General features: G+C 53.4%; 56 protein-coding genes (2 of these 56 only partly in view). 29 read left to right on the top strand and 27 right to left on the bottom strand.

Features of this window, described 5'->3' with window-relative positions:
* From MWU63_RS08005 to MWU63_RS08015, 3 genes are all read left to right on the top strand, one after another.
* Positions 1-710: the 3' portion of an alpha/beta fold hydrolase gene (locus MWU63_RS08005; RefSeq protein ID WP_213889265.1), read on the top strand. It extends 160 nt beyond the left edge of the window; only the last 710 of its 870 coding nucleotides appear in the window; its start codon lies off the left edge, out of view; it ends in the stop codon at positions 708-710.
* A 155-nt stretch (positions 711-865) separates the two neighbouring features.
* The gene (gene nudC, locus MWU63_RS08010) at positions 866-1834 is read left to right on the top strand and encodes an NAD(+) diphosphatase (protein ID WP_213889263.1); all 969 of its coding nucleotides are present in this window, start codon (positions 866-868) and stop codon (positions 1832-1834) included.
* A 35-nt stretch (positions 1835-1869) separates the two neighbouring features.
* A complete protein-coding gene (locus tag MWU63_RS08015; protein ID WP_213889262.1) occupies positions 1870-2334 on the top strand; it encodes an SRPBCC family protein in 465 nt (154 codons plus the stop codon).
* Here MWU63_RS08015 and MWU63_RS08020 read toward each other — a convergent pair.
* Entirely contained in the window at positions 2331-3164 is an 834-nt protein-coding gene (locus tag MWU63_RS08020; RefSeq protein ID WP_213889261.1) for a prephenate dehydratase, read from the bottom strand. The genes MWU63_RS08015 and MWU63_RS08020 overlap by 4 nt on opposite strands.
* Before the next feature lie 130 nt (positions 3165-3294).
* On the opposite strand from MWU63_RS08020, the gene MWU63_RS08025 reads away from it, so the two are divergent.
* The 5 genes from MWU63_RS08025 (at position 3295) to MWU63_RS08045 (ending at position 9705) form a co-directional block, all read left to right on the top strand.
* Positions 3295-3813 (top strand): c-type cytochrome, encoded by a 519-nt coding sequence (locus MWU63_RS08025; protein WP_213889260.1) that lies wholly within the window; start codon positions 3295-3297, stop codon positions 3811-3813.
* Positions 3814-3995: 182 nt separating this feature from the next.
* Complete coding sequence (locus MWU63_RS08030; RefSeq protein WP_213889258.1) at positions 3996-5882, top strand: extracellular solute-binding protein; 1887 nt, start codon at positions 3996-3998, stop codon at positions 5880-5882.
* A gap of 18 nt (positions 5883-5900) precedes the next feature.
* Positions 5901-6983 carry a microcin C ABC transporter permease YejB gene (locus MWU63_RS08035; RefSeq protein WP_247077508.1) on the top strand — a complete coding sequence of 361 codons (1083 nt, stop codon included), beginning with the start codon at positions 5901-5903 and terminating at the stop codon, positions 6981-6983.
* Positions 6983-8092: an ABC transporter permease gene (locus MWU63_RS08040; RefSeq protein WP_213889255.1), complete on the top strand. Its 1110-nt coding sequence runs from the start codon at positions 6983-6985 to the stop codon at positions 8090-8092. The genes MWU63_RS08035 and MWU63_RS08040 overlap by 1 nt, the downstream gene beginning before the upstream one ends.
* Positions 8089-9705 (top strand): ABC transporter ATP-binding protein, encoded by a 1617-nt coding sequence (locus MWU63_RS08045; protein WP_247077511.1) that lies wholly within the window; start codon positions 8089-8091, stop codon positions 9703-9705. Before MWU63_RS08040 ends, MWU63_RS08045 begins: the two co-directional genes overlap by 4 nt.
* A 32-nt stretch (positions 9706-9737) precedes the next feature.
* Here the strand turns inward: MWU63_RS08045 and hemN are convergent, their stop codons facing one another.
* Positions 9738-11093: an oxygen-independent coproporphyrinogen III oxidase gene (gene hemN, locus MWU63_RS08050; RefSeq protein ID WP_213889251.1), complete on the bottom strand. Its 1356-nt coding sequence runs from the start codon at positions 11091-11093 to the stop codon at positions 9738-9740.
* A 62-nt stretch (positions 11094-11155) separates the two neighbouring features.
* Here hemN and MWU63_RS08055 point away from each other — a divergent pair, with 62 nt between their 5' ends.
* Positions 11156-11902, top strand: coding sequence for a transcriptional regulator FnrL (locus tag MWU63_RS08055; RefSeq protein ID WP_213889448.1), 747 nt, complete (start codon positions 11156-11158; stop codon positions 11900-11902).
* Positions 11903-11936: 34 nt separating this feature from the next.
* Here MWU63_RS08055 and MWU63_RS08060 read toward each other — a convergent pair whose 3' ends face one another.
* On the bottom strand, positions 11937-12776 hold the full coding sequence (locus tag MWU63_RS08060; RefSeq protein ID WP_213889250.1) for a universal stress protein: 840 nt from the start codon (positions 12774-12776) through the stop codon (positions 11937-11939).
* A gap of 201 nt (positions 12777-12977) precedes the next feature.
* On the opposite strand from MWU63_RS08060, the gene ccoN reads away from it, so the two are divergent.
* From ccoN to ccoS, 8 genes are all read left to right on the top strand, one after another.
* Positions 12978-14573 carry a cytochrome-c oxidase, cbb3-type subunit I gene (gene ccoN / locus MWU63_RS08065; RefSeq protein WP_213889248.1) on the top strand — a complete coding sequence of 532 codons (1596 nt, stop codon included), beginning with the start codon at positions 12978-12980 and terminating at the stop codon, positions 14571-14573.
* 14 nt (positions 14574-14587) lie between these two features.
* Entirely contained in the window at positions 14588-15313 is a 726-nt protein-coding gene (gene ccoO, locus MWU63_RS08070; protein WP_213889246.1) for a cytochrome-c oxidase, cbb3-type subunit II, read from the top strand.
* A gap of 9 nt (positions 15314-15322) precedes the next feature.
* Positions 15323-15523: a cbb3-type cytochrome c oxidase subunit 3 gene (locus tag MWU63_RS08075; RefSeq protein ID WP_213889245.1), complete on the top strand. Its 201-nt coding sequence runs from the start codon at positions 15323-15325 to the stop codon at positions 15521-15523.
* On the top strand, positions 15520-16386 hold the full coding sequence (ccoP, locus tag MWU63_RS08080) for a cytochrome-c oxidase, cbb3-type subunit III (RefSeq protein WP_213889244.1): 867 nt from the start codon (positions 15520-15522) through the stop codon (positions 16384-16386). The genes MWU63_RS08075 and ccoP overlap by 4 nt, the downstream gene beginning before the upstream one ends.
* 489 nt (positions 16387-16875) lie before the next feature.
* Positions 16876-18303 (top strand): cytochrome c oxidase accessory protein CcoG, encoded by a 1428-nt coding sequence (gene ccoG / locus MWU63_RS08085; protein WP_213889243.1) that lies wholly within the window; start codon positions 16876-16878, stop codon positions 18301-18303.
* Positions 18300-18758 (top strand): FixH family protein, encoded by a 459-nt coding sequence (locus MWU63_RS08090; RefSeq protein ID WP_213889242.1) that lies wholly within the window; start codon positions 18300-18302, stop codon positions 18756-18758. Before ccoG ends, MWU63_RS08090 begins: the two co-directional genes overlap by 4 nt.
* A 2-nt stretch (positions 18759-18760) precedes the next feature.
* Positions 18761-20950, top strand: a complete 2190-nt coding sequence (locus MWU63_RS08095) for a heavy metal translocating P-type ATPase (protein ID WP_247077513.1) — start codon at positions 18761-18763, stop codon at positions 20948-20950.
* Positions 20951-20954: 4 nt separating this feature from the next.
* A complete protein-coding gene (gene ccoS / locus MWU63_RS08100; RefSeq protein ID WP_213889240.1) occupies positions 20955-21113 on the top strand; it encodes a cbb3-type cytochrome oxidase assembly protein CcoS in 159 nt (52 codons plus the stop codon).
* 14 nt (positions 21114-21127) lie between these two features.
* Here ccoS and MWU63_RS08105 read toward each other — a convergent pair whose 3' ends face one another.
* From MWU63_RS08105 to MWU63_RS08115, 3 genes are all read right to left on the bottom strand, one after another.
* Positions 21128-21817 carry a fumarylacetoacetate hydrolase family protein gene (locus MWU63_RS08105; RefSeq protein WP_213889239.1) on the bottom strand — a complete coding sequence of 230 codons (690 nt, stop codon included), beginning with the start codon at positions 21815-21817 and terminating at the stop codon, positions 21128-21130.
* Between the two features lie 56 nt (positions 21818-21873).
* Positions 21874-23334 (bottom strand): D-alanyl-D-alanine carboxypeptidase family protein, encoded by a 1461-nt coding sequence (locus tag MWU63_RS08110; protein WP_247077574.1) that lies wholly within the window; start codon positions 23332-23334, stop codon positions 21874-21876.
* 211 nt (positions 23335-23545) lie between these two features.
* Positions 23546-24268: an HAD family hydrolase gene (locus tag MWU63_RS08115; protein ID WP_213889237.1), complete on the bottom strand. Its 723-nt coding sequence runs from the start codon at positions 24266-24268 to the stop codon at positions 23546-23548.
* Between the two features lie 105 nt (positions 24269-24373).
* Here MWU63_RS08115 and clpS point away from each other — a divergent pair, with 105 nt between their 5' ends.
* The 3 genes from clpS to MWU63_RS08130 are packed head-to-tail and all read left to right on the top strand — an operon-like array spanning position 24374 to position 26557.
* Positions 24374-24694: an ATP-dependent Clp protease adapter ClpS gene (gene clpS / locus MWU63_RS08120; protein ID WP_213889446.1), complete on the top strand. Its 321-nt coding sequence runs from the start codon at positions 24374-24376 to the stop codon at positions 24692-24694.
* Positions 24695-24709: 15 nt separating this feature from the next.
* Positions 24710-25708 (top strand): class I SAM-dependent methyltransferase, encoded by a 999-nt coding sequence (locus MWU63_RS08125; RefSeq protein ID WP_213889236.1) that lies wholly within the window; start codon positions 24710-24712, stop codon positions 25706-25708.
* Positions 25709-25750: 42 nt separating this feature from the next.
* The gene (locus MWU63_RS08130; protein WP_213889235.1) at positions 25751-26557 is read left to right on the top strand and encodes an SDR family oxidoreductase; all 807 of its coding nucleotides are present in this window, start codon (positions 25751-25753) and stop codon (positions 26555-26557) included.
* 13 nt (positions 26558-26570) lie between these two features.
* Here MWU63_RS08130 and MWU63_RS08135 read toward each other — a convergent pair whose 3' ends face one another.
* Positions 26571-26945: a hypothetical protein gene (locus tag MWU63_RS08135; RefSeq protein WP_213889232.1), complete on the bottom strand. Its 375-nt coding sequence runs from the start codon at positions 26943-26945 to the stop codon at positions 26571-26573.
* Between the two features lie 137 nt (positions 26946-27082).
* Here MWU63_RS08135 and hemF point away from each other — a divergent pair, with 137 nt between their 5' ends.
* A complete protein-coding gene (hemF, locus tag MWU63_RS08140; RefSeq protein WP_213889229.1) occupies positions 27083-27976 on the top strand; it encodes an oxygen-dependent coproporphyrinogen oxidase in 894 nt (297 codons plus the stop codon).
* Between the two features lie 117 nt (positions 27977-28093).
* Complete coding sequence (locus MWU63_RS08145; RefSeq protein ID WP_247077516.1) at positions 28094-28528, top strand: universal stress protein; 435 nt, start codon at positions 28094-28096, stop codon at positions 28526-28528.
* A 9-nt stretch (positions 28529-28537) separates the two neighbouring features.
* Here the strand turns inward: MWU63_RS08145 and hemE are convergent, their stop codons facing one another.
* Positions 28538-29569, bottom strand: coding sequence for a uroporphyrinogen decarboxylase (hemE, locus tag MWU63_RS08150; protein ID WP_213889225.1), 1032 nt, complete (start codon positions 29567-29569; stop codon positions 28538-28540).
* Positions 29570-29687: 118 nt separating this feature from the next.
* Between hemE and hemC the strand changes: the two genes are divergently transcribed.
* Positions 29688-30632 (top strand): hydroxymethylbilane synthase, encoded by a 945-nt coding sequence (gene hemC / locus MWU63_RS08155; protein ID WP_213889223.1) that lies wholly within the window; start codon positions 29688-29690, stop codon positions 30630-30632.
* Positions 30633-30637: 5 nt separating this feature from the next.
* Here hemC and MWU63_RS08160 read toward each other — a convergent pair whose 3' ends face one another.
* Positions 30638-31528, bottom strand: a complete 891-nt coding sequence (locus MWU63_RS08160) for a zinc ABC transporter substrate-binding protein (protein WP_247077518.1) — start codon at positions 31526-31528, stop codon at positions 30638-30640.
* Between the two features lie 76 nt (positions 31529-31604).
* Between MWU63_RS08160 and MWU63_RS08165 the strand changes: the two genes are divergently transcribed.
* The 3 genes from MWU63_RS08165 to MWU63_RS08175 are packed head-to-tail and all read left to right on the top strand — an operon-like array spanning position 31605 to position 33635.
* Complete coding sequence (locus MWU63_RS08165; RefSeq protein ID WP_213889220.1) at positions 31605-32099, top strand: Fur family transcriptional regulator; 495 nt, start codon at positions 31605-31607, stop codon at positions 32097-32099.
* On the top strand, positions 32096-32860 hold the full coding sequence (locus tag MWU63_RS08170) for a metal ABC transporter ATP-binding protein (protein ID WP_213889219.1): 765 nt from the start codon (positions 32096-32098) through the stop codon (positions 32858-32860). The genes MWU63_RS08165 and MWU63_RS08170 overlap by 4 nt, the downstream gene beginning before the upstream one ends.
* Positions 32853-33635, top strand: a complete 783-nt coding sequence (locus tag MWU63_RS08175) for an iron chelate uptake ABC transporter family permease subunit (RefSeq protein WP_213889217.1) — start codon at positions 32853-32855, stop codon at positions 33633-33635. The genes MWU63_RS08170 and MWU63_RS08175 overlap by 8 nt, the downstream gene beginning before the upstream one ends.
* Positions 33636-33642: 7 nt before the next feature.
* Here MWU63_RS08175 and MWU63_RS08180 read toward each other — a convergent pair whose 3' ends face one another.
* From MWU63_RS08180 to MWU63_RS08210, 7 genes are all read right to left on the bottom strand, one after another.
* Complete coding sequence (locus tag MWU63_RS08180) at positions 33643-34515, bottom strand: DmsC/YnfH family molybdoenzyme membrane anchor subunit (protein ID WP_213889215.1); 873 nt, start codon at positions 34513-34515, stop codon at positions 33643-33645.
* Entirely contained in the window at positions 34515-35261 is a 747-nt protein-coding gene (locus MWU63_RS08185; protein WP_213889214.1) for a 4Fe-4S dicluster domain-containing protein, read from the bottom strand. Before MWU63_RS08185 ends, MWU63_RS08180 begins: the two co-directional genes overlap by 1 nt.
* Before the next feature lie 96 nt (positions 35262-35357).
* Positions 35358-38153, bottom strand: a complete 2796-nt coding sequence (locus MWU63_RS08190; protein WP_213889213.1) for a molybdopterin oxidoreductase family protein — start codon at positions 38151-38153, stop codon at positions 35358-35360.
* Positions 38154-38256: 103 nt separating this feature from the next.
* The gene (locus tag MWU63_RS08195) at positions 38257-39015 is read right to left on the bottom strand and encodes a sulfite exporter TauE/SafE family protein (protein ID WP_213889212.1); all 759 of its coding nucleotides are present in this window, start codon (positions 39013-39015) and stop codon (positions 38257-38259) included.
* On the bottom strand, positions 39012-39953 hold the full coding sequence (locus MWU63_RS08200) for a phosphate acyltransferase (protein ID WP_213889208.1): 942 nt from the start codon (positions 39951-39953) through the stop codon (positions 39012-39014). The genes MWU63_RS08195 and MWU63_RS08200 overlap by 4 nt, the downstream gene beginning before the upstream one ends.
* A 92-nt stretch (positions 39954-40045) precedes the next feature.
* A complete protein-coding gene (gene xsc / locus MWU63_RS08205; protein ID WP_213889207.1) occupies positions 40046-41815 on the bottom strand; it encodes a sulfoacetaldehyde acetyltransferase in 1770 nt (589 codons plus the stop codon).
* Positions 41816-42022: 207 nt separating this feature from the next.
* Positions 42023-43477 carry a PLP-dependent aminotransferase family protein gene (locus MWU63_RS08210; protein ID WP_213889205.1) on the bottom strand — a complete coding sequence of 485 codons (1455 nt, stop codon included), beginning with the start codon at positions 43475-43477 and terminating at the stop codon, positions 42023-42025.
* A 385-nt stretch (positions 43478-43862) separates the two neighbouring features.
* Here MWU63_RS08210 and MWU63_RS08215 point away from each other — a divergent pair, with 385 nt between their 5' ends.
* From MWU63_RS08215 to MWU63_RS08225, 3 genes are all read left to right on the top strand, one after another.
* Positions 43863-44864 carry an ABC transporter substrate-binding protein gene (locus MWU63_RS08215; protein ID WP_213889204.1) on the top strand — a complete coding sequence of 334 codons (1002 nt, stop codon included), beginning with the start codon at positions 43863-43865 and terminating at the stop codon, positions 44862-44864.
* 67 nt (positions 44865-44931) lie between these two features.
* A complete protein-coding gene (locus tag MWU63_RS08220) occupies positions 44932-45738 on the top strand; it encodes an ABC transporter ATP-binding protein (RefSeq protein ID WP_213889202.1) in 807 nt (268 codons plus the stop codon).
* Positions 45735-47000: an ABC transporter permease subunit gene (locus MWU63_RS08225; protein WP_213889200.1), complete on the top strand. Its 1266-nt coding sequence runs from the start codon at positions 45735-45737 to the stop codon at positions 46998-47000. Before MWU63_RS08220 ends, MWU63_RS08225 begins: the two co-directional genes overlap by 4 nt.
* 157 nt (positions 47001-47157) lie before the next feature.
* Here MWU63_RS08225 and MWU63_RS08230 read toward each other — a convergent pair whose 3' ends face one another.
* From MWU63_RS08230 to MWU63_RS08280, 11 genes are all read right to left on the bottom strand, one after another.
* Complete coding sequence (locus tag MWU63_RS08230) at positions 47158-48396, bottom strand: mandelate racemase/muconate lactonizing enzyme family protein (protein ID WP_213889199.1); 1239 nt, start codon at positions 48394-48396, stop codon at positions 47158-47160.
* On the bottom strand, positions 48393-49478 hold the full coding sequence (locus MWU63_RS08235) for a Zn-dependent alcohol dehydrogenase (RefSeq protein ID WP_213889197.1): 1086 nt from the start codon (positions 49476-49478) through the stop codon (positions 48393-48395). Before MWU63_RS08235 ends, MWU63_RS08230 begins: the two co-directional genes overlap by 4 nt.
* 91 nt (positions 49479-49569) lie before the next feature.
* Positions 49570-50823 carry a TCR/Tet family MFS transporter gene (locus MWU63_RS08240; protein WP_343229457.1) on the bottom strand — a complete coding sequence of 418 codons (1254 nt, stop codon included), beginning with the start codon at positions 50821-50823 and terminating at the stop codon, positions 49570-49572.
* A 33-nt stretch (positions 50824-50856) separates the two neighbouring features.
* Entirely contained in the window at positions 50857-52185 is a 1329-nt protein-coding gene (locus MWU63_RS08245; RefSeq protein WP_247077520.1) for a lyase family protein, read from the bottom strand.
* Positions 52186-53016 (bottom strand): 3-keto-5-aminohexanoate cleavage protein, encoded by an 831-nt coding sequence (locus tag MWU63_RS08250; RefSeq protein ID WP_213889189.1) that lies wholly within the window; start codon positions 53014-53016, stop codon positions 52186-52188.
* Between the two features lie 5 nt (positions 53017-53021).
* Positions 53022-53627, bottom strand: coding sequence for a protocatechuate 3,4-dioxygenase subunit alpha (pcaG, locus tag MWU63_RS08255; RefSeq protein ID WP_213889187.1), 606 nt, complete (start codon positions 53625-53627; stop codon positions 53022-53024).
* Entirely contained in the window at positions 53627-54358 is a 732-nt protein-coding gene (pcaH, locus tag MWU63_RS08260; RefSeq protein WP_213889186.1) for a protocatechuate 3,4-dioxygenase subunit beta, read from the bottom strand. Before pcaH ends, pcaG begins: the two co-directional genes overlap by 1 nt.
* Complete coding sequence (gene pcaC, locus MWU63_RS08265) at positions 54355-54735, bottom strand: 4-carboxymuconolactone decarboxylase (RefSeq protein ID WP_213889184.1); 381 nt, start codon at positions 54733-54735, stop codon at positions 54355-54357. The genes pcaH and pcaC overlap by 4 nt, the downstream gene beginning before the upstream one ends.
* Positions 54728-55522, bottom strand: a complete 795-nt coding sequence (gene pcaD / locus MWU63_RS08270) for a 3-oxoadipate enol-lactonase (RefSeq protein ID WP_213889183.1) — start codon at positions 55520-55522, stop codon at positions 54728-54730. Before pcaD ends, pcaC begins: the two co-directional genes overlap by 8 nt.
* Positions 55522-56691, bottom strand: a complete 1170-nt coding sequence (gene pobA, locus MWU63_RS08275; RefSeq protein ID WP_213889182.1) for a 4-hydroxybenzoate 3-monooxygenase — start codon at positions 56689-56691, stop codon at positions 55522-55524. The genes pcaD and pobA overlap by 1 nt, the downstream gene beginning before the upstream one ends.
* A 99-nt stretch (positions 56692-56790) precedes the next feature.
* Positions 56791-56877: the end of a threonine/serine dehydratase gene (locus MWU63_RS08280; protein ID WP_213889181.1), read on the bottom strand. 909 nt of this gene lie beyond the right edge of the window; 87 of the gene's 996 nt are visible here — the last part of the coding sequence; the start codon falls outside the window, past its right edge — the gene reads right to left on this strand; its stop codon occupies positions 56791-56793.

Consider the following 56877-nt stretch of genomic DNA (forward strand, 5'->3'; position numbering starts at 1 on the left):
ACTTCGCAGGTTGGCTCGCGACAGAAGGTTACACCTGTCTGACATATGACTATCGCGATACAGGTGCCTCTGCCACGGGACACTTGAAAAACTCAAAGGCCACAATGGCGGAATGGGGTGTGGCCGATCAACCTGCGGCTCAGCGCGCTCTGGAGAAATTCGTGCCTGACACACCGGTTTGGGCGATTGGTCATTCACTTGGCGGGATGATGTTGCCTTTTCACGAAGGCGCCTCACGCCTTTCACGAGTCATAACCGTTGCGAGTGGGCCGGTGCATTTTCGTGACCACCCCTGGCCGTATCGTGGCATTGCAGCAGCCTTCTGGTGGGGGCCCGCACCGGGGCTTGTGCGACTCCTGGGCTATTTGCCCGCACGCTGGCTGGGTATGGGCCCCGACTTGCCAAAGGGTGTCTACTGGCAATGGCGCAAGTGGTGCACAACGGCGGGTTTCACGCTCTCGGACGTTGGCTACAGTTTACCGCTGCCTGACTGGAAAGCCGTGCAGGCCCCTGTAAAACTCGTCGCAGTCGCAGATGACGACCTCGTTCCGCCAACCGCTGTCTGGCGTCTGATGCAACAGTTCCCGGAGGCTTCTAAAAAACAGCTTGTTTTGCGACCGTCTGAATTTGGGTTGAAGAAAATCGGGCATGTCGGGGCTTTCAGGCGCGAGAATTCTTCGGTCTGGCCAAAGCTCATCGCGTTTGATTGATGATGGGTGCCTCCACTCTTTTGTTGCGTTAACTCAACTTTCTTTTCCCAAAAATATCCCCGCCGGAGGCAGAAGTATTGCCAGGCGGATCACCTAACTGACAATTGCCATTGTTGAACCGGCGTGGCAGACAGGCCGCTAAAGAGGTCTCGACAGTGAAAATTGCAGAACAGGTAACTTTTGGTGGCTCAGGGCTTGATCGTTTAGGGCAATTGCGTGGGCAGCCAGACCGGATCGAGGCGTTTTGGCAAGAGGTAACTGCAGCCGTCCTGCCCGTCTGGCGTGGCAAACCCCTTATCGCCGGGTCGGAACGAAATGCCATCGGTTTGGTCGCTACCGATCACGAACTGGTCTCACTCGCTGCCGAAGCCCCTGTTTTTCTTGGGCTCGACAGGGGCGCGCCACGTTTTTCGATTGATGTTTCCGCGTGGCAACCAGAGGAACTGGATGACTCAACCTTGGGGCTTTTTCTTGACCCGAGCGAGCAACATTTCCCGGGTTTGCCCGAAGACCTTCGCTTTACTGAGTTGCGCAGTGTCATGTCATCGCTCGGCCCACGCGATGCAGAGCTTATCGCAACCGCAAAGGCGGTCCTAAGCTGGCACGAAAGTCACCAGTTTTGCGCAAAATGCGGTGAAAAAACTGTTCCGGCAATGGCCGGGTGGCAGCGTAACTGCCCTCAGTGTAACGCCTCTCATTTCCCGCGGACAGATCCGGTTGTCATCATGCTGATCACACATGGCAATGATGTTTTGATGGGGCGTAGCCCCGGCTGGCCTGAGGGAATGTTTTCACTTTTGGCTGGGTTCGTTGAGCCGGGTGAAACCATTGAAGCTGCGGTTCGGCGTGAGGCCGAAGAAGAATCAGGCATACGCGTCGGTCGCGTAGATTACCTGGCAAGCCAGCCCTGGCCCTTTCCAACATCACTCATGTTTGGGTGCTGGGGGGAGGCGCTAAACCGGGCGATTGTGATAGACCTGGACGAAATCGAGGAAGCTATGTGGGTATCGCGCGAAGAGATGATGAAAGCTTTTGCGGGCGATCACCCGGTTCTTAAACCAGCCCGAAAAGGTGCAATAGCGCATTTCATTTTGTCAAACTGGCTTGCAGACCGGCTCGATTGACGCGAAAACGAGTTACAGGGCAGCAGAGCGGATAAATGAAGTTTTCGACAAGAGAAGACATAGAAGCACCAATAGAGCATGTGTTTCAGGCAATTTCCGATTTTGACGGCTTTGAACGGTCGGCATTGCGCCGTGGTGCCGAAGTTCAACGTCGGGAAAGGCTGACCGAACCCGGTGCCGAGAAGGGTTGGGATATTGGATTCGAATTTCGCGGCAAACCTCGCCGGATTGTAGCAGAGCTTACACATTTCGACGCACCAAACGGATTGCAGGTCGCCACTGCGACGCCCGGTATCGCGGGAGATCTGGTTGCAGAACTTGTACCGCTCTCGCGTAGTCGCACGCGACTTCGTTTTTCGCTAGAGATGCGGCCAACATCGCTGGGGGGTCGTCTAACCATCCAGTCGCTGAAACTTGCAAAGGGAAACCTTACACGGCGCTTTGTTGCTCGTGTCGCCAAGTTCGCGATTGATGTTGAAGACCGCTACAAAAAGTATTAGTGCCGACGCGGGTCTGCCGGGTAAACGCCCATCAGCGAAACCTCTGATGTGAAATACTCAAGCTCTTCCATCGCAAGCTGGACATTCTTGTCATCAGGATGGCCCTCGATTTCTGCATAAAACTGTGTTGCATAGAACGAACCGTCAACCATGTAGCTTTCGAGCTTGGTCATGTTAACCCCGTTTGTCGCAAAACCACCCATAGCTTTGTACAACGCCGCAGGAAGGTTTCGCACACGAAACACAAAACTGGTCATCATGCCGTCCGCTCCGCGGCGTTTCAGATTCGGTTCGCGGGACATGAGCAAAAAGCGCGTGGTGTTTTTACCGTGGTCTTCGATATGGCGGGCCAAAACATCCAGCCCATATATTTCGCCGGCCAATTCAGAGGCAAGTGCTGCGTGCTCCGGGTTACCATCTGCTGCGACTTGTTTGGCAGAACCGGCCGTGTCAGCACCAGTGATGCGGTGGATCCCGTGTTCAGCAAGGAATTCTCTGCACTGACCCAGAAGGACAGGGTGGCTCATGGCCGAGTCGATTTGCTCAAGACGCGTCCCGGGCAGGGCAAGCAAATTGATATGGACGCGCACAAATGCCTCGTCCACGATGTGCAGTCCTGAATTTGGTAGCAAGTGATGAATATCAGCAACACGTCCGTATGTGGAGTTTTCGACCGGCAGCATCGCAAGGTCGGCCTCACCCTTCCGAACGACCTCGATTGCATCTTCAAAAGTGCGACAAGGAAGGGCTTCGAGATTCGGGCGCGCCTCGCGGCAAGCCTGGTGGGAATAGGCGCCGGGCTCTCCCTGAAATGCGATCCGTCCTGTCATTTTCGTCAACTCCTGTGCCGTATGGGGCGTTTTTTTTCATAAAGGGCGATTGGTCGCGGTAACTATACCTTGCGGAAAGGCAGGGGAAGCGGATAGATAACCCGAAATTTCGAACAAAATGGAACGCGACATGTTCGACACTATGACAATGACTAAAATTGTAGGCGGCTTCTGCGGCGCCTTTCTGGTTTTCCTTCTTGGAGGCTGGGCGGCGGAATCGCTTTATCATATCGGCGGCGGGCATGGTGACGAACATGCAGCGGCGTACCCAATCGAGGTCGACGGAGACGATCACGGTGGTGAAGTCGAGGAAGGCCCAGATTTTGCTACTTTGCTAGCATCTGCAGATGCAGAACGCGGCGAAAGGGTGTTTGGTAAATGTAAAGCTTGCCACTCTGTAGAAGAGGGCGCGCATGGCACCGGGCCAAGCCTGTTCAGAATCGTTGATCGTGATATTGCTGCCATTGATGGTTATGCGTACTCAGGAACAGTCGCCGGCCTCGAAGGTAACTGGACAGCTGACGAGCTTAACGCTTTCCTCGAAAGCCCAAAAGGATATGCACCTGGCACCAAGATGACATTCAACGGTCTTGGAAAAGTTGAGGACCGCGCAAATCTGGTGGCTTACCTGCAAACGCTGACGAACTGATCCGGCGTTTCTGTTTTATTTTGGGGCTGTTTCTTTTCAGAAGCGGCCCCATTTTTTTGCGCATTTTTGTACCAAGAACTGGAATCACTGTTAGTTCACGGAATATCAACTTGATTGTTGCTCTGCGCTATCTAGGTTGTTTCATAACTAGATTGTTGAGAACACATCCACTGGAGGACTTTATGCCCGATTGCCAAATTGCCATGCGTGATCTGAGAATTTTGGGCATTGGAACATTTCTTAGCGTTCTGTTTGTGGCTTTGTTCTGGAGCCAGCTGGCCCAAGCTGAAAATGAAATAATCCGCAGTCACGGCATTTCGACTTTGGGAGAGCTGAAATACGGCCCCGACATTTCCCATCTGGACTATGTGAACCCTGAGGCCCCAAAGGGCGGTGAAATCTCGATTTGGGCGTTTGGTTCATTTGATTCGATGAATCCCTACAGCACCAAGGGGCGCTCTGGCGCAATGTCGAACGCCTTTTTTGAGTCACTTCTGACGGGTACGGCAGATGAGATCGGGTCGTCATACGGGCTGATTGCGGAATCGCTTGAATATCCGAAAGACAGGTCATGGGTTATCTTCAATATGCGTCCGGAAGCGCAGTTCTCCGATGGGACACCACTGACCGCCGACGATGTTCTGTTCTCTTACGAGATTATTCTTGAGCAGGGTTTGCCAAGCTACCGTGCCGTTCTGAGTTCACAGGTTGAACGCGCAGAGGTGCTTGGCCCGCATCAGGTGAAGTTTACATTCAAGGAAGGTGTGCCTACGCGCGACCTGCCGGAAACGGTTGGTGGGCTGCCGATATTTTCCAAGACATTTTTCGAAGAAAACGACCGTAACCTGGAAGATAGTTCGCTTCAGCCGTTTCTTGGGTCTGGCCCGTACGTCCTTGCTGAAATGGACGAAGGCCAATCACTGATTTACGCCTATAACCCTGACTATTGGGGGGCTGATCTGGCGATAAACGTTGGGCGCAACAACTTTGAACGTATTCGAATCGAATACTACGCTGACTACAATGCGGCGTTTGAAGGTTTTAAAGGCGGGAGCTACACGTTCCGCAACGAGGCCTCTTCGAAAATCTGGGGTACGGGATATGACTTTCCGGCCATCGACAACGGTTGGGTGAAAAAGGTTGAACTTCCTGATGGGTCTGTCGCAACCGGGCAATCATTTGTTTTTAATCTACGCCGCCCACAGTTTCAGGACATTCGCGTTCGCGAAGCGATCGGACTGATGTTCAATTTCGAATGGTCAAATGAGACATTGTTTTACGGTCTCTACGAACGAATTCATTCGTTCTGGGAAAACACAGAGCTGGCCGCATCCGGCATGCCTAGTACTGCCGAGCTCGCCTTGCTAGAGCCCTTGGCTGATTTACTTCCACCCGGGGTTCTTGATAGCGAGCCGGTGTTGGCGCCGGAGTCGCGCACGCGACAGTTCGATCGGGGTAATTTGCGAAAAGCCTCTGCATTGCTTGATGAAGCCGGTTGGATTGTTGGTGACGATGGATTGCGGCGCGACGCGAATGGCCGGATGCTTCGGATTGAATTTCTGAATGACAGCCAAACCTTTGATCGTGTGATTAATCCGTTTGTCGAGAATTTGCGACGCTTGGGTGTCGATGCAAGGCACGAACGCGTTGACAATGCGCAGGCAATTAACCGGGAACGGTCCCATGATTTCGATTTTGTGACAACGCAGTTCCCCCTTGGTTATATTCCAGGGGCAGGACTGCGCCAGTACTTTGGCTCCGCCACGGCTGATACCTCTGTCTTCAATACAATGGGGCTGAAGAATGAGGCAGTAGACAATCTTGTCGCGCATGTTGAGGCTGCGCAAACGCAGGAAGAACTGGAAACCGCAATCCATGCATTGGACCGGGTTTTACGGGCAGAACGGTTTTGGGTTCCCCAATGGTTTAAGGATTCCCACACTGTCGCCTATTACGATATGTTTGAGCATCCCGAAGAATTGCCACCATACTCTCTGGGGCATCTGGATTTCTGGTGGTATAACGCAGAAAGAGGCGAAGAGCTGCGCGCCGCCGGCGCGTTTCAATAAAAACAAGAAAGCAGGACGATGGGTGCCTATATCCTACGGCGATTACTGCTGATCATTCCGACACTTATCGGAATTATGGTGGTGAATTTTGCCCTGATCCAATTTGTTCCAGGTGGGCCGATTGAGCAAATTCTAGCTCAGCTAGAGGGCAGCGGTGATGCTTTTGAAACAATCGCTGGAGGGGCCGACGCTGGCGCCAACGCTGTTGGAGGGGACGAACGCTATCTTGGTGCACGTGGCTTGCCGCCGGAGTTCATTGAAGAGCTTGAACGTCAGTTTGGTTTTGATAAACCGCCGCTTGAACGTTTTTTTAAAATGATGTGGGACTATTTACGCTTTGATTTTGGCGAAAGCTATTTCAGGTCTGTCGGTGTGATTGATCTGGTGATCGAGAAAATGCCCGTGTCGATCACACTTGGCCTTTGGTCAACACTGATCGCCTATCTCATTTCTATTCCGCTTGGCATTCGCAAAGCGGTACGCGATGGTAGCAGGTTTGATACGTGGACGTCTGGCACCATCATCATCGCCTACGCCATTCCGGGCTTTCTGTTTGCAATCTTGCTGCTGGTTCTGTTTTCGGGCGGGTCATATTGGAAGATTTTCCCACTTCGAGGCCTCGTTTCAGACAATTGGGACGATCTCAGCATGATCGGAAAAGTACTCGACTACCTCTGGCACATAACGCTGCCTGTCGTTGCTATGACGATTTCTTCTTTTGCGACCCTGACCCTGCTCACGAAGAACTCGTTTCTGGATGAGATCAAAAAGCAATATGTCATCACAGCCAAAGCCAAAGGGCTTAGCGAGAACAAGGTGCTTTATGGCCACGTGTTTCGCAATGCGATGCTGATCGTAATTGCCGGGTTTCCGTCGCTTTTCATAGGGGTGTTCTTTGGTGGATCACTGATAATCGAAACGCTTTTCTCGCTCGATGGTTTGGGTCGGCTTGGCTTTGAAGCCGCTGTAGCGCGCGACTATCCGGTTATGTTCGGCACGCTCTATGTCTTTGGACTTATGGGGCTTTTGGTCGGTATCCTGTCTGACCTGATGTATGTCTTTGTCGATCCCAGGATTGATTTCGAATCGAGGAGCGTCTGATGGCGCGGCTCTCCCCCCTTAACCAGCGTCGCTGGCGTAATTTTCGGCGGAACCAGCGCGCCTATTGGTCACTTATCATTTTCACCATTCTGTTCGGCGTGTCTCTGTTTGCTGAATATATCGCCAACGAGAAGCCCTTGTTGGTGAGCTACCGGGGCGAGTGGTTTGTGCCAGTGCACAATTTCTACACGGAAACAGAATTTGGCGGCGATCTGCCGACCGAGGCTGTTTACCGCGACATCGAGGTGGAATGCCTGATTGTCTCTGGTGGGCTTGAAACCTGCTGGGACGATCCGGAAGCGATTATCGACGACGCGAAAGACGGCGTTGTCGACGGTGAAGAGATTGAAAAGGGTTGGGTCATCTGGCCCGTGATCCCATACTCCTACACTACAATCGTCGACATTCCCGGCGTTGCGCCGTCACCACCCGACAATAACAATTACCTCGGCACCGATGATACAAAACGCGATGTACTGTCGCGGGTGATATACGGCTTCCGTTTGTCGATCCTTTATACACTGATCGTGACCAGTGTTGCTTCAATCCTTGGGATCACGGCGGGAGCTTTGCAGGGCTTCTTTGGCGGCTGGGTTGATCTGATCTTTCAACGAATGCTTGAAATTTGGGGGGCGATGCCGTCGATTTATGTGATCATTATCCTGTTCGCTATTTTGGGTCGAAGTTTCTGGATACTTGTCGCGATATCCATTTTATTCGGATGGCCTGCTTTGGTGGGTGTTGTAAGGGCAGAGTTTTTGCGAGCGCGAAACTTTGAATATGTGCGCGCTGCCCGGGCGCTGGGTGTGTCAAACCGCGTTATCATGTTCCGTCACATGCTGCCGAACGCAATGGTGGCAACGCTTACACTGCTGCCTTTTATTATAACGGGCACCATAGGCATGCTCGCGACTCTGGACTTCCTTGGTTTCGGGTTGCCCTCATCCGCTCCATCGCTAGGCGAACTGACCCTTCAGGCAAAACAAAACCTGCAGGCGCCGTGGCTCGGGTTCACCGCATTTTTTGTCTACGCCATAATGCTGTCCTTGCTTGTCTTCATTTTCGAAGGCGTGCGTGATGCGTTTGATCCAAGAAAGACCTTTCAATGAAGACGGTGCTGGACGTCAAAGACCTGAGCGTTGGTTTCAGTCAGGATGGTAAGGTTGTTCCTGCGGTTACTGATGTATCCTTCACCGTCGGTCTGGGCGAGACCGTTGCGATCGTGGGGGAATCCGGTTCTGGTAAATCCGTGTCGGCGCTTTCAACCGTGTCGCTGCTGCCAGACAGCGCCCGGGTCACTGGTTCCGTTACATATTTAGGTACAGAGATGATTGGCGCGCCAGAGGCAGATCTGCGCAGAGTTCGCGGGAATGATATCAGTTTTATTTTCCAGGAACCTATGACATCGCTGAACCCGCTGCACACGCTTGAAAAACAATTGGCAGAAAGCATTCAGTTACATCAGGGCTTGTCCGGGGACGCTGTAAGAAAACGAATTATTGAATTGCTGATCAAAGTCGGCATTCGTGACCCGGAAACCCGACTGACATCTTATCCGCACCAGTTGTCAGGTGGGCAAAGGCAACGCGTGATGATCGCGATGGCACTTGCAAATGGACCGGAGTTGTTGATCGCAGATGAACCGACGACAGCGCTGGACGTGACCATCCAAGCGCAAATCCTTGTACTGCTTGCAGAACTGAAACGCGCCGAAAATATGAGTCTACTATTTATCACGCATGATCTGGCCGTTGTTCGCAAGATCGCGGATCGGGTTTACGTTATGCAGAAAGGCCGCATCGTCGAAGAGGGCCTTACAGAAGGGCTGTTTAACAATCCGCAGCACCCGTACACACAGATGCTGCTCGGAGCGGAACAAACTGGTGAGCCTGACCCAGTACCCGAAGACGCAGAAGAAATCGTGCGTACTGACAATTTGCGGATTTGGTTCCCAATCCATCGCGGATTGCTGCGTCGAACGGTTGGTCATATCAAGGCAGTAAATTCGGCCACAATTTCCGTGAGACAGGGCGAAACGCTTGGTATCGTTGGCGAGAGCGGGTCGGGCAAAACCACGCTCGCGCTCGGTATCATGCGATTGATCCGTTCTGAAGGAACGGTTGTTTTCTTCGGCGACAACATTTCCGGCACAAAAGGCAAAGCGCTTCGCGGATTGCGGCGCTATATGCAGATCGTGTTTCAGGACCCTTATGGGTCACTTTCGCCGCGCATGTCCGCGATGCAAATTATTGCCGAAGGATTAAGCGTTCACGGTGCGCCCGATGGCCGTGATACGCGTGAACTGGTGGCCGAGATTATGACCGAAGTCGGTCTGGACCCCTCTACGATGGACCGATACCCGCATGAATTTTCAGGTGGCCAGAGACAGCGCATTGCCATTGCCCGGGCTATGATCCTGCGCCCCAAGCTGGTTGTGCTGGATGAGCCGACGTCGGCCCTAGATATGACTGTTCAGGTGCAGATTGTCGGGCTCCTCAGGGAGTTGCAGCGCAAGTACGGGCTGGCGTACCTGTTCATCAGCCACGATCTGAAAGTCGTGCGCGCGATGAGCCACAAGGTGATCGTTATGAAAGAGGGTGACGTTGTCGAATATGGGGATCGTGATCAGGTATTTGATAGCCCACAGACCGATTATACCCGTGCATTGATGGCAGCTGCCTTTGACCTGAAGGTTGCTGCGCAAGAATACGGCGCGACTTAAACGAATGCTTCGGACGTTATACGCCTGACTTTTTAAACAGCAGAGCTGTGCCCCGCCTTCGACAGTTCGTACGCATCAAAAGCACGAGCGATCATTCGCGTGAGAGGCCGGGCAGTTTCCGAAATCGTAAAGCCTGAACTCGAAACGCGGACCATGTCGTCAAAATCTGCTGCTGCAGCGTTGAACAACGTGTTTAGTTGCTTTGGAGTTATGTCGAAGTTTTCCAGTATCTCTGCGGTATCGATATGAAAGTCACACATCAAAGCTTCAATCAACCGGCTGCGAAGCCGATCATCGGCGCTAAAGACGTGGCCGCGTACCGTTGAAAACTGACCTTCACGAATTGCTTTAGTATGCGCCGAGGTCGCTGGAGCGTTTTGTGCATAGCCTTGCGGGAAGCGAGAAATTGATGAGGCGCCAACGCCTATCAATACATCTGCACGATCATCGGTGTAGCCTTGGAAATTGCGCTTAAGCCTGCCTTCGGTCTGGGCAACGGCAAGGCCATCATCGGGTCTTGCAAAGTGATCGATCCCGATTTCCCGATAATCATCCCACAGAAACAAGTGCCGGGCAGTTTCGAATAAAGCAAGCCGTTCTTCAGGGGTCGGCAGCGCATCAGATGGGATCATCTGTTGGCGTTTTGCCATCCATGGCACATGTGCGTAGCCGTAAAGAGAAACCCTGTCAGGTGAAAGCGAAAGCAGCTTTTGTACAGAGTCCGCAATACGTCTGTTGGTTTGGTGCGGCAAGCCATAGAGAATGTCTGCGTTCAGGCTTTTGACACCGTGACCGCGTATCGCTTCAATGGCGTCTCGCGTGATCTCGTAACTTTGTTCGCGCCCGATCACCTGCTGGATTTCAGCGTCGAAATCCTGCACGCCAATCGAGGCTCGGTTCATCCCAGCCGCAGCCAGGGCTTCTAGGCGCGGCGCGTCAATCTCGTTTGGGTCAATCTCAACGGAAAATTCAGCGTCGTTTCCCATTGGAATGACATCAAAAATTGCTTCGGCTAATTCCGTCATCATGTCAGGAGCAAGCAGCGTGGGTGTTCCACCGCCCCAGTGCAGTCGCGAAAGATGCAGGTTATCGGGTAACTCTGCTTTGAGAATCGCCAGTTCCTGTTTCAGGACATCCAGATAGGCACGCACCGGAGAATCGGTTTGTGTGCCTTGTGTGCGACAGGCACAGAACCAGCACAAGCGGCGACAAAATGGCACATGAACGTAAAGAGAGACGTCAGTTTCATTAGCGATTTCGTTTAGAAACCCTTTGAAAATAGACCCATCAACCGCATCAGAAAAATGAGGAGCGGTTGGGTAGCTCGTATAACGGGGCACGCGCGAGTCAAAAAGACCGTATTGCGCGAGTTGCGAAATCACTGTCATTCGCCTAGCGTTATGTTTAAGAGGCAGATGTCTCTTTGACACAGATCAAATTTTCCAGGCTTATGACCCTTCAAGACGCTAAAATTGGTTTTAAAGACTGCAGCGATTGCCCGATACGGCATCGCGCTGTTTGTGCGCGTTGCGAAACGAACGAGCTAGAGCTGCTAGAAAAGATCAAATATTATCGAAGCTACGAGGCTGGACAAACTGTAGTCTGGTCCGGGGATCAGATGGATTTTGTCGCATCTGTTGTTACTGGAATTGCGGCTTTGACGCAGACTATGGAAGATGGGCGCACTCAGATGGTTGGGTTGCTTTTACCCTCTGACTTTGTTGGCCGCCCCGGACGGAATGTTGCGCCCTATGATGTGACCGCCACGACAAATCTGATGATGTGTTGCTTTCGCAAAAAACCATTTGAAGAAATGATGCAGGCAACGCCACATATTGCGCAACGCTTGCTCGAGATGACGCTGGACGAATTGGACGCTGCGCGCGAATGGATGTTGTTGCTTGGTCGTAAAACAGCACGCGAAAAAATTGCCAGCCTGTTGATGATTATTGCGCGACGCGAAGCGTCACTGAACGTATCGGCGGATTCAGACGTTCGGGTTTTTGATTTGCCGCTGACGCGCGAAGCAATGGCAAACTACCTTGGACTAACGCTTGAAACGGTAAGCCGTCAAATCTCGGCATTGCGGAAAGATGGCGTCATCATGCTGGAAGGAAAACGTCACGTCACCGTCCCCGATTTCCAGCGTTTGCAGGATGAAACCGGGGATGATTCAGACGGCGGTATGCTGTTCTGATTTCCTGAAAAGAGCTTTGTCACCTGAGCCGAAGTTAATGCGCCAGCAAGACCGGCACTTCTGCCAATTCAAGCATGTTTCGTGTCGCCCCTCCAAGAATTGCCTCACGGAAGCGCGAATGGCCATAGGCACCCATGACAAGTAAATCGGCATTCAGGTCGCGCACGTGACGTACCAGAACATCCGCAACCCGAGGCATGGTTTTCGCAAGTACTGATATTTCCGCTTTAACCCCGTGACGTGCCAGCATTTGCGAAAGCGCTCCACCAGGGTCAGATCGATCCGGACCATGGGTGGGCGGGTCGATCACGGCAACATTTACAAGATCGGCATTTTTAAGAAGGGGAAGAGCCGCACGTATTGCCGCCAACGCTTCGGCACTTTCATTCCAGGCGATAATAATTCTTTTCGGGGTTGTTGTACCGTCAATGTCATCTGGCACCACCATGACCGGCGCGTGGCCTTCGAACATAGCTGATTCGACGACGGCCTCGAGTTCTTGTTTGCGATTTTCGCCATAAGGCTTGGGTAAGATCACAAGATCGGAAAAACGGGCACGGTGGGCGATCAGCCGGTTAAGGCCGGTCAGTTGTGCCACGCCAGATTCGCAAGACCAGTTGATATCTTCGTTTTTAAGTCGGGCGCGTATTTTTTCTTCCAGATCTTCGGCGTCTTGTTGCGCTTGCTGAAGTGTTTGCTGAAGCACCATCGCGTTTGCACCCGCATAGTAGTAACCTGTTTGCGTGCGATCAACGCCGATACACTGCACATCTAAATGCGCTTCGCCCATTCTTGCCATTGCGATTGCATGTTGTAGCGGTGGTTCGCAAATCTCAATATCGGTCGCGATTGTAAGCAAAGATTTGTAGGCCATTGGTTTCGCCCTTTCTGAATTCGATCTAAAAAAACCCTATCGACGATAATTTTACCCGGCTTTGATATCGATCAAACGAAAGCCGCGTCAAAATTGACATGGATCAAAGCAGTTTCTGCCATGGCCATTCATACCCCGAACAGTCAAAATGAGCCCGCGCGACCAACGAGTCGCCGCAGGGAAAGACGAAGGGACGCTTTAATGTGGGACTATTTTAAGCTGATCGTATTGGGGGTTATTGCGCTTTTGGCCGCAATCGCCGCTAACTACGCACGTGATTTAGCCTATCAGGTGCATGCGATTATTGTCATGCTAGCATCTGGTGGATTGTTTTTATGGACCGTTCGGCGAACGGATGAACCCAGAACCGTCGAGACCGGCTATATGGACGGTGTAATACGCTATGGCGTTATCGCAACGGCGTTTTGGGGCGTTGTTGGTTTTCTGGTCGGTACGTTTATTGCCTTCCAGCTTGCCTTTCCGGTGCTTAACTTTGACTGGGCCGAAGGATATGCAAATTTTGGGCGTCTGCGGCCACTGCATACCTCGGCAGTAATTTTTGCGTTTGGTGGCAACGCGCTCATTGCGACGTCCTTTTACATTGTTCAGCGTACAACGGCAGCACGGCTATGGGGTGGAAACCTCGCCTGGTTCGTGTTCTGGGGCTATCAGCTGTTTATCGTTTTGGCGGCAACCGGTTATTTGCTCGGTTCGACCCAATCCAAAGAATATGCAGAGCCTGAATGGCATGTGGATATCTGGCTGACCATCGTATGGGTCGCGTATCTGGTGGTCTTCATGGGGACACTTTTCAAACGAAAAGAAAAGCATATCTACGTTGCGAACTGGTTCTTGCTAAGCTTTATCGTGACTGTTGCGATGCTTCACCTGGTCAATAACCTTTCGATCCCTGTTTCGATTTTCGGGTCCAAATCTGTGCAGGTCTTTGCCGGTGTGCAGGATGCGATGACGCAGTGGTGGTATGGTCACAACGCTGTGGGCTTTTTCCTGACAGCGGGCTTCCTTGGTATGATGTATTACTTTGTACCAAAACAAGCGGAACGTCCTGTCTACAGCTACAAGCTGTCGATCATTCACTTCTGGGCGCTCATTTTCCTTTATATCTGGGCTGGTCCTCACCACTTGCATTACACCGCGCTTCCCGACTGGGCGAGCACGCTGGGTATGGTGTTCTCGATCATTCTCTGGATGCCCAGCTGGGGTGGCATGATCAACGGCCTGATGACACTATCAGGTGCCTGGGACAAGCTGCGAACCGACCCGATTTTGCGGATGATGGTTGTGTCGATTGGTTTTTACGGCATGTCGACGTTTGAGGGTCCGATGATGTCGATCCGTGCGGTCAACTCCTTGTCGCACTACACAGACTGGACCATTGGTCACGTGCATTCCGGCGCTCTTGGTTGGAACGGTATGATCACCTTTGGTGCGCTTTACTTCCTATTTCCGAAACTCTGGAACAAGACTGGCCTTTACTCACTGAAACTGGTGAACTGGCACTTCTGGCTAGCAACGATCGGTATCGTTCTCTACGCGTCGTCGATGTGGGTCACCGGTATCATGGAAGGCCTGATGTGGCGCGAAGTTGATGCGCAAGGGTTCCTTGTAAACTCGTTCGCTGACACGGTTAGCGCGAAGTTCCCAATGTATGTCGTTCGCGGCATGGGAGGCGTGTTGTTCCTCGCCGGTGCACTGATCATGTGCTATAACCTCTGGATGACTGTTGTACGTGGTGAGGCTAAGGCCGAAGCCCCCGCAGCAGCTCCGGCTGAATAGGGAGGGCCGGAGAGATGGCAATTCTTGATAAACATAAGGTTCTGGAAAAGAACGCAACGCTTCTGCTGGTCTGTAGCCTTCTTGTAGTTACGGTGGGCGGTATCGTCGAAATCGCACCTCTTTTCTACCTCGAAAACACGATCGAAGAGGTGGAAGGTGTGCGGCCTTATTCGCCGCTCGAACTGACGGGGCGTGACATCTATATCCGTGAGGGCTGCTATGTCTGTCACAGTCAGATGATCCGCCCAATGCGGGATGAGGTGGAGCGCTATGGCCACTACAGCCTTGCGGCAGAGTCGATGTACGATCACCCGTTCCAGTGGGGTTCCAAACGGACCGGGCCAGACTTGGCGCGGGTTGGTGGGCGTTACTCTGATGAATGGCATCTTGATCACCTGCGTGATCCACAGACCGTGGTGCCTGAATCTGTCATGCCAAAATATGGTTTCCTCGAAGATCGGATGGTTGATGCAACCTACATCACCGATTTGATGGAAACGCACCGGATGGTTGGCGTGCCTTACACTGATGACATGCTGGAAAATGCGTCGGCCGATTTTACCGCGCAGGCTGATCCAGACAGTGATTGGGATGCACTGGTCGAACGGTATCCAAATGCGCAGGTTCGCAACTTTGATGGGCAACCCGGGATTTCAGAAATGGATGCCATGATCGCTTATCTACAGATGCTTGGCACATTGGTTGATTTCTCAACCTTTACGCCAGACGCAAGCCGATAGGAGGGAACAATGGATTTATATTCCCTTATGCGAGAGTTCGCTGACAGCTGGATGCTTTTATTTATGTTTACCTTCTTCATTGGTTGCATCATCTGGGTGTTTCGCCCAGGCAGCAAGAAGACCTACGAGGACACTGCAAACATCCCCTTTCGGCATGAAGACAAACCTGCGAGCGACTGTGACGCAGATCGCAAGGAGGCACGGACATGACCAAAAAACCACAAAAAACTGAAAAGCATGAAATCGAAACAACTGGGCACAGCTGGGACGGTATTGAAGAGTTTAACAATCCTTTGCCGCGGTGGTGGCTCTGGACTTTTTACCTCACAATTATCTGGGGCATTGGTTATGTGATTGCATATCCTGCATGGCCGCTGATCAGCGGGGCGACGCCAGGCGTCCTCGGCTATTCGACACGTGCTGAAGTTGCAGCTGACATCGAGGAGTTTGATACAGCAAACGCCGGGATTGAAGCCAAACTTGTGGGCACAGAGCTGACTGCCTTAAGCGAGGATCCAGAGTTGTTGCAGTTTGCAGCGAACGCAGGCCGGTCAATCTTCGCAACGAATTGTTCAACCTGCCACGGCTCTGGTGCCGCAGGTGCCAAAGGATATCCAAATCTTTTGGATGATGACTGGCTATGGGGTGGTGACATTGACGCAATTTACGCCACCGTCAACCACGGCATTCGCAATGAAACTGATCCGGATGCGCGTTTCTCGCAAATGCCTGCTTTTGGTGAATTCCTGAGCGAAGAGGAAATCGCACAGGTCGTAAACCACGTCATGGCAATTTCTGGTCAGGAAGCAGATACAACTCTGGCATCGGCTGGTGCCACGGTATTCATGGATAACTGTGCAAGCTGTCACATGGATGAAGGTACGGGTGACCGTGAACAGGGTGCACCTAACCTGACAGACGCGATCTGGCTTTACGGCGGCGACGTGGACACGTTGACCGAAACTGTGTCGAATTCCCGCTACGGCGTCATGCCAAACTGGAACACCAGGCTGAGCGACGCGGATGTTCGCGCTGTTGCAGCTTATGTTCACCAGCTTGGTGGTGGCGAGTAAATAAAAGGTTTCCGGAGGCCAATGGCCCCCGGAGATGACACCGGCACCCCGTCCTGTTCGCGCGTTTCCTGGGGTGCCGGTGTTTATCGGTTTATTAACCAATTGAGACGCGATTTCCACCTTGTTCTTTGGAATTACCCTCGACACCGACTTTGGCCGTACCGTCGGACTCCTGGTGTTGGTGCGTGTTAACCAAATTGTGTTGAGATAGATTTTGTGTGAAAGACGTCATTAGGAGCACTAATTTCCTCAACGAAAGAGCCGCTGAATGCGCTTTGACGGCAATGCTGCACAACTTTTTGATTGGAGGAGGCCTGTTGACTGGGTTTTGCCGATAATATTTTTAATCCAATAGAAGAATCAGAGGAACATTGCCTGTGGCGTTGCGCCTCGTTCAAACCGTCATTTGTTTGACCTAGGTCAAGGCCATGACACAGGCTGCCTGTAAAAAGACAACGACTTCGCGAATAGGATGATCGGAGAGATTCCTTGGCCAGCAATGAAAACCCCCCGTCGCTTTATGCGGCACGTGAACCCGTTTTCCCAAAACGTGTTTCAGGGCCGTTCCGTAATTTCAAGTGGTGGATTATGGCGGTTACGCTGGGAATCTACTATCTGACACCGTGGATACGTTGGGACCGTGGTCCAAACCTGCCGGATCAGGCGGTTTTGGTTGATCTGGCGGGGCGGCGCTTCTTTTTCTTCTGGATCGAGATTTGGCCACATGAGTTTTACTTTATCGCCGGATTGCTGATCATGGCGGGCCTTGGTCTGTTTTTGTTCACCTCGGCGCTTGGCCGTGTCTGGTGTGGCTATGCATGTCCGCAGACCGTCTGGACCGATTTGTTCATTCTGGTCGAGCGCTGGATTGAAGGAGATCGCAACGCAAGGGTGCGTTTGTGGAATTCCAAATGGACGGCCAGGAAAGTTCGCCTCACTCTTGTTAAGTGGACAGCGTGGCTTTTGATTGCCGTAGCGACTGGTGGTGCATGGGTTTTTTACTTCGCAGATGCCCCGCAATTGCTGGCTGATCTGGTCACTTTGAATGCCCACCCTGTCGCTTACTCCACAATTTTGGTTCTGACGCTGGCAACCTTTGTTTTCGGCGGTTTTATGCGCGAGCAGATTTGTATCTACATGTGCCCGTGGCCGCGTATTCAGGCGGCAATGATGGATGAAGACACGCTTGTCGTTGCATACAGGGAATGGCGTGGTGAACCCCGTGGCAAACACCGCAAGGGGCCAGAAGCAGACAACCTTGGTGACTGCATAGATTGCATGGCTTGCGTCAATGTTTGCCCGGTTGGAATCGATATCCGCGACGGGCAACAGTTAGAGTGTATTACATGCGCGCTTTGTATTGATGCTTGTGACGACATCATGGAAAAAATCGGTAAGCCGCGTGGATTGATTGACTACATGGCGCTTAAGGACGAAGCAGCAGAGCGGGCAGGCGGCAAACCTGTTTCTGTCTGGAAGCACGTCTTCCGCCCCCGCACAATCATGTATACTTCGCTTTGGTCGGCGGTTGGGTTCGCTTTGCTTTTTGCTTTGTTCATTCAGTCAGATATCGACATGACAGTTGCCCCGGTGCGCAACCCAACTTTTGTCACTTTGTCTGACGGATCGATACGCAACACCTATGATGTGCGTCTGCGAAACAAGCACGGTGACGACAGGCCGTTCCATGTTTCGCTTACCTCGGATTCTGTGTTACAAATCTCGCTTGAAGGCGCCGATGAGTTGCTTGTAACGGTTCCGGCGGACGATACAAAGCTGCAACGGGTCTATGTCACTGCACCGGCGGGGTCTGATGCCTCCTCTGTGGGACGCACAGATTTAAGGTTGTGGATCGAAGACATGACAAATGGTGACCGTGCCTACTCGGATACTGTATTCAATGGGAAAGTCCAATGAGCTCTAAACCACTGACAGGGCGCAAGGTGTTTGCGATTTTGTTCGCCGCCTTTGCGGTGATCATCGGTGTTAATGTTTTCATGGCCTTCAGCGCCATTCGAACGTTTCCCGGTTTAGAAGTGGGTAACAGCTACGTCGCAAGTCAGACTTTTGACGCAGATCGCGCAGCACAGGATGCACTGGGCTGGGACGTATCAGCAATAATTGAGGCAAATGAGTTGGTCCTTACCATCTTAGACGATCTTGGAGCCCCGGCCGGTATCGCTGAACTGCAGGCCATTCTTGGTCGTGCTACAAATATACGCGACGACATGAACCCAGAATTCACTTACGAAAACGGTGTGTATCGCGCACCTGTTGATGTCGCTCCGGGAAACTGGAATCTTCGCTTGGTTGCGACTGCCGAGGACGGCACAAAGTTTCAGCGCCGCATTGTTCTATACGTCGGAGGTTAGCGATGAACACGGCGGTGCCTACACAAGTTTCCGGCTGTCCCGCGTGTGCAGCATCTCCGGCGGCAGAGGCGCTTGCGGAGCAGTCCAAAAGCGGTGACGCCCGTATTCTGCTTTCATTACCCACCATTCACTGCTCCGGCTGTATTTCAGCTGTTGAGCGCGGGCTTCTTGCACATCCCGGAGTTAAGTCTGCACGTGTTAACCTCACGCTGAAGCGTGCAAGTATTGAAGCTGCGCCGGATGTGGAAGCAGGCGACCTGATAAAAGCACTTGATGGGGTGGGATACACCGCGCACGAGCTTGATCGTGGCCTTCTCTCTGCGACAGAAAACGACAAGGCAGGGCGCGATCTTTTGATGCGGCTCGCCGTGGCTGGTTTTGCGGCTATGAATGTGATGCTGCTCTCTGTCGCGATTTGGTCAGGCGCTGAAGCTGCAACACGCGACCTGTTTCACTGGATTTCTGCCGCAATTGCGTTACCGACAATTGCGTTTTCAGCGCAGCCGTTTTTCAAAAATGCGATGCGTGCTTTGTCTGTCAGAAGGCTTAATATGGATGTCCCCATATCGCTCGCTATTTTGCTTGCTGCGGGAATGTCGCTCTATGAGACCACCCAATCGGGCGAACACGCATATTTTGATGCGGCCCTTTCTTTGACGTTCTTTCTGCTTGCAGGTCGCTATCTGGACCACCGGACACGCGCAGTTGCGCGTTCGGCTGCCGAAGAACTTGCAGCGCTTGAAGTACCCCGTGCGACACGTCTGAACGGTGAAACCGAAGAAGTTGTGGCTATTGCTGAACTTGTAGTCGGAGACTTGGTGCGTGTGAAACCGGGCGGAAGAATGCCAGTTGATGGTTTCGTAACTGAAGGGGCGAGCGAGATTGACCGCTCTTTGCTAACTGGCGAGACACTGCCGGTCTTCGCGGGCATCGGGCAGAGCGTAAGCGCGGGGGAGGTTAATCTGACCGGACCGCTAACGCTTAAAGTGACAGCCGCCGGAGAGGACAGTTCGCTGCATGTCATGGCAGATCTTGTCGCGATGGCCGAAAGCTCAAAGAACCGCTACACATCCTTGGCTGATCGCGCTGCGCAGATTTACGCCCCCGGTGTCCATTTGCTGGCCTTTGTCGCATTTGCTGGATGGTTGTGGATATCTGGTGGTGATGTACGACTGGCGTTAAACATTGCGGTTGCGGTCTTGATCATAACTTGCCCATGCGCCCTTGGTCTTGCGGTGCCAGCGGTGACAACCGCCGCATCAGGCCAATTGTTCCGAAAAGGGATGCTGATCAAGGACGGGACAGCGCTCGAAAGACTGGCAGAGATTGATACCGTCGTTTTTGATAAAACTGGTACTTTGACGGAAGGTCGGCCAGAGCTTACCAACCTTAATGACCACGACATAAAAGACCTCGAAGTTGCGCTTGCTTTGGCGGAGGGGTCGTCGCATCCGCTTGCCGTGGCCTTGGTTGATGCATTGAATGAAGCGAATGTAAAAGCTGCCACTGTAACGGACCTGAAAGAAGTGCCAGGCTACGGAATTGAAGCGCAATTTTGTGGAATGCCTGTTCGACTGGGACGCGCTGCATGGGTGGATGCAGAAGCATCAGAGATGACAGCAACCTATTTGTCGGTTGGCAAGGCAAGCCCCGTTTCTTTTACCTTCGTCGACAGGCTGCGAGCGGGCGCCGAACAAGCGGTTGCAGAGCTAAAGGCACAAGGCAAAACCGTACATCTCATCTCAGGCGACACACCAGCAGCAGTTCAGGCGATGGCAGAGCGGCTGGGTATTGAAAACTGGGTCGCCGAAGCCTTGCCAGAAGAAAAGGCCAGCGCAATTGGGGCCGTCACCCGTGCTGGTGCGCGTGTTCTCATGGTTGGCGATGGGCTGAATGACACAGCGGCACTTGCTGCGGCGCATGTCTCTATCTCGCCCGCAACAGCGTTGGATGCGGCGCGTGTCGCCTCGGACATCGTGCTCTTGGGCGTTGATCTTGCACCGCTTGCGGAGGCGACAGTTATTGCCGAGAAATCGGTTAGCCGCATCCGTGAAAACTTTGGCATCGCAGTCGTTTACAATTTGATAGCAGTTCCTGTCGCGCTGCTTGGATTTGCAACGCCCCTGGCTGCGGCCTTGGCGATGTCTCTGTCTTCAATTAGCGTGTCCCTTAACGCGCTGCGGCTGAGGTGACGCAATGGAAATGCTTGTTTACTTGATCCCGATTTCGCTCTTTCTGGGCGGGCTCGGGCTCGCTGCGTTTTTCTGGGCCCTTAAATCACATCAGTATGATGACCCGGAAGGGGACAGCCAGCGGATTCTCAGCCCGGACTGGGAGGATGAGCCACGTCCCTGATCCGACGTGTCTTTTTAGCGAAAACTGACGCTCACAGAGCCAAGGCCATCAATCTCGACTCGGCAGCTTTCGCCGTGTTTAATCGATCCAACTCCAGCTGGCGTACCTGTGAATATCAAATCCCCTGGTGCGAGAATGACAAGGCCGGAAAGATAGGCGATAACGTCAGCAACGGGCCAGATCATATCTGCTATGTCGCCATCCTGACGAAGGTTGTCATTCACTGTTGCCGTGATGCGCGCTTGGTCCGGGTGGCCTACTTCGCTGACCGGATGTAGTGCTCCGCAGGCTGCAGAATGGTCAAAACCTTTTGCCATATCCCACGGGCGCCGGGATGCCTTGGCTTCGGCCTGAAGGTCGCGGCGTGTAAGGTCATTGCCCGGGCCATATCCCCAAACATGGTTGAGTGCCTCGTCAGGTGAAATACCTGCGCCACCAGTGCCAATCGCAACGACAAGTTCGGCTTCGTGATGCAGGTTTTTCGTATGAGTAGGAAAAGGTAACACGGCGCCATCATCAATCACGCAATCGGCCGGTTTTGTGAAAAAGAAGGGCGGCTCTCGATCCGGGTCATTGCCCATTTCGCGCGCATGCTCTGCATAATTGCGGCCGACGCAAAAGATACGGCGTACTGGAAAGCGGTTCTCACTCTTTGCAATTGCAACAGAGGGCGGTTCGGGCAGCGGCAGAACGAAAGTTGTCATCTTGATCTCTCCTGATTGCAGCTAACTTGCCCGCTTGATTGCGTGGGGGCAAGGGCTCAGGAAGAAGGACCAAAGGGTGTGCATTCTATCGCGCGTGCCTGAAGGCGACGACAGGCCAATTCTGCGGCTTCTTCGGTCATACCCATAAAGTTGGCTTCAAACCCGCCGCCACGCTGAACGACACGACGCAGCGCGCCATCAAGCGTTGTCATTTCATTGAGGGCTGTACGCAGCAAGACACGCTCTGCCTGATAACGCGATCCATAGCGCCCGACATTCACGCCCCAATGCTCACCGCCAGATGTCGACACACGCATTACAATAACAGGGTCCTGCGCTTCCGGTTTGGGTTCCGGCGTTATGATTTTGGCAGGTTCCGCTGCAGCCAGAACGATTTCCCCAACTTCTTCAGCAGCCTGCGTTGCTGCGGCTATTGCGATAGCCTCGGTTTCAGCCTCGGACGGGCGCGGTGCCGGAGTCGTTGTGGTTTCAGCCGTTGCTGCAGGCGTTGTACCGGAAGATTGCTGCACTTCCTGAATTGCATTTTCGATTTCGCTCTGCATTGCGATCAGAATATCTGCCGTGGGTGCCTGAGTTGGCCGCGGGGTTGGCCGCAAGCTCGTGTTAACCGCAGTGACCAAACGAATGGTTCGACCGGCGGCAGTTCCGGCTGACGTGCCGCTTGCAACTGCAGTCGTATTGTCATCGTACACAGGAAGCGCTGGGCGATTTACAGCGACCCGACTAGGTGCGCGTTGAAAGCCCATATCTAGCAGTTCAGCCACGCGCGCATTGCGCGTTGCAGACGAACGCCCACCAAAAACCGTTGCGATAATGCGTTCACTACCCCGTTCAGCGGAGGCGACAAGGTTGAAACCAGCCGCGCGTGTGTATCCGGTCTTAATTCCGTCAGCACCACGATAGGCGCTTAGCAGACGGCGGTTTGTATTGGAAACTTCGCGAACACCAGCGTCGGTAGAGCGCCGGGAAAACAGATTGTAGTAATCCGGATAGTCGTAGAACAAATGCCGGCCCAGAATTGTCATATCGCGCGCGGTTGAGAGGTGCCCCTCTTCGGTCAGGCCATGGGCGTTTCGAAATGTAGAGCGGGTCATTCCAAGCGCCCGGGCTGTGCGGTTCATCCGTCGCGCAAATGCGGCCTCGGAACCTTCAATGGCTTCGCCAAGTGCAGTAGCTGCATCATTTGCGGATTTCACTGCTGCAGCGCGGATCAGATAGCGTAAACGTATGCGTTGTCCGGACTGAAGCCCCAGCTTTGAGGGTGGTTCAGACGCTGCATTTCTGGAAATACGCACCTGCGTATCAAGCGAGATTTCACCGTTGCGAATAGCTTCGAACGTAATGTAAAGAGTCATCATTTTTGTCAGAGACGCCGGGTGCAAACGGGTATCTGCATTTCTGGAATGAAGCACCTCGCCTGTGCGCGCGTCTATTACCATTGCTGCATAAGGTGCAGCAAAAGACCTGATCGGCGCGAACGCCACCAAACAGATCATCACTGTCACGAATAACCCCGTAGGGGCAATCTGCCCTAGACGTGTCTTCACGTCGCCCGCCTCTTTCTGCCTCGTGCTGCCGATTTTTCGGTCAGCTTTTTATTGTTACGGTGACGATAGCACAGTGAATGGAATCAGAAAATACCCCAATTTCAAATACTTTAAGTCTTGTCTGCATCAAAATTTGGCAGATATTGCGTATGCCAGTGGATCAGTCGCAAGATGTCTTATTGCGGCAAAAATAAGGCAAATCTCCAAGGTGTGGAAAACTTCGATATCGGGGATGTGTTGTCGGTGCTTCGGCGTGTTCGAGCGCCCAGGTTAATTCGTGCGGAATATAGATGCCCCAACTCCCGGCTGTAAGCGCAGGTATCACATCTGACCTAAGGGAATTTCCAACCATCATTGCATTTTCAGCACCCTGACCGTGGCGTGAGAAAATTTCGGAATAAGTCTCTGGTGTTTTATGCGAGACAATTTCGACCCCGTCAAAAAAATCCCCAAGCCCGGATTGAGCAAGCTTTCGTTCCTGATCTAAAAGATCACCCTTGGTGATCAAGAGCACCCTGAAGTCAGCGGCCAGAGAGGTCACTGTTTCACGTGCATGCGGCAAAAGGTTGATCGGATGTGCAAGCATATCCTGTCCCGCACTGATCAATTCGCGGATAATGCGCGCTGGTACGCGGTCTTCGGTGACCTCGATCGCGGTTTCGATCATCGAGAGAACAAACCCCTTCACCCCAAACCCATAGTGGCCGAGATTGCGTCTTTCCGCTGCCAGCAATCGTTCCTCTAGATGATCTTTTTCAGCAAAATCAGCCAGTAGGGTTGCGAATCGCTCTTGCGTGATGCGAAAGAATTGCTCGTTATGCCAAAGCGTATCGTCTGCATCCAAGCCAATTGTGGTCACTTTTACCCTTTGAGGGTCTCTCATAGCCAAACCGCCCCTTTTCACGCCGTTCCAAGCGACTATATAGTTCGCCTGAGGCTTATAATGGAATTCCCTTTGACGAAAATAAAGGCAGCACTGCCCCCGCGTATGTCCGACAAGGATGATACCGGTGATGGCGAGACTGGTACGGTGACTAAAACGCGTAGTAAAACTGCACGCCCGCCACTTTATAAGGTATTGCTGCTGAACGACGATTTTACGCCAATGGAATTCGTGGTTCACATTCTTGAACGCTTCTTCGGTCTCAACCATGCACAGGCGTTTGAGATTATGTTGACAGTGCATAAAAAGGGCTTGGCCGTTGTTGGTGTGTTCAGCCATGAAATCGCTGAAACCAAGGTCACGCAGGTGATGGATTTTGCCCGCCAGCATCAGCATCCGTTGCAGTGCACCATGGAAAAGGAATAGGGCGTCGCCCTTGCCATGAAACAGTCCCGTATTTCCATTGCTCTTGAAACTGGTGCGTTCCTTCTGCCCGCCGAAAGCCGGATTGCAGTATTTAGCCCGCTAGCTGAAGATGATTTTTCTGCACTACCAATTACGCGTGTCGATATAATTCAGGGATTCAAACCCGATCACGATGCCTGGGCGTCGCGCGGTTATGCAACGTTTGCCGAGGCGCGCAACGACTATGGCTTGTCGATTATCATGCTTCCGCGTGCCAAAGCAGAAGCCCGCGCAATGATTGCTGAAGCCGCACGCCTTACCCCAAACGGTTTGATCGTTGTAGACGGCCAGAAAACCGACGGCATTGACAGTATGTTCAAGGAATGCCGCAAACGCACCACTGTTAGCCCGGCCATCTCAAAAGCACATGGCAAACTGTTCTTCTTTAACTCGTCCGACTGTTTTGACGGCTGGATTGCTGGAGAAACTATTGGTCCCGATGGCTACACAACTGCCCCGGGCGTATTTTCTGCAGACAAGATTGACCGCGGTTCGCAGGCACTAATCGCGACGTTGCCGCAGAAACTAGGTCGGCGTGTTGCGGATTTGGGGGCAGGCTGGGGATATTTGTCTGCAAATATTCTGGGTCGCGACGGCGTTGAAGAAATTCATCTGATCGAAGCGGAATACGCCGCAATCAATTGCGCGCGGATCAATGTCACCGATCCACGCGCTCATTTTCACTGGGCGGATGCTACCCGTTTCAAGCCTGACGTGCCATTTGATACCATCATCACAAACCCGCCGTTTCATACCAGCCGCGCAGCGAACCCGGCACTTGGACGCGCGTTCATCGCCGCCGCGGTACGTATGTTGTCGCCCGCAGGGCAGCTTTGGCTCGTCGCAAACCGGCACCTGCCTTACGAAAACACGCTGTCTGATGTCTTTCAACGTGTCGAAGAAATCGGTGGCGACAAGAGCTTTAAAGTGCTCAAAGCAAGCCATGCAAAGCGCGGCTCTCGCGCAAGTGGCTGAAATTTAATACTCTCCTTAGAGAATCAACAGTTCAGGTTGCTCATGTCATTTTCCATTTCAGGTAAAACTGCGATCATCACAGGCGCCGCGAACGGTGTCGGCCTTGCTACAGGCCGCCATTTCGCGGAGCAGGGCGCAAACGTTATGTTTGCTGATATAGACGAAGCTAGGTTGATAGAAGAGCTTGGCAATACCTCGGAAGAGGGAAACGTACGTTACTTTGCGGGCGATCTGCGTGAGAAACTGACCATAGCTAACCTTCTGTCGGCAACGATAGACGCATTTGAGCGGGTGGATATTCTGGTGAACGCGAGCCGTCAGATTGTGACTTCTGACCCTTTGAATCCGGATGACGATGCCGTTGAGAAATTGCTGCGGCAGAATTTATTAACCAGCCTCAGACTTAGCCAATCTGTTGCGCGTCGCATGATTGCACAGGCGGAAAACGATGGTCAGACAGAAGGGCAAATAGGATCTATTGTGAACTTATCGTCCATCGCGGCAAGACGCACACATCCTGACTTGCTGGCCTATTCCATCAGTGCTGCCGCGCTTGATCAGATGACGCGTTCGCTTGCAGTTGCGCTGGCGCCAAACCGCATTCGCGTGAATGCTGTCGCTTTTGGCAGCGTTATGAGCGCCAGTCTTCAGGCGGAACTGAAAGAACACGAAGGATACCGTCAGGAAATTCTGGATCATACGCCTATGGGACGCATTGCCCCTGCCAGCGAAGTTGCAGAGGCAGTTCAGTTTCTGGCCTCTGACAGTTCCAGTTTTGCCACCGGCCAAATTCTAACAGTTGATGGCGGCAGGACTTTGCTGGACCCAGTCGGGGCACCTGCGCATTAATGACAAGTCAGTTTCATCCTTCCGGGTAATGCGCAGCACAGGATGCGATCTGCAACTGTACTTTTTGGGTCATCTCTGCACGTCGCTTTTTCAGAGAGGCAAGGATGCGTGTTTCTTCTTCCAAGTCGATTGCTACGGGCCTGCTCACCAACCGTGTTGAATGTGAATTGCAGAACAGGAAGTTGTCGTGAGGGCTGCCGCAAAGTTGAATCCGAAAATCGGGTTCTCTTGTCCGGCTGATCGCGTAGCCACGTTCAATATTTCCTTCTGTTGTTGTGATAAGCCTGTCTATGACACGCAGGTCCTTGCTGACAGTGCTGATGCACTGCTGACGCGGCGTTTCACATGCGGCAAGCAATAGAACGAGTGGAAGGAAAAATCGAAACATGGCGGACCTCACTAAACTAGGGAACATAGAGTATATATATTGGTTCTGTTTGCCAATTACGACACCGAGTTGGGTACAAGCACTGGAACGTTACATGGTTTAGGGTTAATGGGGATTTAAACCAAAGGAGACAATTGATGGACGCGACAATGGACAATCAGAAAGCCCGCGCCGCTGCCTGGTTTCGGGAGCTACGCGACCAGATTGTTGAGCGTTTTGAGGCTTTGGAAGACAACCAGACCGCTGGCCCATTTTCAGATCAGCCTGCCGGGCGGTTCGACGTAAGCGAAACAAAGCGCGCTTCTGCTGATGGGTCCGACGCTGGTGGTGGGTTGATGAGTGTTATGCGTGGCGGTCGTGTTTTTGAGAAAATTGGCGTAAATGTTTCAACTGTTTACGGCACCTTGGGAGAACGCGCGCAGGCTGCTATGGCGGCACGCAAAGGGCTAGAAGGCATGGCTGATGATCCACGTTTCTGGGCGTCGGGCATTTCTTTGGTCGCGCATATGCAAAACCCGCATTGCCCTGCTGTTCACATGAATACGCGCATGTTCTGGACGCCTCATGCATGGTGGTTCGGGGGCGGGTCTGACCTTAACCCATGCATCGAGTACCCTGAAGACACGCAGGCCTTTCATGCGGTTCAAAAGGGGCATTGTGACCGCCACAATGCGTCCTACTACCCGCGCTTTAAGGAATGGGCGGATGAATATTTTTATGTTCCGCACAGGGGCAGGGCACGCGGCGTTGGTGGTATTTTCCTAGATGACCACAATACAAGTGACTGGGAAACTGATTTTGCATTTATCCAGGATGTGGGCCGTGCGTTCCTACCGGCGTTTGTACCCCTTGTCGAAGCGCGCAGAACCACGCCATGGAACGAAGCCGATAAAGATAAGCAGCTTATCCACAGAGGGCTCTACGCCGAGTACAATCTTGTCTATGACCGCGGCACGAAATTTGGCCTTGAAACCGGGCATGATGCAAACGCCGTTCTGATGAGCCTGCCTCCGTTAGCAAAGTGGGTATGATCGACCGGTAGCAAACCGGAATCTCTGCTGAGAACGCAGTAATTTCCATTGATGCAGGTCATGGCGTGACATTCCGGACCTGCCATGTTTCACTGCAGTGAATGGAAAGGACAGGCAATGTTTCAACATATTGTTGTCGCTGTGGACGGATCTGAACAAGCGAATAACGCGCTGGATATCGCGTGTGAAATCGCAAAAAAATTTAGTTCAAACCTGCATTTGGCCCATACGCCCGAAGTTGACACAACCGCGATCGCGATTGGGGCTGGCGTCTATGTGAAAGAACCCACACAGGAAGAGATTGAAGCCGCAGGCCGCGAAGTGATCAAAGCGGCAGAAGCGCGTGCAGCCGAAAATGGATGCAGGCCCGTCAGTATTGAGATTGGCAATGCGGATCCGGCCCATCACGTTCTTGATGTTGCAGAACGCGTTGGCGCAGATTTGATCGTTACCGGAAGACGCGGTTTGGGAGGACTATCTAGGTTATTGCTTGGCAGTACATCACAAAGGATTGCGAATGACGCAGACTGTGCCTGTATGACCGTAAAATAGGCCTGTGAGCTATCCTCGGATAGCCTCTAACATCAGATGCACATTGTTGGGGTCAGCATCTGGTGTGATCCCGTGTCCCAGATTGAAAATATGCGGTCCATTTTTAAAGGCAGCGACGATGCGTTTGGTTTCATTAATCAGGTCTTGGCCGCCGGTCACCATATGCCGTGAAGCAAGATTCCCTTGTACGCAGCCATCGGTCTGAACATTTTCAGCGGCCCATTCCGGGCTGACAGAATTGTCGAGTGCGACACAGTCTGCACCCGTTGCCTTGGCAAAACCAATATACCGCTCACCTGCCTCGCGCGGAAAAGCAATAATTGGCGTATCGGGGTGTTTTGACTTTAGCTCTGAAATGATGCGGTGCGCGGGCGCGAGCGCGTATTTGTCGAAAGCGTCGCCTTTTAACGAACCAGCCCAGCTGTCGAACAGCTTCACAACTTCTGCGCCAGCCTGAATTTGCATCGAAAGGTATTCCACCGTCGCTTCTGTAATCCGCTCAAGCAGGGCCTCGAATGTTGCCACATCTTCAGCCATCAGCGCGTGTGCTGGGCCCTGATCAGGCGTGCCACGCCCGGCGATCATATAGGTTGCAACGGTCCAGGGTGCGCCAGCGAATCCCATTAAAGTGGTTTCTTTTGGCAGCTCTGACTTGAGAATACGGACAGTTTCATAGATTGGGGCCAGATGATCATGTATTGCATCGGCGGGTTTCAGCGCGTTCATTTCATCTGGTGTTGTGATGGTCGACAAGCGCGGGCCTTCGCCTGTGACAAACCAAAGGTCTGCACCTAACGCTTGCGGTACCAAAAGAATATCCGCAAACAAAATTGCAGCGTCAAAACCATAGCGGCGGATCGGTTGCAAAGTGACCTCTGCGGCCAGTTCAGGGTTATAACAAAGGGATAAGAAGTCACCGGCCTTGGCGCGCGTTGCGCGGTACTCCGGCAGATAGCGCCCTGCTTGCCGCATCATCCACACGGGTGGCACCGGTTGGGTTTCGCCCGCAAGTGCGCGCAGTATCGTCTTTTCTTTCGCCATTTATTTTACCCTAAATCACGCATCTTTAACTGCTTCTGGCGCTTGGGTGTCGTTCTAGCAACGCGATGTCAAGTCCAAGCCGTATTGTCACGCGCTTTTGACGCGATTAGATGGTGTCATGGCTTTGACTTTACCCACCCCGACTGAACCGCTGAAAATTGGCACGCGAGGATCGCCCCTGGCATTGGCACAGGCATGGGAAACCCGTGCACGTCTTGCAGAGGCTTTCGCCCTGGAAGAAGTGGCATTTGAGATTGTTGTCATCAAGACAACAGGGGACAGAATTCAGGACCGGCCGCTGAAAGAAGTTGGCGGCAAAGGGCTGTTCACCAAAGAGATCGAGGAAGACTTGCTGTCAGGTGCGATCGACATAGCTGTTCATTCGATGAAGGACATGCCTGTCGCGCAGCCGAAGGGGCTTTTGCTGGATACGTATCTGCCGCGTGAAGATGTTCGGGATGCGTTTATCTCACCGCATGGCAGCAGCCTGGTTGATCTGGAGGCTGGCGCAACGGTTGGAACGTCCAGTCTGCGTCGGCGTGCGCAGTTGCTGAATGCGCGTCCGGACCTGAATGTTGTGGAATTTCGCGGAAATGTGCAGACCCGGTTGCGTAAACTGGAGGAAAACGTAGCTGTCGCTACTTTTCTGGCAATGGCTGGTTTGAAACGGCTTGGTATGACCGATGTCCCGGCAACCCCGATCGCAACAGAAGAAATGCTACCGGCAGTCGCGCAGGGGGCTATTGGTATTGAACGCCGCGCTAAGGACACTCGCGCCGCCGAAATGCTGTCTGCGATTCACGATCAGGCCACTGGCCAGCGGTTGCTGGCTGAGCGTGCCTTTTTGGCGGCGCTTGACGGTTCGTGCGAAACACCCATTGCAGGATTGGCTGAGATAGGCGGCGGAATCATTACCCTGCGCGGTGAAATTCTGCGTGTTGACGGTGCCGACCGCTTGGCAGAGGTGAGCAGTGCGCCGGTCGAAGACGCCAAGGCACTAGGGAAAACTTTGGGAAAATACCTAAAATCTGCAGCGCCAAATGGGTTTTTCGACTGGAAGTAAACTTTTCAGTCTTCAATTGCACAGCGCGAAATCGCGTCAGCGAGTCCGGTCATAAGTGCATTGTAAAACCCGGGGCCGGGTTCAATCATCGCTCCAGAGGGATCCAGCGTTCCGATGTGTATCTGATTGTCTGCTACGATTGCTTCCAGCATCGCTGCGCTATGTTGGGGTTCCCTGAAAACACAGGCAACTGAACCCGAGTCAATCAACGTTTGCAACGCATTCAGGTGCGCAGCACCGGGGGCGGTGGCATCTCCTTCGCGAACGGCACCTACAACAGTGAGATCAAATTGATCCGCGAAGTAACCATAAGCGTCGTGAAGTACGATGATCGGCAACTCTTTCGCGGGTGCCAGAGTTGAGTGGAGATAGGACGTGATATCGTCTGTTTCTGCCCGCGCGATACCGGCGTTGACCGCATAGGTTTCCGCATTTCCCGGATCAGCGGCAGAAAGTTTCTGGGCAATTATGCCAAGCCAGAGCGCTGCATTTTGCGTATCAAGCCACGCATGTGGATCGTGTCCGTGGTGATCATGATCGGTCCCTTCGCTGTGACCCTCATTAAATTGTCGAACCCGAGTTTCCGGGGCTTCCAGAAGGGCAATGGCGTGGTCGTGTGATGCTCCGCCTTCGATCGCACGGTCCAGCCAGGGAGTCAGTTCGTCACCTATCCAAAATATCAGGTCCGCATTCGCCAGGGCGCGCGCCTGAGAAGGCCGCATCTGAAAATGGTGCGGATCTGAACCCTGATCAAGCAGCAAGACTGGTTCGCCAAGTTTACCCATCACCTGTGACACAAGCGAATGAACAGGCGCTATGTCAGTGACGACATTAGGCACCTCTGCTATCGCGGAAGATGCAAGCGTGAGAAACCCGATTACGGCCGGAAGTCGCATTGTGTTGTCCTTGTTGATTACTGGAAAAGTGTATAATATAACATGTGATACTATAACAAGTCTGGAATCCAAAAAAATGCCCGAAAACCCAGCAGGAGCATTAGCGTTTTGTTCGCACGATCATGCGGTCTGCACGAAGGCGGCGTTGGCCCACGCAGACCATCTGGCTGTGGATAAAGCTTTGCGTCTGACGCCTGTCCGCCGTCGCACGCTTGAGATATTGCTAGAGGCCCACCAGGCCCTAGGAGCTTATGATGTGCTTGAGCGTCTGGCAGAAGATGGTTTCGGCAACCAGCCACCCGTCGCTTACCGCGCGCTTGAGTTTTTAGTGGAACATGGGTTTGCACACCGTATTCGTCGCCTGAATGCCTTTACCGCCTGTATGCATCCCGATCATGCGCACAAGCCGGTGTTCTTTATTTGCAAGTCTTGTGCTGTTGTCGCTGAAACAGCTGGAACAGACGTTCAAATTGCGGTGGAGAAAGCGGCGCAATCTTTTGGATTTCAGGTCGATCGGATGAATTTGGAAGCTGTTGGTCTTTGCCCCACCTGTCAGGAGCAAGCAGAATGAGCCTGATTTCCGCCAAGGATGTGACTGTATGCTATGACGCAGCACCCGTATTAAGCCACGTGAATTTTTCGATTGAGTCAGGTGAAATCGTTACGATTGTCGGGCCAAATGGTTCTGGGAAATCTACATTGCTGCGCACCTTGCTTGGTGTTTTGACCCCCAGCAAAGGGACGGTGACACCGAAACCAGGTCTATCTGTGGGATATGTGCCCCAACGGCTTTCGGTTGATACATCCATGCCAATCACAGTTTCGCGGTTCTTGTCATTGCCTCACAGAAAATTTGTCGCGGACCAATCGCACGCCCTTGAACGCGTCGGCGTTCAAGGACTTGAAACACGTCAGATGGTTGATCTTTCAGGTGGGCAGTTTCAACGGGTACTGCTTGCACGCGCGCTTTTGGCGAAACCGGATATTCTTATTCTGGATGAACCTACCCAGGGGTTGGACCAACCCGGTGTTGCTGCATTTTACAGATTGATTGAAGATGTCCGCAATGAAACGGGTTGTGCTGTTTTGCTGGTCAGTCATGACCTTCACGTTGTTATGAGCGCGTCTGACAGGGTCATCTGTCTGAACGGCCACATTTGTTGTGAAGGGGCGCCCACGGTCGTGTCGGAAACCCCAGAATACCGCGCATTGTTCGGGCTTGGAACGCAAGGTGCGCTCGCGCTTTATCAGCACGCACATGACCATGTGCACGACGGTGATTGCGATCACCATGACCATGCCCATGCCCATGAGGATCACGCCAATGCTTGATGATTTTTTCGCGCGTGCAGCGCTTGCAGGTGTGGGTGTTGCTTTAGCCGCGGGTCCGCTTGGCAGTTTTGTTGTCTGGCGTCGTATGGCCTATTTTGGCGATGCAACATCGCATGCTGCAATTCTGGGCGTGGCCTTGGCGCTTGGGTTTTCAAGTTCTGTTTTTCTGGGAACGCTTGTAGCTGCGCTTGGAATGGCTTTGCTCGTCAATATGCTATCGCACAAGGGCCATTCGATGGACACAGCACTTGGGGTGCTTGCGCATTCGGCTTTGGCGCTGGGTCTGGTCGCAATCAGCTTCATCCAGGGTGCGCGCGTGGATCTGTCTGCTTATCTGTTTGGCGATATACTGGCGGTTTCGCGTCTGGACCTACTAGTGATCTGGAGTGGTGCACTGGTCGTGACCGGCCTGCTTTACTGGCGTTGGTCAGCATTGCTAACGGCAACGCTGAACCGGGATTTGGCGCAGGCCTCTGGGATCAATCCGCGGCGTGAAGAACTTGTTCTAACGCTGGCCTTGGCACTGGTTGTGGCTGTCGCGATCAAGGTTGTTGGTGCACTGCTAATTGCGGCATTGCTTATTATCCCGGCTGCAGCGGCCCGCGGTTTCGCACGCACGCCGGAACATATGGCAATCGGGGCAATTATCTTTGGTGCGGCGTCAGCCCTTGCTGGGCTGGGAATGTCATTGTGGCTCGATACCCCTGCCGGTCCAAGCATCGTGGCGGCAGCGGCTGCGTTTTTCGCCACGTCTTTGGGGCGGCGCAAAGCGTAGTGTGCCTCTATCTTTTACCATAGTAGAGGCCGACCACATGTTCAGCTTCTGCAAAAAACAGCCAACGCGATACCAATGTGCCAAACAGATGAGACAGCACAGCAACCGCTGCAATGGCATGACCGACAGGCAGAAGCAGCAGGAGCACAGGTAAGATCGACATGAACACCAATGCAATAATGCGCAGTTTCAATGCGTGTTTGCGGCCAACAACGAACACGAACTCTTTCAGCAGGTAGTTTGGGCCGCTGTGCGGGGCTTCAAATAGCCTGACTTTGCCGATGGACCCCAAGCCGGTCGCGGTTTCGATGCTATGGCCACGTTCGCCAAAGCGCGTGTCACCCTTGATCCAGGTGATGACCTGCACTGCCCCGACAAGCGCCAGTAACAAGGCAGCAAGTCTGGCTTGCCCGGCGAGAAGCGCGCCACCTGCAATTGAGGTCGACAGAAAGTAAAGCGATGTCAGAGGGTTGTTCCACCGAGGAATGGTTTTCAATTGCCCATAAATCATGGACGTCGCATAGACAGTTGCAACAGAAAGCGCGGCGCCAACCCAGCCGAGTGGTTCTATCTTTTGATCCAAAAAGATCACACAAAAAGCGTAAACTCCCATAACAACAAGCGCACCAACCGCGAGCCACCCTTCGCGCGAAAGCCAGCTTGTGCGCCACTGCGTAAAGGCCTTCATCGCGCGTTGTGGGTTGCCAAGGTGGAATGTGGACGCAAGCAAGCCCCCGACCGCCAAGGCAAAGGCGATCAGGAAGAAAACAAAAGCCACCCAACCGCTTATGTCAGGGACGCCAAGGCCCAAAAAGGTAAGCAGACCAAAGCCAAGGCCGGAAAGAACGGTGAACAGAATAACGGAGGGAGCGGGATGCATCAGAGTTTCTCCAGCGCTTTATCGAGCCAACCAAGGAAACCTTTGGGCTCTGCTGCAACGGGGGTGAGGAGAGGTGCGAGGATGTCGACCTCTTCCCATGTATCCTTTGGGCGGGGTGGCAGGTACTTGTTGACGGGCTTGGTTCCCTGTTCGGGCATCAGATCCATGCCGCCACGGGCTTCAACCAACTGGCTGACCTCGCTGTCAGGATCACCCAGATCGCCAAAGTGTCTCGCGCCCGAAGGGCAGGTTCTGACGCATGCGGGAACCCGGTCTTCTTCGGGTAAGTTATTGTTATATATACGATCCACGCAAAGGGTGCATTTTTTCATCACCCCTTCCACCTGGTCCAGTTCACGCGCGCCGTAGGGGCAGGCCCAGGCGCACAGACCACAGCCAATACAATCGCTTTCGTTTACCAGTACGATACCATCTTCCAAACGCTTGTAGCTCGCCCCGGTGGGGCAGACCGTGACGCAGGGCGCATCTTCGCAATGCAGACAGGATTTCGGGAAATGCACAGTTTGCGCAAACCCTTGCTCTGGCTGAACTTCGTAGGAATGAACCCGGTTCAGGAAGGTTCCCACAGGCTCGGCACCGTAGGCATCCATATCAGACAGCGGCGCACCGTAGTTTTCGGTGTTCCAGCCCTTGCAGGAAACAACACAGGCATGGCAGCCGACACAGGTATCAAGGTCGATGACAAGGCCAAGCTTTTTTTCGGTGTGGGTCGGCAGATCAGTCATGACGACCCTCCGAATTTAAAGTTTTCAATGTTTTGAAACCGGGGGTTTTGCAAAACTTTAAAGGTGCTGAGCAGTGGAACTTGTAAGAATTCAAACTCATTTCCCCACCTTCCACGTCAGATTTTTTGCACCTTTCCCGACCGGTGATTTGATCGGGTCGAAGACGGGCTGTGATTCACTTGGGGCAATGGCCTTTTCAATCTTCACCCTGAGATCAAACCAAGCGGCCTGACCTGTGATCGGATCGGAATTTGACCAGCGCATTCCATCGCCTTTGGGGGGTTGAAGCTCGTGAATCAAATGGTTGAGCAGGAAGCCTTTGGTGGCCTCTGGTGCGTTCTCATCCAGGGCCCAGGTGCCTTTGCGCTTGCCAATCGCGTTCCACGTCCAGATTGTTTTTTCGTTCAGTGCAGCCATAAGTGCGACCGGAACCGTAATTTCACCATGGGCCGAGGTGACACGCGCCCAGTCACCGTCGGCAAAGCCATGCTCTTCCCAAATCTTTGTTGGTACATAAAGCGGGTTCACACCGTGAATCTGACGCAGCCATGCATTCTGCGTTCCCCACGAATGATACATCGCCATCGGGCGCTGGGTCAGCGCGTGGATCGGGAATTTTTCCGTATCAACATTGCTGTCTTCAAACGGTGCATACCAGATTGGCAGCGGGTCCATCGTGTCGATGATGCGTTTGCGTAGATGCTCTGGCGGCTGGCGCTCGCCATGCCCTTCGGCGGCGCGCTGGAATTTGCGCATCGGCTCGACATAAAGCTGGAACAGGTAAGGCTGGGGCGCATCATAGATACCCATGCCAACCGCCCAGTCCTGATAGGCTGTGTTCCACGGTTTATAGTAACTTGCCTCTGTTGGGATATGCTCGACAAAAAAGCCACCGTTTTCAATGTAGCGATCAAGCTGATCGGGGTTTACGGCACCCCGGCCTGACTCAGACCCGTCCCCGCGGAAACCTGCAAGCGGGCCAATGCCCGGGCGGCGTTCGTGGTTCACGATATAATCGGCGTAATCTTTGTATTTGGCAGAGCCATCTTCGTTTACAAAGCCGGGAAGTTTCATGCGGTTTGCAAGGTCGACCAGAACAGATTGGAAGCCGCGTACATCGCGGTCAGGTTCTATCAGCGGCCAGCGGATCGCATCTGCCGCACCGTCCGCCTCGCAGATCGGGCGGTCAAGCAGCGAGATACAATCATGCCGTTCAAGATAGGTGGTGTCCGGCAGAATGAGATCAGCATAGGCCACCATTTCTGAACTGTAAGCGTCCGAATAGATGATGTGCGGAATAACGTAGTCACCGTTTTCATCCGTGTCCGTCAGCATCTGCATGACACCGCCGGTGTTCATCGATGAATTCCAAGACATATTCGCCATATACATGAACAGCGTGTCGATCTTGTATGGGTCCCCTGCATGGGCGTTAGAGATCACCATATGCATCAGGCCATGTGACGACATCGGATTTTCCCAGGTGAACGCCTTGTCAATGCGCGCCGCTGTGCCGTCTTCTTTAAGAGCAAGATGCTCAGGCCCATGCACAAATCCAAGGTGCGGCCCATCAAGCGGGCAGTCGGGTTTTGAATGGCAATGCGGAGTCGGGTGCGCCTCCACCGGTTTTGGATAGGGCGGTTTGAAGCGGAAGCCGCCGGGCACCTCGACCGTACCAAGAATGATTTGCAGCACGTGCAGCGCGCGACAGGTCTGGAACCCGTTGGAATGCGCTGACACTCCGCGCATAGAATGGAAAGAGACTGGCCGACCCGTCATCTGAGCGTGTTTCTCACCGCGAAAATCTGTCCACGGCCGCTCAAGCACAATGGCCTCGTCAAAGGCGACACGGGCAATTTCAGCCGCGATTTTGCGAATGCGCCCAGCAGGGATGCCGCAACGTTCGGCAACGGCTTCTGGTGCATATTGTTCGTCCAGATAACGCTCGGCCATCAGTTGGAAAACCGTGCGGTTGCCTTCGTGCGTGGCTGCAAGGTCAGGGCGAACGCCGCGCTTGTCAAAGGGCGCCAGTTTGCGGGTTTTACGATCAACGACAAGTTGCTTGCCGTTTTTATCCCGCATCAGAAGCCCGGTTTCAGCATCAATCAGAACCGGGGCATTGGTGTAACGCGACAGGTAGTCGAGGTCGATCTTACCCGCCTTTATCAATTCATGTATGAGCGACAGAATGAACAGACCATCGGTGCCGGGTGTGATGCCGACCCATTCATCAGCAATCGCGTTATAGCCGGACCGGATCGGGTTCACGCCGATGACCTTGGCACCATTGGCCTTGATTTTACCAAGGCCCATTTTGATCGGGTTTGAATCATGGTCTTCGGCAACACCAAACAGCATGAACAGTTTTGTGTGATCCCAGTCAGGCTGACCGAACTCCCAAAACGCACCACCCATCGTGTAGATTCCCGCTGCGGCCATATTGACCGAGCAGAACCCACCGTGTGCCGCGTAGTTTGGGGTGCCAAACCCCTGCGCCCAGAAGGATGTGAAAGATTGCGACTGATCGCGCCCGGTAAAAAAGGCGAGCTTTTCCGGGGCTTCATGGCGGATCGGCTGCAGCCAGCTTGTCGCGAGGCTCAGCGCCTCTTCCCAACTGATTTCTTCGAATTCGCCAGAACCGCGCGGGCCAACCCGCTTTAGGGGTGCGCGCAGGCGCGAGGGTGCATTGACCTGCATAATGCCCGCAGACCCTTTGGCACAAAGCACACCCTTGTTCACAGGGTGATCACGATTGCCTTCGATATAGGCGACCTTGCCGTCCTTAAGATGCACATTAATCCCACAGCGACAGGCACACATGTAACATGTCGTCTTGCGGATTTCGTCAGAAACCTTTGGGGAGGTCTCCAGGGCTGGCTGATTAAAGGACATATGGCTTCCCTGCTGTGTAAATGCTTGAGACACTTAAGCTGAATTCTGTCGTTTGCGCGACTATTATTCTGGTTGTTTTGGACTTTACGAAACGCATGTTCTTTTAAGTCGCCAATCTTAGGATTCCCGTTCCTGCTAATACCATCAACAGGCTTAGGCAAAAAGGGCGGTAATAGGGTTCAAGTCTGGGTGAAAACATCTGTTTTCCAACAGCGACTCCCAGCATGGTTGGAAGACTGAATAAAAGACCAAGGGCAATGGTGGCGCGGTCCATCATGCCGTAGGAGATAAGAAAAACGAGGCTGCTGATAAGCGAGACGGTCAGATACATCACCAAAGAGGCCCGCATTTCGCGTGCGGGCGCCGTGCTTGCCAAAACATAAAGCGCGACAACCATTCCCCCGACAGAGGCAAGGCCACTGACGACACCTGAAATCAGGCCAGCACCGTAAAGACCAGGCAATGTTGCAAGGAAGGCCAGGCGAACGCGCAATATTTGCGTAAAGGCGAGCGTAAGAACGATGCATAGCGCAACCAGTTTTGATGTTTCAACCGGCAGGCTGTGAGTCAGCGAAAGGCCGATCGGGTAACCAAGGATTGATCCAATGACAAGCCCCATGACCACGGTCATATTTGCTTCTTTAATCCCGTTTCGAACCATAAGAATATTAGCAGAAAACTCGAGAAACCAAAGTATCGGGATAAGCTTGACAGGGGGCAGGATAAACAGCGCCGTCGCCATCACCACGGCTGACAAAGCAAACCCTGAAAAGCCACGTACAACACCGGCGACAAATGTGATCAGGCCCAAAAGGACAAGATGCAGCATTGGCAGCCCGGTGATTTCGACCAAAGCATTCATTCGGGGGTTATCCCAGCGCAATGGATTGCGGCAAGCGCTACGGATGCAAGGCGCGCAGCGGGCGGATCAGCACGGCTGGTCAGCAGCAGCGGCACCTTTGCGCCAAGCACCAGACCGGCTGCGCATCCACCAGACAGATACACAAGTGCCTTGAACAGCGTGTTACCCGAAACAATGTCCGGCACAATGACAGCGTCGGCCTGACCTGCGACAGGATCATCGGTCAGTCCTTTTACGGCGACGGAGTCTGGTGACAGGATCAAATCAAGCGCCAATGGTCCGGATACATCGGCATCAGGCACGTTTTGCGCCGCCCATTCAGAAAGTTCACGGCCTTCTACCGCGCTCGGGACAGAGGGGATCGGGGATTCAGTTGCCGAGAGTATCGCTATTTTTGGGCGCGCGGTGCCAAGTTGCTGAAGCAGGGTTGTAACCGCGCGGATCGCGTCTTGCCGGGTTTCAAGGTTTGGCGCCACGTTGACCGCGGCGTCAGAAATCAAAAGCGGGCGTCCACCATCTGGATGCGTGACATGGAAAATATGAACAAGGCGGCGACCTGTACGCAGACCCGCATCGCGGTTGAGGGCCGATTTCATGAAAACGTCAGTGTGAAGCTGGCCTTTCATCAAGACATCAGCCTGTCTATTGCCACATAGTGCGGCAGCAGCTTGGCCAGCTTCTTCCTCGCCTTTTGTTTGGATCAGTTGGTATTGGGAAATATCCCAGTTCAATGCGGCTGCTTCGCGCGAAATATCGGCAGCTTCACCTGTGAAAATCGGGGTCATAAGACCCGCTTTGGTCGCCTCAAACGCGGCTTGCATTGGCAATGGGGATCCGGCGCGGGCAATCACGACACGCGGAGAGGGTAAGGCGGCGGCACGCTCTATCAGATCTGCTGGGCAGGTCGGTTCGCGCGAAGTGAGGAATGGCGAGGTCATCGGTAAATTTCACGGTCAGGCGGCGATGCCGCCGGGAGTACCGGCCCCCGAAAAACAAGTTCCGGGGGCCGATAAGGAGGTTTTTAGAACAATTAAGACTGCGGACGCATATCGTCTGCGCTGATACCGGCAACTTCAACCGGGTTTTTCATTGCGTCGCGACGGAACGGTTCGCCCAGTTCCTGATTTATCATGGCTTCGATCAGTGTGGTGATACCGTTTTTCTGATCCTTGATCGCTTGGTCCAGAGCATCGGTCAGTTCGTCCATCGTACGCGCGACAACACCTTTCAGGCCGCAGGCCTTGGCGATGCCGGCATAAGACACCTGAGTGTCCAGTTCGGTGCCGACGAAGTTGTCATCAAACCACAGTGTCGAATTACGTTTTTCGGCTCCCCACTGGTAGTTGCGGAACACGATCTGGGTCACGGCAGGCCATTCTTTGCGGCCGATCGCGGTCAGCTCGGTTACTGCGATGCCGAAAGCACCGTCACCGGAGAAGCCGACAACGGGAACATCGGGGCAGCCGATTTTCGCACCAACAACCGCCGGCAGGCCATAGCCGCATGGGCCAAATAGACCTGGTGCGAGGTATTTACGGCCTTCTTCAAACGACGGGTAGGCGTTACCGATAGCGCAGTTGTTGCCGATATCGGAAGAGATGATCGCGTCTTTTGGTAGCGCGGCCTGAATCGCTCGCCATGCACGACGTGGGCTGAGCCAGTCGGGCTTGGCAGCACGTGCGCGCTCGTTCCATGTGGTGCCGGGATCGTCCTGCTCGTGATCCATCGAGCTGAGTTCCTGCGCCCAAGCCGATTTAGTTGTGGCGATTTTCGCTTTACGCGCGTCACGCCCTGCATCGCCTGCAGTATCTGACAGTTTTTCCAGCAGTGTTGCCGCAACCTTTTTGGCGTCGCCCACGATGCCAACGGCAACTGGCTTGGTCAGGCCGATACGCTCTGGCTTGACGTCAACCTGAATGATTTTAGCGTTTGTGGGCCAGTAGTCGATTCCATAGCCCGGCAGTGTTGAGAATGGGTTGAGGCGCGTGCCAAGGCACAAAACAACATCAGCCTGATTGATCAGCTGCATACCTGCTTTCGAGCCATTGTAGCCAAGAGGACCCGCATGCAACGGGTGAGAGCCCGGGAAGGCATCATTGTGCTGGTAACCACAGCAGACGGGTGCATCAAGTCTTTCAGCCAGAGCGGCGGACGCCGGAATTGCGTCGGCAAGAATAACGCCGGCGCCGTTCAGGATTACAGGGAACTTGGCATTTGACAGCAATTCAGCGGCCTGATCCAGTGCGGCTTCACCGCCGGCCGGGGTTTCGAATTCGACGATCTGAGGCAGTTCGATGTCAACGACCTGCGTGAAGTAGTCGCGTGGCACGTTGATCTGTGCCGGGGCGCTGTAGCGTTTGGCGTTCAGAATAACGCGGTTCAGAACCTCGGCCATACGGGTAGGGTCGCGGACTTCTTCCTGATAGCATACCATGTCTTCGAACGCGGCCATTTGCTCGACTTCCTGAAAGCCACCTTGACCCATAGTCTTGTTCGCGGCTTGTGGTGTCACGAGCAGTACGGGAGTGTGGTTCCAGTAAGCGGTTTTTACGGCGGTCACAAAGTTGGTGATGCCCGGTCCGTTCTGAGCGATCATCATTGACATCTTGCCGGTGGCACGGGTGTATCCGTCCGCCATCATGCCGCCGGAGCCTTCATGTGCACAATCCCAGAAGGTGATACCGGCTTTGCCAAAGATATCGGAAATCGGCATCATTGCCGAGCCGATGATACCGAAGGCATGTTCGATCCCATGCATCTGGAGGGTTTTTACAAAGGCTTCTTCAGTTGTCATTTTCATGCGGTGTCTCCTCGACGTGGCGGGCTGGGCCAATTTATATGATTTCAGCGCGTAGGCTACTGCTTAGCTTTGCCTTCATGTAGGTCCAGTTTTGGGTGCACTCTATAGCCAGCATTTCCGTTAATGAGACTTAAGGTCTCATTAACGGAAGTTTTTGTCAACGTTGAATTTGCAGCACTCGGTCTTGTACAGTCTTTGCGGGCTCCCTTAGCGGCCCATTTCTTCAGCAAGAATGGCGATGCCCTTGGGAATCTTAGCAAGTGGTATCGAAGAATAGGCAAGACGAAAGTATTCTCGTCCTTCATCGGCCGTTTCAAAAAACGGTGTTCCGGGTTCAATTAAGACGCCCCGTGCCTTGAGGCGGGTTGTCAGATCGTCGACGTCAATGCCAGGCCCGGTCGACATCCAGAACGAAGACCCGCCAAAGCTGGCACGCCCAGCGATGGAAAGGCCATGCTTGCGGATTTCCTGGTCCATCAATTCACGCCGTTCATGAAGCGCATTTCGAATACGGCGCACGAGAGCATCATAGTGTCCATGCGACAGAAAATAGGCGGTGGTACGCTGCGTGTGACCGGGTATATGGCGCAGGACCGAGGATCGGAGCGCGCGGGCTTCCTGAATAAACGGTGCAGAACCGACCAGATACCCCAACCTCAGTCCCGGAAAAAGGGATTTGGAAAAAGAGCCTACATAGATAACGCGACCATCTTCATCCAGAGACTTAAGCGCTGGTGATGCTTTGGTCAGGAACGACATTTCAAACTCATAGTCGTCTTCAACGACCAGAAAATCCCGTTCACGTGCGCGTTCCAGCAATGTCTGCCTGCGTTTAAGCGACATTGTTGTCGAGGTTGGGCACTGATGGCTTGGAGTCGTAAAGACGACGTCCGTTTCGTCTGGCAGCAGGTCGGGTGGAAGACCATCATCGTCAACTGGGATAGGGGCCAGATGACACCGCGCCTGAGTTAAAATTTCTCGCAAACCCGGATAGCAGGGGTTTTCATAAGCTGCGGTACGTCGTTGCGTCAGGAGTATCTGTGCAGCAAGCCAGAGGGCGTTTTGCGCCCCTATAGTGATCAGGATTTCTTCTGGGCGTGCTAATATTCCGCGCCGCGGGAGCGTGTGACGCGCGATAAACTCAACCAGCTTCGGGTCATCCCTTTCGGCATAGTCTGCCGTCAGGCTTGAAAAGTCCTTGCGGCCGAGTGCCTGAAGCGCACAAAGGCGCCAGTTTTGCTGATCAAACAGCGTTGGGTCCGCTTGCCCATAGACAAAGGGATAAGGGAACGCCTCCCAGTCAACCGGTTTCTCAACCAATCGAGCGCCGGAAAACCGCCGTCCAATTGCGCGCGACCAGTCAACGCTGTCTCGGGAATGACCAGCTGAAAACTCCGGTGGTGGAGGCGCACTTTGGGATATGAAGTAACCAGAGCGGCCATGCGACGTCAGGTAGTCGTCAGATATGAGCTCGTTATATGCAAGCGTCACGGTCAGCCGCGACACACCGAGATGTTTGGCCAGCTTCCGCGAAGAGGGCATTTTTTCACCGGGTCGAAAGCGTCCAGACAGAATTCCCTCTGCCACCATTTGTTGAATCTGGCTTTGGAGAGTGCCCTCGAATCGGTTCTCGAGGAAAAATGTTTCTTCAGATATTGCCATGTTGTGTTCTTTAACTGGTCTTATCGCGCAATGTAAACTGGAGATACTGGACTTTACGATGAGGCATTATTCATGTTCAATAGCAGGAGACGCAAGAGCGGTTTCCTGAGTGGAGGTCGCGAACAAAAAAACTTGAAAAATTTTGAAATTGCTTAGACTTAGAGCAGAATTTTTGTCTGCAAAATTTCTGTGAAAGGCTTGGCAGAAACGTCTCAGAATGGAAGGAGCAAGAGAATCGCAATCGAAATTCGGGGCTATTTTGGAATCGGGTTCTGTGGTTCGCTGTGTAATGCTTTGGTCAAAATCAAGACAAAACAAAAAAGTTTTGCTGTTCCAAATCGATAAAATCAAACCGCTGAAGCGGTAAAATAACCGGGAGAAAAGAATGAAACTTAAAACCAAATTTATGAGTGCAGTTGCTGGTGTAGCTATGTTGACGGGTGCTCAGGCAGCATATGCTGCCGACGAAATTACTGTCGCCTACTTCCTGGAATGGCCGATGCCTTTTCAGTTTGCGAAAGTGAATGGCCTTTATGATGAAGCAATGGGCGTCAAGGTAAACTGGGTAGCGTTTGACACCGGAACTGCAATGAGCGCGGCGATGGCGTCGGGCGACGTGGATATCTCTGTCAGCCAGGGCGTTCCGCCCTTCGTAGTTGCGGTATCTGCTGGTCAGGACATCCAGATCGTTGACGTGGCCGTGTCCTATTCTGACAACGACAATTGCGTTGTGGCATCGAGCCTTGAGATCGACGCATCCAGTGCGTCCGAGCTTGCCGGCAAGAAAGTTGCTGTACCTCTTGGTACTGCTGCGCACTATGGCTTCTTGTCTCAGATGAACCACTTTGGCGTTGATGTGGCGTCGTTGGAAGTTGTCGACATGGCGCCTGCTGAAAGTGCCGCTGCATTGTCGCAAGGTTCTATCGATATGGCCTGCGGTTGGGGTGGCGCACTGCGTCGAATGAAAGAAAACGGCAACGTGCTGCTGACAGGAGCCGAAAAGGAAGAACTCGGCATTCTGGTGTTTGACGTGACAACCGCACCAGCAAACTTTGTTGCGGAAGAAGGTGAACTGCTTGCGAAGTTCCTCGCTGTCACCGCAGAGATGAACGAGCGCTGGAATTCTGGCGAAGGCGTTGAAGAAATGTTGCCGGTTATCGCTAAGGACGCTGGTATGGAACTGGAAGATACCCGCGCGACGATCGCTACTTTCACTTTCCCAAGCGTCGAAGACCAGCTGAGCGATAAATGGCTCGGTGGCGGTAGCCAGATCTTCATGAAAGGCGTCGCAGACGTCTTTGTAGGTGCAGGTTCAATCGATTCAGCCCTCGACTCTTATGACGCAACGGTGAATACGGCAGCGCTACAGGCCGCATCTGCGATGTAAACCTTATTAAATGGCGCGCCATCCGGCGCGCCGTTTTTCTATTAGGGACAGCAAAGGGGACGTTAGCGTGACAGGGCTATTAATCGAAAATATCTCAATGCGATTTGACTTGCCGAACGGAACATCGATTCAGGCGTTGAAGGACGTATCACTGAATATCAAAGAAGGCGAGCTGATGTCTGTGCTTGGGCCATCGGGCTGCGGCAAGACAACGCTTTTGAATATCATCGCGGGTTTTCTGGCGCCCACTGAAGGACAAGTTGTTCTGAATGGCCATACAGTGACCGGCCCTGATGCAGAGCGTGGAATGGTCTTTCAGCAAGGTGCGCTGTTTGAATGGATGAGCGTGCGTGAAAACGTTGATTTTGGACCCCGGATGAAAGGGCTGCCCAGATCAGAGCGCAACGAGACCGTTGAACATTTGCTGGAGGTCGTCGGATTGGGCGATTTTAAAGACAAGGCGGTTTACGAATTGTCAGGTGGTATGCAACAGCGTGTTGCGCTGGCGCGATGTCTGGCAAATGACCCTGATGTTATCCTGATGGATGAACCGTTAGGTGCACTTGACGCGCTGACCCGTGAAAAAATGCAAGGCCTTGTTCTGAAACTTTGGAAAGAGACCGGCAAGACCGTGATTCTGATCACCCATTCGGTGGAAGAGGCTATTTTGCTGGGTGAGCGGTTGTTGGTGCTGGCACCACGGCCAGGGCGCATCCATAAGGAATACCAGTTGCCATATGCTGAAATGGGTGTGAACGCAGATTTGCGTGAGGTGAAAAAAGCCAAAGGCTATTCCGAAACGCGAGAAGAAATTCTGTCGATGATCTGGGAAATGGAAGAAGAGATCATGGGCCGGACGGAGGGCGCAGCATGACCATTCTGATTATCTATATCATTTTGTTTGTAGGTGCCTTTTTTCTTGTGAGTACCGCAACAAAAATGATGACCGCCAAGCATGATTTCACCAGTCTGAAGACGGTGACATTCGGCGACGAAAGTGCGGTAAAGCCCAACAGGGCTGCCTCTATCATCTCAGTTCTGTCCATATTTCTGATTTGGGGTGCCTTTACCGGCTCTAAGTTGACACCGATTCATGCGCCGGGTCCTTTTGTTGGGGATGCGACGTTCACCTACACCGCAACGAATGCTGCGGGCGCGACGGATGACGCAACGGTCACCGTTGTTGTTCGCAAAACCGGCAGCGCAGATGAAGAACCCGAAGTAGAACCGGGCGACGGGTTTGCTAAAAATGATGTTGCTTCGGTGGGTGCATGGCGCAGCGGCCTTGTTCAGACAAAGGGAAATGATGAGGGAAGCGGAGAGGACGGCTTTCGTATTACGGCGATTGACGGACAGGCGATTGAGCCGGGCAAGGAAGTTATGGTCGACGCCGGACGGGTCAGTCTGACAGGAAAAGGCACGATCAATTTTGAGCCGAGAAAAGGCTGGCAAATGGAACCGATTTGGCTGCCGTCGCCTGAAGCGGTCTGGTCGCGTCTTGTTGAAATCTCCGGGTCAGGCTATCAGAACTTTACGCTAATCGAACACCTGAGTTCCTCGCTGATGAGGGTGATTGCAGGCTTTGTCCTTGGGTCACTTGTCGGTATCCCGCTGGGATACGCGATGGGGCTCAGCAGTTGGTTCCGTGGCTGGTTTGATCCAATCGTTGAATTCATGCGCCCCGTACCACCACTTGCTCTGATCCCGCTGGTGATCATCTGGTTCGGAATTTGGGAAACCGGGAAGATCGTGTTGCTGTTTCTTGCGGCGCTCTGGATCATGACGATCGCAGCGCGGGCGGGTGTGTCTGGTGTGAATATTACCAAGATTCACGCAGCCTATTCGTTGGGGGCGTCACGTGGTCAGATCATGCGGCACGTGATTGTGCCCAACTCTTTGCCGGAAATCTTTACCGGTGCGCGGGTTGCAATGGGTGTTTGTTGGGGAACAGTTGTGGCAGCAGAACTTGTTGCGGCGCAAAAGGGCGCCGGGATGATGATCATTGCGGCCTCAAAGTTCCAGCTGACCGACATCGTGATCATGGGGATCATCCTGATTGGCGTCATCGGTTACGGCATCGATATCCTGATGCGTAAGGCTGAAAACTATCTGGTGCCATGGAAGGGACGTAGCTAAGCCACGTGGGAGAATAAATCTTACAAAGATTTTTGACAAGGATTTTTAGAAAATCCTTGATCTCCGCGCAAAGCAAACGTCGCTTAATAACAAACTCAAAGAGGAGCGTTCTTAACGCTCCTCTTTCTTTTGATGACCAATCACGAAGTCTGTAAATCTAGTCTTCGCGCGCCGGAGCACCACCTAAGAAAACGTTGCCATTCTTGTAGTCACAGGGCGCTTCCTGCATCTCAAGGTGCAGGCCGGTTCCAGTGAACGGATTGGCCCGTGCAAGGCCTTCGTCAAATTCAATGCCGAGCCCAGGGGCAGTGGGCGCGATTATAAATCCGTCTTCCCAGGTTATGGAGTGTTTGATCAGCGGTAGGTGGAAATCACCGCCCGTGCCAATGGTTTCCGCAAGCAGCAGGTTTGGTATGTTCGCGGCAAGCTGAATATTGGCTGCCCATTCCACGGGTCCCGCATATAAATGCGGTGCTATTTGGGCGTTGTAGACTTCGGCCATTGCGGCAATCTTTTTGGTTTCCAAAATACCGCCGGATCGTCCAAGGGCGGGCTGCAGGATTGTCGCCGCACCCGAGCGCAGGACTGTTGCGAATTCAGCCTTTGTGGTCAGCCGTTCACCGGTTGCAATCGGGGTGGATGTCGCGCGGGCGACCTTGGCCATCTCATTTACATTATCCGGCGGAATCGGTTCCTCAAACCAGAGTGGGGAATAAGGCTCTATCGCCTTGCCAAGTCGTATGGCACCACCGGTTGAGAATTGCCCGTGTGTGCCGAATAGTAAATCTGCCTTGTCTCCAACCGCCTCGCGTATCGCTTTGCAAAAGGCGACCGACTGGCTGATATCGCTCATCGCGGGCATATGGCCACCACGCGCAGTATAGGGGCCTGCCGGGTCGAATTTCACCGCAGTAAAGCCCAAGTCTACCATTGCAGCAGCGCATTCTGCGGCCATGTCAGGCGATGTCCAGAACTCGCTAAGCGAATGGTGTTCCATCGGGTAGAGATAGGTGTAAGAGCGGATGCGTTCATTCATCAGTCCACCCATCAGCGCATAAACAGGGCGATCATGCGCCTTGCCAAGAATATCCCAACACGCGATTTCAAGACCAGAGAATGCACCGATCACCGTAAGGTCAGGCCGCTGCGTGAAGCCCGAGGAATAGGCGCGGCGGAACATGAGCTCTATGTTTTCGGGGTTTTCACCTTGCATGTGCCGTTCAAAGACATCCGTTATGACGGCATCCATGGCTTTGGGGCCAACCGATGTGGCATAGCATTCTCCATACCCAACGATGCCGTTGTCGGTCGTGAGTTTCACGAATGTCCAGTAGCGCCCACCCCATCCGGGCGGTGGCGGGGCAACGGTGAATATTTCAAGGTCTCGCAGTTTCATTTGAACATCACCACATTACGGCGTGCCGCACCTGTTTTGGTATCGGCTATCGCCTCGTTTATCTGATCCAGCGACCAGCGACCTGAAATCAGTTCGTCCAGTTTCAGACGGCCTTGCTGGTAGAGGTCGATCAACCATGGGATATCGCGGCGCAAGACAACGTCGCCCATCTTTGTTCCAATCATGCTTTGCCCAAGAGCGGCGATGACAACCGGCTCATAGGATGCATTTGCTCCAGAGTGTGGCATGCCAACCATCACCATCTTGCCTTTGCGGGAAAGATAACGCGGCGCACTTTCATAGGCTGGAATCGCGCCAACCGTCACGAAAACAGCATCGGCCATATGCCCTCCCGTCAATTCGGAAATCTGTTCCCAGGGTTTCTCGGAGCTTGCCAAAATCCCGTGGGTCGCGCCAAATTCCATTGCGACGTCCAGCTTTTCCTCAAGCATGTCGATGGCGATTATCTTTGCGGCACCGGCGATGCGTGCGCCCTGAATAGCGTTAAGGCCAACGCCACCCGCGCCGATTACGACAGCGGTCTGGCCGGGACGCAATTCGGCAGAATTCACCACCGCGCCAACACCGGTAATCACGCCGCAAGACAGGAGCGAAGCAACATCCATCGCCATATTCTCGGGGATCGGAACAATCTGGCTGGGGTGCACGACAACCTTTTCAGCAAATGCGCCACAGGCCATTGCCTGCTCGACCGGGCTGCCGTCGGGCAGTGTGATCGGCCCATGCATCGGAGTCGGCGATTCACAGGAAACCGGAGAGCCACCTGAACAAGGTGCACAGGCACCGCAAGAGCGGATCAGTGTTACAAGAACCGGGTCGCCAACCGCATAGCCTTGAACCCCTTGGCCTAGGGCCGAAATCCGGCCAGCCGCCTCGTGTCCATAGACTGCAGGAAGGGTTCCGCCCCAGCCACCGTCGATAAACGCAATATCAGAGTGGCAGATTGCGCAGGCTTCCAGCGTGACTTCGACTTCACCCATCTCGGGCGCGCGTAGTATCACGTCTTCGATGGAAAGGGGATGGCCGAAGGTATGTGCCACGGCGGCGCGGATTTGGGACATGGGCAAAGCTCCTGTTGTGTTCACAGTAGGGTGCGAAGTTCAGCGCTGGGCTGCAAGGGGGCACGCGACAAAAACATGTCGCAAACAGAGATTATGGTGTTGAGGTTGCAACGCTACGGCGTGATGTCGCGAGAAAAACGAACGCGCAAAGTCCCATAAGCACCATCGAAAGCAAAAATGGTGCCCCGGGCAAATAGATCGGCGCCGCCGGGTTGCTGAAATAACTGAAGGTGGAGGTCATAATCAACGGCGACAGGATTGTGCCAATTGCGGCAACACTGGCCAGCACTCCCTGAAGTTCACCCTGCTGATCATCGCCCGCAATGCGTGAAATGATTCCTTGCATTGCAGGCCCAGCTATTGCGCCGAGTGCTGTCAGCGGTGTCAGTGCAAGAACCACCCAGCCATTTGTAATTGTGCCAATCGCAAGACAGGCGATCATGTTGAACAAAAAGCCTATAATCACAGTTCGACTTTCGCCCAAACGCGGAATGATCAGGCGTATCAGCCCACCCTGTACGATTGCGATGGAAACACCGAATGCAGCCAGAGAATAGCCGACCATCACCGGTTCCCAGCCAAAGCGTTCTTGTGTGAAATAGCTCCAGATTGCCGGATAAACGAAGAACGCAATCTGATAGAGGAAATACACCACAAGAAGACCTTTTAAGCCCGGCAAGTTCCCAATGTTTTTGAAGGCGCCAAACGGGTTCGCGCGTCGCCACATAAACGGGCGGCGGATGCGGTCAGTTACGGTTTCGGGCAGCACAAAATAGCCAAAGGCGAAGTTTAACCCCGCCAGCGCCGCAGCGGCGACAAAGGGCGCACGTGGCCCAAAGGTCGACAGCAAACCGCCAAACATCGGGCCAATCACAAAGCCAACGCCAAAAGCCGCGCTCATCAGCCCAAAATTCTGAGCCTTCTTTTCAGGGGCTGATATGTCCGCAACAAAGGCAGACGCGGTAGATTGCGTGGCGGCAGTGATGCCACCAATGATGCGTCCGACAAACAGCAGCCAGATCGTGCCTGCAATCGCCATGACCGCGTAATCCAGCGCCATGACAGCGAGTGAAATAAGTAAAACAGGACGGCGGCCAAACCTGTCGGACAAGCTGCCAACGACAGGCGAGAACAGGAATTGCATCACGGCGAAACTGGTCGCCAGCACGCCGCCCCATATAGCGGCAGACGCAAGATCACCACCCTGCACATCAATGATGAGATCCGGCATCACGGGCATGATCAGCCCAATACCCATGGAATCGATCATCAGCGTGATCAGGATAAACAACATGGGCAGGCGGTTGGACATGGTTTGCTCCGCGCGCGGCCCGGATGTCCGCACGTGCCGATGTAGATAGTGAACTACGCGGTTTAGTTAAAGAGCTTTAGCAGATTTCGCAAAGTCTCGTGCCTCCGCCGGGGCCTGTCCAAGCTGGGCAATGTGGGAAAACATTGTGCCAAAGTCAACGTCCGGCCACCGTTTCGATGCGAGCTTGCGTAAGGGTTCTCTTTGATCAAGCACTTGTTGGCAAAGCTCCTTTACAGCAGCCTGAGCATCTGGACGGGAAAGGCCGGGCACCAGCGCGAAAGACAACGCTTCGGCATAGATCAGGCCGGTGCCATCGTCGATATGGGCCGCCATTGCCGCATTGTTCGGGCTTAGGGTGTTCGCTAGTTCCGTCGCTGCCGATAGGGCGCGCGCAGTCGCCATGCACATCTGCGGCAGGCTCATCCATTCGCACATCCATGCCGCGCCGTCACGTTGTTGACGGTGCTTTGTGGCGGATTGCATGACATTGTTAAGGGCCGAGGTCTGTCCAGCCAAAGCAACCAGAAGCGAAGGCAAGACCGGATTTGATTTTTGCGGCATAGTCGAAGAACCGCCGCCCGAGGACAGTGATACCTCGTTGATCCCTGATTGTGTCATCAGCAAAATGTCTTCGCCGAAATTTCCAAGGCTGCCGGTAACAAGTGTCAGCCAGCCTGCAAGTTCTGCAAGACTATCGCGTGTCGAATGCCACGACCTTGCCGGATCATTCAGAGACAAGGCTTCTGCCAGGGCCGCGCGTATTTTAGGGCCGTCGTCACCCATTGCAGACAATGTTCCCGCCGCCCCGGAAAGAGAGACGTTCAGAAGGCGTGGGCGCAATACTGCCAGTCGATCAAGATGATTGATAAACGGGGTTCCCCAGCTCGCAACGACTGCGCCAAAACTTGTGACAGTGGCGGTCTGACCCCATGTCCGCGCCGCCATTGGCAAAGTTGCGTGCTCCTCAGCCAGTGAACCGAGGGTTTTGACGAGCGCTTTTATCCGTGTCTCGTAAATTGACAAAACCTGTCGAAGACGCAGCACAAGCCCGGTGTCTATTATGTCTTGCGATGTTGCGCCCCAATGCAGGTATTGTGCGTGTTCCGGTGCCTCCATTGCCTTGCGGAATGCAGCGACGAGGGCAGGGACGACGACAGCGTTTTTACCGGTTTCTGCTGACAGCCCACCGGGGTCGATCTGTATCTCAAGGCCAGCACGGTGAATGGCGGCAGCACTGATTTCAGGGATCATGCCAAGCTTGCCCTGCACCTTGGCAAGCGTGCCCTCGACCAGCATCATTGCCCGGACTTCTGCACTGTCAGTGAACAGCTTTCCTACCTCTGCGTCGTAAAACAAGTCACGGGTAATTGCGCTGTCAAAGGGTGTTGTTGCCATTTATGTGGCTCTCAAACCAAGAATTTTCCGCGCTTCCTGCCACGTTGCGACGGGGCGCTCATATTTTTCGCATAGGTCTACGGCGCGTTCCACAAGCGCTGCGTTTGACGGTGCAAGGTGATCGCGGTCAAGACGCATGTTGTCTTCTAATCCCGTGCGCGTGTGCCCACCGGCGGCTATCGACCATTCGTTGACCATGATTTGCCCCGGGCCAACACCAGCGCCACACCAAAGCGCATCAGGTGCGAGCCGGTTCAACGTTTTGATATAGAAATCAAAGATTTCCTTATCCACGGGCATAGCGTTCTTTACACCCATCACAAATTGAACGTAGAGCGGCCCGTTCAAACGGCCATCGGCCTGCATGCGTGTGGCCTGTACGATGTGCGAAAGATCAAAAGCCTCGATCTCGGGCTTCACATCATAGGTTTTCATTTCGGACGCGAGCCAATTCACAAGATCGGGTGGATTCTCATAAACACGAGTTGGGAAGTTGTTGGAGCCGACGGAAAGTGATGCCATATCTGGCCGCAACGGCAGCATGCCACCACGTTCGTTCCCGGCACCTGAGCGGCCACCTGTCGAAAGCTGGATGATCATACCGGGGCAGTGTTTTTCCAGACCTTCCTTGAGGCGGGCAAATTTTTCCGGGTCGGACGTTGGCGTTTCATCGTCGTTGCGCACGTGGCAATGGGCGATACTGGCCCCGGCCTCAAACGCGGCGTGGGTTGATTCAATCTGCTCAGAGATGGTGACCGGCACCGCCGGATTGTTAGCCTTTTTCGGCACAGATCCGGTGATGGCGACGCAAATGATACAAGGATTTTTCATGAGACCTATATATCCAGAAAAACGGTCTCGGCGTCACCCTGTAAGTGTATGTCGAAACGATAGATATCATCATTTTGTCGTGTTGCGATCAAAGTATCGCGACGATGAGCCTGTTCGATAAGGCCCAGAATCGGGTCTGCGGAATTGTCGCTGTCATCAAAGTACATGCGTGTACTTAGCCCGACATTGATGCCACGCGCCACGATCCAAAGATTCAGATGCGGTGCTTGTGTGGTTCCGTTTCGACCCGGTGTTGCGCCGGGCTTTACAGTATCAAAACCCCAGAGTCCGGTTCCGAAATTGGTGATCACCCGCCCCCAGCCACGAAAGCCGTCTTCAACCGCGCGGCCATCTTCGGGATGGGCATAGACCCCTTCTGCATTGGCCTGCCAGACCTCAAGCATAACATCTTTTACGGGTGCACCGGTTCCGTCATAGACATAACCTTCTACGCGAATACGTTCACCTTTTGCGTTTGGTCCTGCGATGTCCCAGCCAAGTTCCTGATCAAAAATCTCAAACCCTGCTGCGCCGGGGGCCAGTCCTATATGAACGTAAGGCCCTGCGGTTTGTGATGGGGTTTCCTTGAGGTAGTTAAGTTTCTGTACCATCAGTTCCCCTCCAGCCGGTTTTCAAACAGGGTAGAGCGCCGCCCGCGCAGCACAATATCAAACTTGTAAGCGATTGAATCCAGAGGGATGGTGGCGTTCATATCAAGAGCGGCGATCAGTTGATCTACAGCTTCGGGGTCAGGGATAGATTGCACAATAGGGCATTTCGCAATGAGCGGATCGCCCTCAAAATACAACTGTGTAATTAGTCGTTGCGCAAAGCCAGACCCAAAGATTGAAACGTGTATGTGCGCAGGTCGCCAACTGTTGATCCAATTGCGCCAGGGATATGCGCCGGGTTTTACCGTGCGAAAAAAGTAATACCCGTCCGCATCAGTCATCGTCCGCCCGCAACCACCGAAATTCGGGTCAATTGGGGCAAGATAGGTATCTTTCTTATGCCGGTAACGCCCGCCTGCGTTCGCCTGCCAAATCTCGACGAGCGTATGGGGAACGGGCCTTGCGTTTTCGTCGATCACGCGGCCATGCAGGATGATCCGCTCGCCAATCGGCTCGCCCCCATGTGTGAAATTGTTCAGCAGGTCATTGTCAATTTCCGCAATATCATTGTGGCTGAAAACCGGGCCTGTCACCTCTCCCAAAGCATTTTCAAGCGACAGCAAGGGCATGCGTGGCGAGCGCGACAATGACGTTTTATAGTCAGGAGCGAACGCTGGCGGATGCCACTGCCGGTCTCGCTGGTAGTATTCAGTGGGTGATCTGTTGGTCATAGTGTAACCCCCATTTCGTGATAGGTGTCGCGTGCGATTCTCAGCGCGTGGTTGGCCGCAGGAACCCCGGCGTAGATCGCGACGTGTAGCATGGCCTCGCGTACATCTTCGGGGCTGGCGCCGGTGTTTTCGGTGGCACGAATATGCATTGCAAATTCTTCCCAATGCCCAAGAGCCGCTAACAAAGTCAGCGTCAGCATTGAACGTTCGCGCGGCGTGATCGTGTCGCGCGCCCAGACAGTACCCCATGCCCCTTCGGTGATAAGCTCTTGAAAGGGCGTGTCAAAAGCGGTTTTAGCGGCCTCTGCACGGTCGACATGTGCATCGCCTAGAATTTCGCGGCGGGTTTTCATGCCGTCGTTGTATCGGTCAGACATGGCCGACCTCCTCCAGAAAAGCGGTCAGAACCTCTGCGTATTCATTTGGGTTTTCAACGCAGGGAAGGTGGCCCGCACCCCGGACCAGATGAAAGCGTGACCCCCTGATCAGATCAGCGGTTTCGCGCACCAGATCTGGCGGGGTAGACCCATCTTCGGAACCAGCAATCGCGAGCGTCGGCAACGTAAGCCGTGCCGTGCTGTCAAACAAATCTGTCTCGGAAATCGCGGCAGAGCAACCTGCATATCCGGCTGCCGGCGTCCGGCAGAGCATGTTGCGCCAGCCATCAAGCTCTGCAGCATTTTCCCGATGAAAGCGTTTGGAAAACCAGCGTTCAAGAATAGGTTGCTCGAGTGCCGCAACACCCCCTTTGCGAACCGTTTCGATACGGCCTTTCCAAATCTCGGGTGTGCCGATTTTTGCGGCTGTATTGGAAATGACCATGGCGCGAACAAGGTCCAGCCTTTCAGCCGCCAATCCTTGTGCAATCATTCCACCAATTGAAAGGCCAACAAAGACACAGCCTTTGACACCCAGCATATCAAGCAGACGCGCCGCGTCCTGAACCAGATCACCCATGAAATAGTCGCCCGCCGGGCAGGTCGTCAGCCCGTGGCCGCGTTTATCATAGCGTATTAATCGTAGTCCCGGCGGAAGCAGTGGAATGATTTGGTCCCATAGGCGAAAATCAGTCCCAAGTGAGTTTGCAAAAACAACAGGTGCGCCATTCCGGTCGCCTTCGTCCACATAGTGGACGTTGATATCGTTCAGTTGAGCCATCAACATCAGTACGGCAATCCTACATAATTTTGTGCGAGCAATTTCTGCGCTGTATCGCTTTCTTCCAATGCTTCAAGGTCGGCGTTTTGCATCTTCAGGTCAAACGGGCTTTGTTCCGGAAAGCGATGCAACAAATTCGTCATCCACCAGCTAAATCTTTCCGCTTTCCAAATACGCGCAAGCGCCTTTTCTGAATACCGTTCAATGCCTTCCATATCCTTGTCATGATAGGCGTGGATCAATGCATGATAAAGGTAGTGCACATCGGATGCCGCTGTATTAAGCCCCTTCGCCCCGGTTGGCGGAACAATATGGGCCGCATCACCGCACAGGAACAGCCGCCCCCACCGCATGGGCTCTGTTACGAAGCTACGCAATGGGGCAATGGATTTTTCGATTGAGGGTCCGGTGATCAGGGCCTCCGCTGTTTCCGCTGGAATGCGCCGCTTTAACTCTTCCCAGAATTGCGTATCTGACCAATCTTCTGGCCTGTCAGAAAGGGAACACTGCACGTAATATCGGCTGAGGTTTTCATTTCGCATGGAACACAGGGCAAAACCTCGGTCTGAATTTGCATAGATTAACTCATCATCCACCGGCGGCGTTTCTGAAAGCACGCCGAGCCAGCCAAAGGGATAGAGCTTTTCGTATTCTCGCCGGATCGTCAGTGGAATTGTCTGCCGACTGACGCCATGAAACCCATCGCATCCGGCAACGTAATCACATTCCAGCCGATACTCGGTTCCTTTCTGGCTGAACTTTACATAAGGTGCATCGCGATCAGCATCATGGATCACGACGTTTTCGACATTGAAAAAGGTTTCGGCACCCGCCGCTTCGCGGGCGTCATACAGATCGCGGGTCAGCTCAGTCTGGCCATAAATTGTTATCGGCGTATTGGTATGCTTTTTAAAATCAACACGAAATTGCCTGTCACCGTATGCGAAAATTGCACCGTCGTGTTGCTGCCCTTCTGCGGCCATCCGGGTGCCTACACCCGCTTCTTCCATCAACTGCACAAAACCTGTTTCGAGAACGCCTGCGCGAATGCGACCCAGCACATATTCGCGGGTCCTTCGCTCCAGCACCACTGCGTCTATGTCTTGCTTGTGCAACAACTGGCCAAGCAAAAGACCTGATGGACCACCCCCGATAATGACAACCTGTGTTCGCATAGAGCCCTCCCGGTAGCGGAACTATCGCACCAGCTAATTGTCAGTGTCAATTATTTAGGGATTGGCCTTCGCCGCTTTCTTAGCTGCGCCTTACAGTTTCTAGCTGTCAGTTGGATTGGGAGTTCCATATTTACGTAACGCATCCTGATAGACATCGGCGTCGACATTTCCTCCCGATGCAACGCA

Source organism: Pseudohalocynthiibacter sp. F2068, from assembly GCF_023015645.1.
GTDB classification, from domain to species: Bacteria; Pseudomonadota; Alphaproteobacteria; order Rhodobacterales; family Rhodobacteraceae; genus Pseudohalocynthiibacter; species Pseudohalocynthiibacter aestuariivivens.

Excerpts from the sequence above, each read along its gene's own strand:
- MWU63_RS08055 (WP_213889448.1), top strand. The coding sequence starts at position 11,156 with ATGACCCTTCAAGACGCTAAAATTGGTTTTAAAGACTGCAGCGATTGC.
- MWU63_RS08105 (WP_213889239.1), bottom strand. The coding sequence starts at position 21,817 with ATGACAACTTTCGTTCTGCCGCTGCCCGAACCGCCCTCTGTTGCAATT.
- MWU63_RS08045 (WP_247077511.1), top strand. The coding sequence starts at position 8,089 with ATGAAGACGGTGCTGGACGTCAAAGACCTGAGCGTTGGTTTCAGTCAG.
- MWU63_RS08225 (WP_213889200.1), top strand. The coding sequence starts at position 45,735 with ATGACCATTCTGATTATCTATATCATTTTGTTTGTAGGTGCCTTTTTT.
- pcaH (WP_213889186.1), bottom strand. The coding sequence starts at position 54,358 with ATGACCAACAGATCACCCACTGAATACTACCAGCGAGACCGGCAGTGG.
- MWU63_RS08215 (WP_213889204.1), top strand. The coding sequence starts at position 43,863 with ATGAAACTTAAAACCAAATTTATGAGTGCAGTTGCTGGTGTAGCTATG.
- MWU63_RS08185 (WP_213889214.1), bottom strand. The coding sequence starts at position 35,261 with ATGACTGATCTGCCGACCCACACCGAAAAAAAGCTTGGCCTTGTCATC.
- hemN (WP_213889251.1), bottom strand. The coding sequence starts at position 11,093 with ATGACAGTGATTTCGCAACTCGCGCAATACGGTCTTTTTGACTCGCGC.
- MWU63_RS08020 (WP_213889261.1), bottom strand. The coding sequence starts at position 3,164 with ATGACAGGACGGATCGCATTTCAGGGAGAGCCCGGCGCCTATTCCCAC.
- MWU63_RS08160 (WP_247077518.1), bottom strand. The coding sequence starts at position 31,528 with ATGCGACTTCCGGCCGTAATCGGGTTTCTCACGCTTGCATCTTCCGCG.
- MWU63_RS08015 (WP_213889262.1), top strand. The coding sequence starts at position 1,870 with ATGAAGTTTTCGACAAGAGAAGACATAGAAGCACCAATAGAGCATGTG.
- MWU63_RS08035 (WP_247077508.1), top strand. The coding sequence starts at position 5,901 with ATGGGTGCCTATATCCTACGGCGATTACTGCTGATCATTCCGACACTT.
- clpS (WP_213889446.1), top strand. The coding sequence starts at position 24,374 with ATGTCCGACAAGGATGATACCGGTGATGGCGAGACTGGTACGGTGACT.
- MWU63_RS08210 (WP_213889205.1), bottom strand. The coding sequence starts at position 43,477 with ATGGCAATATCTGAAGAAACATTTTTCCTCGAGAACCGATTCGAGGGC.
- pcaD (WP_213889183.1), bottom strand. The coding sequence starts at position 55,522 with ATGTTGATGGCTCAACTGAACGATATCAACGTCCACTATGTGGACGAA.
- MWU63_RS08125 (WP_213889236.1), top strand. The coding sequence starts at position 24,710 with ATGAAACAGTCCCGTATTTCCATTGCTCTTGAAACTGGTGCGTTCCTT.
- MWU63_RS08190 (WP_213889213.1), bottom strand. The coding sequence starts at position 38,153 with ATGTCCTTTAATCAGCCAGCCCTGGAGACCTCCCCAAAGGTTTCTGAC.
- MWU63_RS08060 (WP_213889250.1), bottom strand. The coding sequence starts at position 12,776 with ATGGCCTACAAATCTTTGCTTACAATCGCGACCGATATTGAGATTTGC.
- MWU63_RS08095 (WP_247077513.1), top strand. The coding sequence starts at position 18,761 with ATGAACACGGCGGTGCCTACACAAGTTTCCGGCTGTCCCGCGTGTGCA.
- MWU63_RS08235 (WP_213889197.1), bottom strand. The coding sequence starts at position 49,478 with ATGTCCCAAATCCGCGCCGCCGTGGCACATACCTTCGGCCATCCCCTT.
- MWU63_RS08250 (WP_213889189.1), bottom strand. The coding sequence starts at position 53,016 with ATGAAAAATCCTTGTATCATTTGCGTCGCCATCACCGGATCTGTGCCG.
- MWU63_RS08170 (WP_213889219.1), top strand. The coding sequence starts at position 32,096 with ATGAGCCTGATTTCCGCCAAGGATGTGACTGTATGCTATGACGCAGCA.
- MWU63_RS08130 (WP_213889235.1), top strand. The coding sequence starts at position 25,751 with ATGTCATTTTCCATTTCAGGTAAAACTGCGATCATCACAGGCGCCGCG.
- MWU63_RS08230 (WP_213889199.1), bottom strand. The coding sequence starts at position 48,396 with ATGAAACTGCGAGACCTTGAAATATTCACCGTTGCCCCGCCACCGCCC.
- MWU63_RS08245 (WP_247077520.1), bottom strand. The coding sequence starts at position 52,185 with ATGGCAACAACACCCTTTGACAGCGCAATTACCCGTGACTTGTTTTAC.
- MWU63_RS08135 (WP_213889232.1), bottom strand. The coding sequence starts at position 26,945 with ATGTTTCGATTTTTCCTTCCACTCGTTCTATTGCTTGCCGCATGTGAA.
- hemC (WP_213889223.1), top strand. The coding sequence starts at position 29,688 with ATGGCTTTGACTTTACCCACCCCGACTGAACCGCTGAAAATTGGCACG.
- hemF (WP_213889229.1), top strand. The coding sequence starts at position 27,083 with ATGGACGCGACAATGGACAATCAGAAAGCCCGCGCCGCTGCCTGGTTT.
- ccoO (WP_213889246.1), top strand. The coding sequence starts at position 14,588 with ATGGCAATTCTTGATAAACATAAGGTTCTGGAAAAGAACGCAACGCTT.
- MWU63_RS08195 (WP_213889212.1), bottom strand. The coding sequence starts at position 39,015 with ATGAATGCTTTGGTCGAAATCACCGGGCTGCCAATGCTGCATCTTGTC.
- ccoN (WP_213889248.1), top strand. The coding sequence starts at position 12,978 with ATGTGGGACTATTTTAAGCTGATCGTATTGGGGGTTATTGCGCTTTTG.
- MWU63_RS08165 (WP_213889220.1), top strand. The coding sequence starts at position 31,605 with ATGCCCGAAAACCCAGCAGGAGCATTAGCGTTTTGTTCGCACGATCAT.
- pcaG (WP_213889187.1), bottom strand. The coding sequence starts at position 53,627 with ATGGTACAGAAACTTAACTACCTCAAGGAAACCCCATCACAAACCGCA.
- MWU63_RS08075 (WP_213889245.1), top strand. The coding sequence starts at position 15,323 with ATGGATTTATATTCCCTTATGCGAGAGTTCGCTGACAGCTGGATGCTT.
- MWU63_RS08040 (WP_213889255.1), top strand. The coding sequence starts at position 6,983 with ATGGCGCGGCTCTCCCCCCTTAACCAGCGTCGCTGGCGTAATTTTCGG.
- MWU63_RS08110 (WP_247077574.1), bottom strand. The coding sequence starts at position 23,334 with ATGATCTGTTTGGTGGCGTTCGCGCCGATCAGGTCTTTTGCTGCACCT.
- MWU63_RS08180 (WP_213889215.1), bottom strand. The coding sequence starts at position 34,515 with ATGCATCCCGCTCCCTCCGTTATTCTGTTCACCGTTCTTTCCGGCCTT.
- ccoS (WP_213889240.1), top strand. The coding sequence starts at position 20,955 with ATGGAAATGCTTGTTTACTTGATCCCGATTTCGCTCTTTCTGGGCGGG.
- MWU63_RS08115 (WP_213889237.1), bottom strand. The coding sequence starts at position 24,268 with ATGAGAGACCCTCAAAGGGTAAAAGTGACCACAATTGGCTTGGATGCA.
- hemE (WP_213889225.1), bottom strand. The coding sequence starts at position 29,569 with ATGGCGAAAGAAAAGACGATACTGCGCGCACTTGCGGGCGAAACCCAA.
- ccoP (WP_213889244.1), top strand. The coding sequence starts at position 15,520 with ATGACCAAAAAACCACAAAAAACTGAAAAGCATGAAATCGAAACAACT.
- MWU63_RS08030 (WP_213889258.1), top strand. The coding sequence starts at position 3,996 with ATGCCCGATTGCCAAATTGCCATGCGTGATCTGAGAATTTTGGGCATT.
- MWU63_RS08090 (WP_213889242.1), top strand. The coding sequence starts at position 18,300 with ATGAGCTCTAAACCACTGACAGGGCGCAAGGTGTTTGCGATTTTGTTC.
- MWU63_RS08145 (WP_247077516.1), top strand. The coding sequence starts at position 28,094 with ATGTTTCAACATATTGTTGTCGCTGTGGACGGATCTGAACAAGCGAAT.
- MWU63_RS08025 (WP_213889260.1), top strand. The coding sequence starts at position 3,295 with ATGTTCGACACTATGACAATGACTAAAATTGTAGGCGGCTTCTGCGGC.
- pobA (WP_213889182.1), bottom strand. The coding sequence starts at position 56,691 with ATGCGAACACAGGTTGTCATTATCGGGGGTGGTCCATCAGGTCTTTTG.
- MWU63_RS08175 (WP_213889217.1), top strand. The coding sequence starts at position 32,853 with ATGCTTGATGATTTTTTCGCGCGTGCAGCGCTTGCAGGTGTGGGTGTT.
- MWU63_RS08200 (WP_213889208.1), bottom strand. The coding sequence starts at position 39,953 with ATGACCTCGCCATTCCTCACTTCGCGCGAACCGACCTGCCCAGCAGAT.
- pcaC (WP_213889184.1), bottom strand. The coding sequence starts at position 54,735 with ATGTCTGACCGATACAACGACGGCATGAAAACCCGCCGCGAAATTCTA.
- xsc (WP_213889207.1), bottom strand. The coding sequence starts at position 41,815 with ATGAAAATGACAACTGAAGAAGCCTTTGTAAAAACCCTCCAGATGCAT.